General features: G+C 72.1%; 55 protein-coding genes (2 of these 55 only partly in view). 39 read left to right on the plus strand and 16 right to left on the minus strand.

Annotated elements, in window-relative coordinates:
* From E0H26_RS05075 to E0H26_RS05085, 3 genes are all read left to right on the plus strand, one after another.
* A protein-coding gene (locus E0H26_RS05075) for a DUF4331 domain-containing protein (RefSeq protein WP_131301306.1) crosses the window boundary here: on the plus strand, nt 1-16 show its 3' portion. Its footprint begins 1,379 nt before the window's first position; the window shows 16 of its 1,395 coding nt (coding positions 1,380-1,395); its start codon lies off the left edge, out of view; its stop codon occupies nt 14-16.
* Between the two features lie 15 nt (nt 17-31).
* Nucleotides 32-388, plus strand: a complete 357-nt coding sequence (locus E0H26_RS05080; RefSeq protein ID WP_131301309.1) for a phospholipase — start codon at nt 32-34, stop codon at nt 386-388.
* Nucleotides 389-860: 472 nt separating this feature from the next.
* Complete coding sequence (locus E0H26_RS05085) at nt 861-1,118, plus strand: WhiB family transcriptional regulator (RefSeq protein ID WP_092380743.1); 258 nt, start codon at nt 861-863, stop codon at nt 1,116-1,118.
* Nucleotides 1,119-1,247: 129 nt separating this feature from the next.
* On the opposite strand, the gene E0H26_RS05090 is transcribed toward E0H26_RS05085, so the two are convergent.
* Nucleotides 1,248-1,697, minus strand: a complete 450-nt coding sequence (locus tag E0H26_RS05090; protein ID WP_131301311.1) for a metallopeptidase family protein — start codon at nt 1,695-1,697, stop codon at nt 1,248-1,250.
* A gap of 151 nt (nt 1,698-1,848) precedes the next feature.
* Here E0H26_RS05090 and E0H26_RS05095 point away from each other — a divergent pair, with 151 nt between their 5' ends.
* A complete protein-coding gene (locus tag E0H26_RS05095) occupies nt 1,849-2,214 on the plus strand; it encodes a DUF3499 domain-containing protein (RefSeq protein ID WP_131301313.1) in 366 nt (121 codons plus the stop codon).
* 19 nt (nt 2,215-2,233) lie between these two features.
* Here the strand turns inward: E0H26_RS05095 and E0H26_RS05100 are convergent, their stop codons facing one another.
* Together E0H26_RS05100 and E0H26_RS05105 are read right to left on the minus strand one after the other, a co-directional pair.
* Nucleotides 2,234-3,610 (minus strand): NAD(P)/FAD-dependent oxidoreductase, encoded by a 1,377-nt coding sequence (locus E0H26_RS05100; protein ID WP_131301315.1) that lies wholly within the window; start codon nt 3,608-3,610, stop codon nt 2,234-2,236.
* A 104-nt stretch (nt 3,611-3,714) separates the two neighbouring features.
* Nucleotides 3,715-5,061: an aspartate aminotransferase family protein gene (locus E0H26_RS05105; RefSeq protein WP_131301317.1), complete on the minus strand. Its 1,347-nt coding sequence runs from the start codon at nt 5,059-5,061 to the stop codon at nt 3,715-3,717.
* A gap of 211 nt (nt 5,062-5,272) precedes the next feature.
* Between E0H26_RS05105 and E0H26_RS05110 the strand changes: the two genes are divergently transcribed.
* The 3 genes from E0H26_RS05110 to E0H26_RS05120 are packed head-to-tail and all read left to right on the plus strand — an operon-like array spanning nt 5,273 to nt 6,427.
* Complete coding sequence (locus E0H26_RS05110) at nt 5,273-6,019, plus strand: DUF5753 domain-containing protein (RefSeq protein ID WP_131301319.1); 747 nt, start codon at nt 5,273-5,275, stop codon at nt 6,017-6,019.
* A complete protein-coding gene (locus tag E0H26_RS05115; protein WP_131301321.1) occupies nt 6,010-6,210 on the plus strand; it encodes a DUF397 domain-containing protein in 201 nt (66 codons plus the stop codon). The genes E0H26_RS05110 and E0H26_RS05115 overlap by 10 nt, the downstream gene beginning before the upstream one ends.
* A gap of 19 nt (nt 6,211-6,229) precedes the next feature.
* Entirely contained in the window at nt 6,230-6,427 is a 198-nt protein-coding gene (locus E0H26_RS05120; RefSeq protein ID WP_131301323.1) for a DUF397 domain-containing protein, read from the plus strand.
* Between the two features lie 195 nt (nt 6,428-6,622).
* On the opposite strand, the gene E0H26_RS05130 is transcribed toward E0H26_RS05120, so the two are convergent.
* Nucleotides 6,623-7,135: an Lrp/AsnC family transcriptional regulator gene (locus E0H26_RS05130; RefSeq protein ID WP_131301326.1), complete on the minus strand. Its 513-nt coding sequence runs from the start codon at nt 7,133-7,135 to the stop codon at nt 6,623-6,625.
* A gap of 206 nt (nt 7,136-7,341) precedes the next feature.
* On the opposite strand from E0H26_RS05130, the gene E0H26_RS05135 reads away from it, so the two are divergent.
* The 15 genes from E0H26_RS05135 (at nt 7,342) to E0H26_RS05200 (ending at nt 23,623) form a co-directional block, all read left to right on the plus strand.
* Complete coding sequence (locus E0H26_RS05135; RefSeq protein WP_131301328.1) at nt 7,342-8,526, plus strand: polyamine ABC transporter substrate-binding protein; 1,185 nt, start codon at nt 7,342-7,344, stop codon at nt 8,524-8,526.
* Nucleotides 8,527-8,528: 2 nt separating this feature from the next.
* The gene (locus E0H26_RS05140; protein WP_131301472.1) at nt 8,529-9,680 is read left to right on the plus strand and encodes an ABC transporter ATP-binding protein; all 1,152 of its coding nucleotides are present in this window, start codon (nt 8,529-8,531) and stop codon (nt 9,678-9,680) included.
* A 76-nt stretch (nt 9,681-9,756) separates the two neighbouring features.
* Nucleotides 9,757-10,671, plus strand: coding sequence for an ABC transporter permease (locus tag E0H26_RS05145; protein ID WP_131301330.1), 915 nt, complete (start codon nt 9,757-9,759; stop codon nt 10,669-10,671).
* Nucleotides 10,672-10,785: 114 nt separating this feature from the next.
* Complete coding sequence (locus tag E0H26_RS05150) at nt 10,786-11,625, plus strand: ABC transporter permease (protein WP_240742008.1); 840 nt, start codon at nt 10,786-10,788, stop codon at nt 11,623-11,625.
* On the plus strand, nt 11,622-13,040 hold the full coding sequence (locus E0H26_RS05155; protein WP_131301332.1) for an NAD(P)/FAD-dependent oxidoreductase: 1,419 nt from the start codon (nt 11,622-11,624) through the stop codon (nt 13,038-13,040). Before E0H26_RS05150 ends, E0H26_RS05155 begins: the two co-directional genes overlap by 4 nt.
* Nucleotides 13,040-14,242: a saccharopine dehydrogenase family protein gene (locus E0H26_RS05160; RefSeq protein ID WP_131301334.1), complete on the plus strand. Its 1,203-nt coding sequence runs from the start codon at nt 13,040-13,042 to the stop codon at nt 14,240-14,242. Before E0H26_RS05155 ends, E0H26_RS05160 begins: the two co-directional genes overlap by 1 nt.
* Nucleotides 14,239-15,252: an agmatinase gene (gene speB / locus E0H26_RS05165; protein ID WP_131301336.1), complete on the plus strand. Its 1,014-nt coding sequence runs from the start codon at nt 14,239-14,241 to the stop codon at nt 15,250-15,252. Before E0H26_RS05160 ends, speB begins: the two co-directional genes overlap by 4 nt.
* A 257-nt stretch (nt 15,253-15,509) precedes the next feature.
* Nucleotides 15,510-16,355, plus strand: coding sequence for a DUF559 domain-containing protein (locus E0H26_RS05170; protein WP_240742009.1), 846 nt, complete (start codon nt 15,510-15,512; stop codon nt 16,353-16,355).
* Nucleotides 16,356-16,831: 476 nt separating this feature from the next.
* Nucleotides 16,832-17,497, plus strand: a complete 666-nt coding sequence (locus E0H26_RS05175) for a response regulator transcription factor (protein ID WP_131301338.1) — start codon at nt 16,832-16,834, stop codon at nt 17,495-17,497.
* Nucleotides 17,494-18,552: a sensor histidine kinase gene (locus tag E0H26_RS05180; protein ID WP_131301340.1), complete on the plus strand. Its 1,059-nt coding sequence runs from the start codon at nt 17,494-17,496 to the stop codon at nt 18,550-18,552. Before E0H26_RS05175 ends, E0H26_RS05180 begins: the two co-directional genes overlap by 4 nt.
* Nucleotides 18,553-18,663: 111 nt before the next feature.
* Nucleotides 18,664-19,770: an acyltransferase family protein gene (locus tag E0H26_RS29125; protein WP_165521761.1), complete on the plus strand. Its 1,107-nt coding sequence runs from the start codon at nt 18,664-18,666 to the stop codon at nt 19,768-19,770.
* A 17-nt stretch (nt 19,771-19,787) separates the two neighbouring features.
* Nucleotides 19,788-20,990 (plus strand): threonine ammonia-lyase, encoded by a 1,203-nt coding sequence (locus tag E0H26_RS29130; protein WP_165521762.1) that lies wholly within the window; start codon nt 19,788-19,790, stop codon nt 20,988-20,990.
* On the plus strand, nt 20,987-22,186 hold the full coding sequence (locus tag E0H26_RS05190; RefSeq protein ID WP_131301342.1) for a D-alanine--D-alanine ligase family protein: 1,200 nt from the start codon (nt 20,987-20,989) through the stop codon (nt 22,184-22,186). Before E0H26_RS29130 ends, E0H26_RS05190 begins: the two co-directional genes overlap by 4 nt.
* Entirely contained in the window at nt 22,183-22,818 is a 636-nt protein-coding gene (locus E0H26_RS05195) for a M15 family metallopeptidase (protein WP_131301344.1), read from the plus strand. Before E0H26_RS05190 ends, E0H26_RS05195 begins: the two co-directional genes overlap by 4 nt.
* A 130-nt stretch (nt 22,819-22,948) precedes the next feature.
* Nucleotides 22,949-23,623 carry an RlpA-like double-psi beta-barrel domain-containing protein gene (locus E0H26_RS05200; protein WP_131301346.1) on the plus strand — a complete coding sequence of 225 codons (675 nt, stop codon included), beginning with the start codon at nt 22,949-22,951 and terminating at the stop codon, nt 23,621-23,623.
* Nucleotides 23,624-23,680: 57 nt separating this feature from the next.
* Here the strand turns inward: E0H26_RS05200 and gabT are convergent, their stop codons facing one another.
* Nucleotides 23,681-24,952 carry a 4-aminobutyrate--2-oxoglutarate transaminase gene (gabT, locus tag E0H26_RS05205; RefSeq protein WP_131301348.1) on the minus strand — a complete coding sequence of 424 codons (1,272 nt, stop codon included), beginning with the start codon at nt 24,950-24,952 and terminating at the stop codon, nt 23,681-23,683.
* A gap of 70 nt (nt 24,953-25,022) precedes the next feature.
* Nucleotides 25,023-26,459: a gamma-aminobutyraldehyde dehydrogenase gene (locus E0H26_RS05210; protein WP_131301350.1), complete on the minus strand. Its 1,437-nt coding sequence runs from the start codon at nt 26,457-26,459 to the stop codon at nt 25,023-25,025.
* 141 nt (nt 26,460-26,600) lie between these two features.
* Between E0H26_RS05210 and E0H26_RS05215 the strand changes: the two genes are divergently transcribed.
* On the plus strand, nt 26,601-28,040 hold the full coding sequence (locus tag E0H26_RS05215) for an aldehyde dehydrogenase family protein (RefSeq protein ID WP_131301352.1): 1,440 nt from the start codon (nt 26,601-26,603) through the stop codon (nt 28,038-28,040).
* A 63-nt stretch (nt 28,041-28,103) separates the two neighbouring features.
* Here the strand turns inward: E0H26_RS05215 and E0H26_RS05220 are convergent, their stop codons facing one another.
* On the minus strand, nt 28,104-29,336 hold the full coding sequence (locus E0H26_RS05220; protein WP_131301355.1) for an SUKH-3 domain-containing protein: 1,233 nt from the start codon (nt 29,334-29,336) through the stop codon (nt 28,104-28,106).
* Between the two features lie 72 nt (nt 29,337-29,408).
* Here E0H26_RS05220 and E0H26_RS05225 point away from each other — a divergent pair, with 72 nt between their 5' ends.
* From E0H26_RS05225 to ahcY, 10 genes are all read left to right on the plus strand, one after another.
* On the plus strand, nt 29,409-29,828 hold the full coding sequence (locus tag E0H26_RS05225; RefSeq protein ID WP_206024874.1) for a YbaB/EbfC family nucleoid-associated protein: 420 nt from the start codon (nt 29,409-29,411) through the stop codon (nt 29,826-29,828).
* Nucleotides 29,828-30,166, plus strand: coding sequence for a hypothetical protein (locus tag E0H26_RS05230; RefSeq protein WP_206024876.1), 339 nt, complete (start codon nt 29,828-29,830; stop codon nt 30,164-30,166). The genes E0H26_RS05225 and E0H26_RS05230 overlap by 1 nt, the downstream gene beginning before the upstream one ends.
* Before the next feature lie 21 nt (nt 30,167-30,187).
* On the plus strand, nt 30,188-33,331 hold the full coding sequence (locus E0H26_RS05235) for a toxin glutamine deamidase domain-containing protein (RefSeq protein WP_131301359.1): 3,144 nt from the start codon (nt 30,188-30,190) through the stop codon (nt 33,329-33,331).
* 152 nt (nt 33,332-33,483) lie between these two features.
* Complete coding sequence (locus E0H26_RS05240; protein ID WP_131301361.1) at nt 33,484-34,635, plus strand: hypothetical protein; 1,152 nt, start codon at nt 33,484-33,486, stop codon at nt 34,633-34,635.
* A gap of 69 nt (nt 34,636-34,704) precedes the next feature.
* A complete protein-coding gene (locus E0H26_RS05245) occupies nt 34,705-36,084 on the plus strand; it encodes a phosphomannomutase/phosphoglucomutase (protein WP_131301364.1) in 1,380 nt (459 codons plus the stop codon).
* 62 nt (nt 36,085-36,146) lie between these two features.
* A complete protein-coding gene (locus E0H26_RS05250; protein ID WP_013731721.1) occupies nt 36,147-36,329 on the plus strand; it encodes a Trm112 family protein in 183 nt (60 codons plus the stop codon).
* The gene (locus E0H26_RS05255) at nt 36,326-37,522 is read left to right on the plus strand and encodes an SIS domain-containing protein (protein WP_131301366.1); all 1,197 of its coding nucleotides are present in this window, start codon (nt 36,326-36,328) and stop codon (nt 37,520-37,522) included. The genes E0H26_RS05250 and E0H26_RS05255 overlap by 4 nt, the downstream gene beginning before the upstream one ends.
* Before the next feature lie 16 nt (nt 37,523-37,538).
* Nucleotides 37,539-38,492 (plus strand): cation diffusion facilitator family transporter, encoded by a 954-nt coding sequence (locus E0H26_RS05260; protein ID WP_131301368.1) that lies wholly within the window; start codon nt 37,539-37,541, stop codon nt 38,490-38,492.
* A 3-nt stretch (nt 38,493-38,495) separates the two neighbouring features.
* Nucleotides 38,496-39,659 (plus strand): mannose-6-phosphate isomerase, class I, encoded by a 1,164-nt coding sequence (manA, locus tag E0H26_RS05265; protein ID WP_131301370.1) that lies wholly within the window; start codon nt 38,496-38,498, stop codon nt 39,657-39,659.
* 304 nt (nt 39,660-39,963) lie between these two features.
* The gene (gene ahcY, locus E0H26_RS05270) at nt 39,964-41,463 is read left to right on the plus strand and encodes an adenosylhomocysteinase (protein ID WP_131301372.1); all 1,500 of its coding nucleotides are present in this window, start codon (nt 39,964-39,966) and stop codon (nt 41,461-41,463) included.
* Nucleotides 41,464-41,568: 105 nt separating this feature from the next.
* Here ahcY and E0H26_RS29135 read toward each other — a convergent pair whose 3' ends face one another.
* Complete coding sequence (locus E0H26_RS29135; protein WP_165521751.1) at nt 41,569-41,727, minus strand: hypothetical protein; 159 nt, start codon at nt 41,725-41,727, stop codon at nt 41,569-41,571.
* Nucleotides 41,724-42,776 carry an RDD family protein gene (locus tag E0H26_RS05275; RefSeq protein ID WP_131301374.1) on the minus strand — a complete coding sequence of 351 codons (1,053 nt, stop codon included), beginning with the start codon at nt 42,774-42,776 and terminating at the stop codon, nt 41,724-41,726. The genes E0H26_RS29135 and E0H26_RS05275 overlap by 4 nt, the downstream gene beginning before the upstream one ends.
* Nucleotides 42,777-42,820: 44 nt before the next feature.
* On the opposite strand from E0H26_RS05275, the gene E0H26_RS05280 reads away from it, so the two are divergent.
* Nucleotides 42,821-43,774, plus strand: a complete 954-nt coding sequence (locus E0H26_RS05280; RefSeq protein ID WP_131301376.1) for a stage II sporulation protein M — start codon at nt 42,821-42,823, stop codon at nt 43,772-43,774.
* A gap of 53 nt (nt 43,775-43,827) precedes the next feature.
* On the opposite strand, the gene E0H26_RS05285 is transcribed toward E0H26_RS05280, so the two are convergent.
* Genes E0H26_RS05285 through E0H26_RS05305 form a run of 5 tightly spaced genes read right to left on the minus strand, consistent with a single transcriptional unit; the run spans nt 43,828 to nt 48,935 of the window.
* Entirely contained in the window at nt 43,828-45,138 is a 1,311-nt protein-coding gene (locus E0H26_RS05285; protein ID WP_131301378.1) for a DUF58 domain-containing protein, read from the minus strand.
* Nucleotides 45,135-46,121, minus strand: a complete 987-nt coding sequence (locus E0H26_RS05290; RefSeq protein ID WP_206024878.1) for an AAA family ATPase — start codon at nt 46,119-46,121, stop codon at nt 45,135-45,137. Before E0H26_RS05290 ends, E0H26_RS05285 begins: the two co-directional genes overlap by 4 nt.
* Nucleotides 46,118-47,479: a DUF4350 domain-containing protein gene (locus E0H26_RS05295; protein ID WP_206024880.1), complete on the minus strand. Its 1,362-nt coding sequence runs from the start codon at nt 47,477-47,479 to the stop codon at nt 46,118-46,120. The genes E0H26_RS05290 and E0H26_RS05295 overlap by 4 nt, the downstream gene beginning before the upstream one ends.
* The gene (locus E0H26_RS05300; protein WP_131301380.1) at nt 47,476-48,093 is read right to left on the minus strand and encodes a DUF4129 domain-containing protein; all 618 of its coding nucleotides are present in this window, start codon (nt 48,091-48,093) and stop codon (nt 47,476-47,478) included. Before E0H26_RS05300 ends, E0H26_RS05295 begins: the two co-directional genes overlap by 4 nt.
* Complete coding sequence (locus E0H26_RS05305; protein ID WP_131301382.1) at nt 48,090-48,935, minus strand: hypothetical protein; 846 nt, start codon at nt 48,933-48,935, stop codon at nt 48,090-48,092. Before E0H26_RS05305 ends, E0H26_RS05300 begins: the two co-directional genes overlap by 4 nt.
* Nucleotides 48,936-49,148: 213 nt before the next feature.
* Here E0H26_RS05305 and mtrA point away from each other — a divergent pair, with 213 nt between their 5' ends.
* The 5 genes from mtrA (at nt 49,149) to hpf (ending at nt 54,981) form a co-directional block, all read left to right on the plus strand.
* The gene (gene mtrA, locus E0H26_RS05310) at nt 49,149-49,838 is read left to right on the plus strand and encodes an MtrAB system response regulator MtrA (RefSeq protein WP_013731734.1); all 690 of its coding nucleotides are present in this window, start codon (nt 49,149-49,151) and stop codon (nt 49,836-49,838) included.
* 12 nt (nt 49,839-49,850) lie between these two features.
* The gene (mtrB, locus tag E0H26_RS05315; RefSeq protein WP_131301384.1) at nt 49,851-51,608 is read left to right on the plus strand and encodes an MtrAB system histidine kinase MtrB; all 1,758 of its coding nucleotides are present in this window, start codon (nt 49,851-49,853) and stop codon (nt 51,606-51,608) included.
* Nucleotides 51,605-53,395, plus strand: a complete 1,791-nt coding sequence (locus E0H26_RS05320) for an LpqB family beta-propeller domain-containing protein (protein ID WP_131301386.1) — start codon at nt 51,605-51,607, stop codon at nt 53,393-53,395. The genes mtrB and E0H26_RS05320 overlap by 4 nt, the downstream gene beginning before the upstream one ends.
* 10 nt (nt 53,396-53,405) lie before the next feature.
* Nucleotides 53,406-54,101: a ComF family protein gene (locus tag E0H26_RS05325; protein WP_420812789.1), complete on the plus strand. Its 696-nt coding sequence runs from the start codon at nt 53,406-53,408 to the stop codon at nt 54,099-54,101.
* A 250-nt stretch (nt 54,102-54,351) separates the two neighbouring features.
* Nucleotides 54,352-54,981, plus strand: a complete 630-nt coding sequence (hpf, locus tag E0H26_RS05330; protein ID WP_131301390.1) for a ribosome hibernation-promoting factor, HPF/YfiA family — start codon at nt 54,352-54,354, stop codon at nt 54,979-54,981.
* A 58-nt stretch (nt 54,982-55,039) separates the two neighbouring features.
* On the opposite strand, the gene E0H26_RS05335 is transcribed toward hpf, so the two are convergent.
* Nucleotides 55,040-56,152, minus strand: a complete 1,113-nt coding sequence (locus E0H26_RS05335) for a GNAT family N-acetyltransferase (protein ID WP_131301392.1) — start codon at nt 56,150-56,152, stop codon at nt 55,040-55,042.
* Nucleotides 56,149-57,210, minus strand: the 3' portion of a protein-coding gene (locus E0H26_RS05340) for a GNAT family N-acetyltransferase (protein ID WP_131301394.1). It continues 144 nt past the right edge of the window; only the last 1,062 of its 1,206 coding nucleotides appear in the window; its start codon lies beyond the right edge, outside the window; it ends in the stop codon at nt 56,149-56,151. The genes E0H26_RS05335 and E0H26_RS05340 overlap by 4 nt, the downstream gene beginning before the upstream one ends.

Genomic DNA, 57,210 nt, shown 5'->3' on the forward strand with positions numbered 1-57,210 from the left:
GCCGGTGCGGGCCTGAGCCCGGGGGCCTGGCATGACCGAGCACGCGCACACGCACGCACACGCGTACGGGCCGACGGGTAGCGGGGCCGTCCTGCTCAACCTGGGCGGCGAGACCGGCGCCCTGATCATTTACACCGGGCGGCAGTTGCTCGGTCGGGAGATCGAGATCAGCCTGGTCGGGCGGGATGGCGACCCGCGTACCCACTCCGCCGTCCGGGAGCGTCAGGTTCGGGACGGTACGTTCCACAGTGCGGTGTATCCCGATCTTCAGTCCGGGGTGTATACCGTCTGGTGGGACGAGGAGGCGCCGGCTGGCACGGTCACCGTGACCGGTGGCGTGGTCGCCGAATTCACCTGGCCCACCAGTGCTTCTCCGCCTGCTGGCTGATTCTGTTCGACCTGCTGACGACCGCGTCGCGTCCACAATGTGGGCGAGGCGCGGTCGTCGCACTTTCGGCCGACGGGCAGGGCTGGCGAAGTCGGGTTAACCTTGCCATTCAAGATCAACGGATCTTGCCGGGTGGTCTTCCGGGGCGCTCGCGCGGGTTCCGACGGGACCTGCCGTGGGAGGGGCGCCACGGGAGAAAACTCGGGCAACTCGCCGGGAGGGGCGTTACTCGGCCGGGGTCTGAATCGATAGGGCAGGGCGAGACCGGGTGGTCCGGACGGCCGTCCGGGTTGCGTGTCGGGAGGGCGACTCCATTATCAAGTTTGGCTTGACGGCGCACGCATTACACGCGTGTAATTTGAATGGGGTTGTTCTCGCGGAACGCAACAAAACGGGGCCGGATGGACAAACACGCCTTTCGCGTGGGGGGTTGCAGCGGCGATGACGCCGGTGCGCGACAAGGAGGCAACTGATGGACGGCCAGCTCGAGGCGGCCGACCTGCTCGGAAACGCGCCGGAGTGGCAGGAGCGGGCGTTGTGCTCGCAGACCGACCCGGAGGCGTTCTTTCCCGAGAAGGGCGGCTCGACCCGCGAGGCGAAGCGGATCTGCTCGCGGTGTGAGGTCAAGACGGAATGCCTCGAATACGCTCTCGGCCACGACGAGCGGTTCGGGATCTGGGGCGGACTCTCCGAGCGGGAGCGTCGCAAGCTCAAGCGGCGCGTCGCCTGATCCGTCGTCGGGTGGGGGCGGTTGGGGGCCGCCCCGCCCTGGACATCGGCGCTGTCGCGGTGGGGGCCGCGACCGTCGGTGGGTCGGCGGGCCGACGTCGGCCCGCCGGGCGGCGCGAGCCGGCGGGGCTCAGGCCAGCTCGTCCGGGTCGACACCGAGCAGGTTCGCCACCTGTTCGATGATCACGTCGTGGACCAGGTCGGCCAGATCCTCCCGGTCCATCGCCCGGAACTCCAGCGGGCGCCGGTACAACACGATCCGGGGCGGCATCTCCTGACGACCGGGCCGGCCCGGCAGCAGCCGGGCCAGCGGGACCTCACCATCCTCCAGCACGTCGGAGTCGTAGACGTTCAGGTCGGGTGGGACGTCCTCGACGGCGAACTCCACGCCGGCCAGCTCCTTGGCGAACCGGCGTTCCAGCGCCTCGACGGTGTCCAACACCAGGTCGTCGAAGATTTCCGCCTTGGTCCGGGCCAGCGGCACGGTGGCCGGCACCAGCCGCCCGCGCAGGCCGCGACCGTGCCGGTCGCGGTGGGCGCGCCGGCTCGCGCCGGGGCGGCGGTTCTCCGGGCTCGTCATGAGCCAAAGGGTAGCCCCCGACCCGGGCGGGCCACAGTTGCGCCGGTACCGTGGCGCGCCGGGCCGGCGCGTACGAAATGTGATCACGAAGACGGGCGTGTCGTAACGCGAAGCGGTGCGCCGGAGCCGGTAATGGAGATACCCTGCGCCCGTGAGGTCACCACGGCGCTGCTCCCGTAACGGCTGCCCCCGGCAAGCGGTCGCCACGCTGACCTATGTCTACAACGAGTCAACAGCCGTGGTCGGTCCGTTGGCCGCGTTCGCCGAGCCGCACACGTACGACCTCTGCGAGCCGCATGCCCGCAGCCTCACCGCTCCCCGGGGCTGGGAGGTGGTCCGGCACGAGGGTGAGTTCGAACCCCCGCCGCCCACCACCGACGACCTGGTGGCCCTCGCCGAGGCGGTACGCGAGGCCGCCCGTCCCGCCCCCCGCCCCCCGCAGGACGACCAGACCCAGCCCACCACGCCCCCCACCTCCCGCCGCGGCCACCTCCGGGTGATTCCCCCCAGCTACTGACCGCCCACCCGGGCGGGGTTCAGTGGCCCAGGAGGCGGGAGAAGGCGGAGGCCCGGCGGGACGAACGGCCGGTGCGGGCCTCGGCCTCGTCGGCGGAGAACATGACCCGCAGGCCGGCGTTGACGGCGAGCCACCGCAGCGGCTCCGGCTCCCAGCGCGGGGAGCGGTGGTTGACCCAGGGCAGGGCCGTCAGCTCGGTCCGCTCGCCACGGATCAGGTCGGCCAGCGTACGCCCGGCCAGGTTGCTGGTGCCGACGCCGTCCCCGACATACCCGCCGGCCCAGGCGAACCCGTCGGCCGGCTGGTAGCCGACCGAGGCGGCCCAGTCCCGGGCCACCCCCAGCGGCCCGCCCCAGGTGTGTGACACCGGCACGTCCGCGCCCAGCACCGGAAAGAGTTCGGTGAGGGTACGGCGTAGCGCCGCGAAGACCCGAGGCTCCCGGTCGTACGCCGCCCGGACACGCGAGCCGAAGTGGTACGGCGCCCCCCGCCCGCCGAAGGCGAACCGGCCGTCGACGGTGCGTTGGCCGTAGATGATGACGTGCCGATGGTCCGAGAACGTCTCCCGCTCGGCCAGGCCGATCCGCTCCCAGATGGCCGGCGGCAGCGGCTCGGTGGCGAGCATCAGCGAGTAGACCGGCGCGATGGCCCGCCGCTGCCCGGGCAGCCCGGGCGTGTAACCCTCGGTCGCCCGTACCACCACCGGCGCGCGTACCGTCCCGTTCGGGGTCACCGCCGCACCCCGACGGATCTCCGTGACGGGGCTCTGTTCGTGGATGGTCACCCCCCGTCGCTCGACCGCCTGCGCCAGACCGCGCACCAGCCGGGCCGGGTGCACGGCCGCGCAGTGCGGGGTGTACGTGCCACCCCGTACCCCGGCGGCGGCGCACCGGGCAACGGCCTCGTCGGGACCGAGCAGGGTGAGGTCCTCGGCGCCGAACCCGAACTCCCGCGCCTCCGCGACGGTCGCGCGGGCCCGGTCGAGCTGCGGCCCGCTGCGGGCGAGCACCACCGTGCCCCCGTACGACCAGTGGCAGTCGATGCCCTCGGCCGCTACCACCCGACCGACCTCGCGGACCGTGTCGTGCATGGCGTGTTGCATGGCGATCGCGGCGTCCCGGCCGTGCCGGCGGGCCAGCCCGGTCAGCGAGGTGGGCAGCAGCGCCGAGCACCAGCCGCCGTTGCGCCCGGACGCACCGAAGCCGGCCACCTGCCGCTCCAGGACCACGATGCGCAACGTCGGGTCGGCCCCCGCCAGGTAGTACGCCGTCCAGAGCCCGGTGTAGCCGGCGCCGACGATCACCACGTCGGCGTCCGTGTCAGCACCCAGCGCCGGACGCGGAGCCAGCGGCTCGTCGACGGTGGAGAGCCAGTACGACAGATCCGGGTAGTGCACGGTGACTCCTGACGGTGCCGGCCGGGCCGCGTGGGTCGGCCGGCGGTGGCGCTGGTATGCCGGCCGGCTGACCACGATGGACGCTGGCGCCGGGGTGACTCGGGCTAGAGCCGGGACCACGCCTCGGTGAGGACGGTACGCAGGATCTGCTCGATCTCGTCGAACTGCTGCTGCCCGGCGATCAGCGGCGGGGCGAGCTGCACCACGGGGTCGCCCCGGTCGTCGGCCCGGCAGTAGAGCCCGGCGGAGAACAACGCGCTGGAGAGGAAGCCGCGCAGCAGTCGCTCGGACTCGGCCTCGTCGAAGGTCTCCCGAGTGTTCTTGTCCTTGACCAGTTCGATGCCGTAGAAGTAGCCGTCGCCCCGGACGTCACCGACGATCGGCAGGTCGTTCAGCTTCTCCAGGGTGGCGCGGAACGCCGCCTCGTTGGCGCGTACGTGCCCGACCAGGTCCTCGCGGGCGAAGACCTCCAGGTTGGCCAGCGCGACCGCGCAGGAGACCGGGTGGCCGCCGAAGGTCACCCCGTGGGCGAACATGCCGGTCTCGGTGAGGAACGGCTCCATCAGCCGGTCGCTGGCGATCATCGCGCCGAGCGGCGCGTAACCCGAGGTGATGCCCTTGGCGGTGGTGATGATGTCGGGCTGGTAGCCGTAGCGGGTCGCCCCGAAGTACTCGCCGAGCCGCCCCCACGAGCAGATCACCTCGTCGCTGACCAGCAGCACGTCGTACGCGTCGCAGATCTCGCGGACCCGCTCGAAGTACCCGGGCGGCGGCGGGAAGCAGCCGCCGGAGTTCTGCACCGGCTCCAGGAAGACCGCCGCGACGGTGTCCGGCCCCTCCCGCTCGATGGCCCGCCCGATCTCCTCGGCGGCCCACCGGCCGAACGCCACCGGGTCGTCGCCGTGCTCCGGCGCCCGGTAGAAGTTGGTGTTCGGCACCTTGATGCCGCCGGGAACCAGCGGCTCGAAATCGGTCTTGATGCCGGGCAGGCCGGTGATCGACAGGGCCCCCATCGAGGTGCCGTGGTAGGCGATGAACCGGCTGACCACCTTGTGCTTGGTCGGCTTGCCGACCCGCTTGAAGTACGCCCGGGCCAGCTTCCAGGCCGCCTCGACCGCCTCGGAACCGCCGGTGGTGAAGAAGACCCGGTTCAGGTCGCCCGGGGTGAGCGTCGAGATCCGCTCGGCCAGCTCCACGGCGGTCGGGTGCGCGTACGACCAGAGCGGGAAGTAGGCCAGCTCGCCGGCCTGCTTGGCGGCGGCCTCGGCCAACTCGGTGCGGCCGTGGCCGGCGTTGACGACGAAGAGCCCGGCGAGCCCGTCCAGGTAGCGGCGGCCCTGCGCGTCCCAGACGTACGCGCCCTCGCCGCGCACGATGGTCGGTACCTCGCCGGCGGAGTAGCTCGCCATCCGGGTGAAGTGCATCCAGAGGTGGTCGGTGGCGTTGGCCATGTCAGCCCCATCGGGTCTCGGGCCGGTCAGGGGTCACCGGCCGCTCTGCCCACGGTTATCCCACAGCCTGATGCCGCAAAGCAAGTGCAATCGGTTGGCAGCTCGCCCTGATGCAACGGATTCAGCGAACTGCCCTGGATTACGCAACGGAATCCGCATACCTCCCACCCGCTCTGGCCGACCTCGCCCAGCGGGGCCGCTGAGGCTGGCGATGGCGGACAAGGGTGAAACCGCTGAGTCGTTGGCCGGGAAGGTCGGCGTCGACCCGAAGACGGCGGGTCGGTGGCTTGCGAGCGGTCGGGTTCCGCATCCGCGTACCCGGATCGCGGTTGCCATGGCTCTTGGGCGGCAGGTCAAGGAACTCTGGCCGGAGCCGTTTCGTCGTCGGGACCTGCCGTGGTTTCGGGAGTGGGCGGAACTGGAGCAGAAGGCCAGCTCGCTCCGGTCGTACGAGCCGCTGTTGGTGCCGGGACTGCTCCAGACCGAGGCGTACGCCCGGGCGGTGCTGGCCACGGGCGGCCTGGTGCCGCCAGCGGAGGTGGAGGAGGTCGTCGCGGCGCGGCTGGCGCGGCAGCGGGTGTTGCAGCGCGAGAGCCCGCTGCAACTGGTGGCGGTGATCGACGAGGTGGTGCTGCGTCGGCGGGTGGGCGGTGACCGGACAGTGATGGCCGGGCAGCTCGCCCACCTGGCCGACCTGGGCGAGCGGGAAAACGTGCAGGTCCGGGTGATTCCGGCGGAGAACCCATGGCACACCGGCCTGGCCGGGCCGTTCGTGCTGGCCCGCACGCCGGACGGTGGCGAGGCGGCCTACCTGGACAACCAGCTGCGCGGTCAGGTGGTGACCGAGCGTGCCGACCTTGCTAGCCTGGGCGCGAGATGGGAGAGCGTCACCGGTGAGGCGCTGCCCCGTCGCCGGTCCATCGAGCTGATCAGGGAAGTGGCGACGACATGGACATGACCGGCGCCCATTGGCGCACCGCCACCCGCAGCAGCAACAACGGCGGCAACTGCATCGAGGTGGCGGACAACCTGCCCGGCCGGGTCCTGGTCCGGGACAGCAAGGACCGCGCCGCCGGCATCCTGGCCTTCACCCCTGACGCCTGGCGCGCCTTCGTCGCCGTCACCCCGCGCCGCGGTCCATCGAGCTGATCAGGGACGTGGCGACGACATGGACATGACCGGCGCCCGTTGGCGCACCGCCACCCGCAGCAGCAACAACGGCGGCGACTGCGTCGAGGTGGCCGACAACCTGCCCGGCCGGGTCCTGGTCCGGGACAGTAAGGACCGTGCCGCCGGCATCCTGGCCTTCACCCCCGACGCCTGGCGCGCCTTCGTCGCCGCCACCCCGCGCCCACCCGCCCTCTGACCGACCGAGGCGGTCCCGGCGACCGGGGTGGGCCGGGTGATCGGCTCCGTTCCGCCGGAATGGCGGGGTCTGTGCCCCGCTGATGCCACCGTTCCGGCGGAACGGAGTCGATCAAGCAGGGCCGGGTCAAGCAGGGCCGGGTCAAGCGGGGCCGGGTCAAGCGGGGCCGGGCGCGGGCGGGGTGGGTGGGGTGGGTCAGGCGGTGCCCCAGGTGTAGGTCTGCTTGCGGAGTTTGAGGTAGACGAACGCCTCGGTGGAGACCACGCCGGAGACGGCGCGCAGGCGTTGCAGGATCTCCAGCAGGTGCTCGTCGTTGCGGCAGACCACCTCGGCCAGCAGGTCGAACGAGCCGGCGGTGATCACGACGTAGTCGACCTCCTCCAACTCGGCGATCCGGTCCGCCACTCTCTCCAGGTCCCCGTCGGTACGCAGACCGATCATGGCCTGTCGGGGGAAGCCGAGTTGGAGCGGATCGGTGACCGCGACGATCTGCATCACCCCGGCGTCGAGTAGGCGCTGCACCCGTTGGCGTACCGCCGCTTCGGAGAGGCCCACCGCCTTGCCGATGGTGGCGTACGGCCGGCGCCCGTCCTCCTGGAGTTGCTCGATGATCTGCTTGGCCACATCGTCGAGCAGGACGTGGCTCGCGCCCTCGCGCACGCTGACCCGGCGTCCGCCATTGCCGTTGTCATGCTGCCGGTTCGTCATCGACCGCTCCCCATGTCCGTCACCGGGCTGAGCCTAATGCCATCGGGCAGTCTGGCGTAATTCGTCGTCCGAGGCTATTGCAGCAACGGAATCCCTTGTGAGAGAGGTCTCCTCATGTCAGGATCAGTCGTCCATCGCCATTGACCCTCCCGCCGGCGCGCCCACCCCCCGTCCCGCCGCCGACGATGACCCATAGGAGTCGTCACATGCGTAGTCCCTCCCGGCCCCTCACCCGGCGTGGTCTGCTCACTGGCACCCTCGGCTCGGCTGCGCTGCTCGCCGCAGGTGGCACCCTCGCCGGCTGCGGCACGCCGGGTGCCCAGCAGACCGAGGCTGGCTGCGGCAGCGAGGACCTTTCCGGTACGGAGAAGAAACTGGCCTTCTCCAACTGGCCGCAGTACATGGACGTCGACGAGGACAACAATTCCAAGCGTCCCTCGCTCGACGGGTTCATCAGCAAGTCCGGCATCCAGGTGACCTACACCGAGGATGTCAACGACAACAACGAATTCTTCGGCAAGGTGCAGAACCAGCTCGCGGCCTGTCAGGCCACCGGGCGGGACGTCATGGTGCTCACCGACTGGATGGCCGCCCGGATGATCCGGTTGGGCTGGATCCAGAAGCTCGACAAGTCGAAGCTGCCCAACGTCGAGGCGAACCTGCTGCCGTCGCTGCGCAACCGCCCCTTCGACGTGGACAACCACCTCGCCGTGCCGTGGCAGTCCGGCCTGGCCGGACTGGCGTACAACGGCCGGGTCACCGGGGAGATCCGTACGGTCGACGAGCTGCTCACCCGCCCGGACCTCAAGGGCAAGGTGACCGCCCTGACCGAGATGCGCGACACCATGGGCCTGCTGTTGATGTCCAACGGCCACAACCCGTCCGACTTCACCAGCAACCAGTTCGACGACGCGCTCAACAAGCTCAAGAAGGCCGTCGCCTCCGGGCAGATCCGCCGGTTCACCGGCAACGACTACGCGCCCGACCTGGCCAAGGGAGACATCGCGGCGTGCGTCGGCTGGTCCGGTGACATCATCCAGCTCGGCTTCGACGACGAGCGGATCAAGTTCGTGGTGCCGGAGTCCGGGGTGATGCTCTGGTCGGACAACATGCTCGTACCGAACAAGGCGACCCACAAGGCCAACGCCGAAGAGCTGATCAACTACTACTACGAGCCGGCGGTCGCCGCCCAACTCGCCGCCTACGTCAACTACATCTGCCCGGTCCAGGGCGCGCAGGCGGAGATGGAGAAGATCGACCCGGAGCTGGCCGAGAACCCGCTGATCTTCCCCGACGAGGCCATTCTCTCCAAGGCCCGGGTCTTCATGGCGCTGGACGAGAAGCAGGAGCGCGAGTACGAGACCAAGTTCCAGCAGGTTATCGGAGCGTGACGATGGCGCAGGAGACACCGGCCGGCGACCTGCGCCTGGCCAACCTCACCAAGACGTTCGGCGCGTTCACCGCAGTCGACGACCTCAGCCTGACCATCGGCCAGGGTACGTTCTTCGCCCTGCTCGGTGCCTCCGGCTGCGGCAAGACGACCACGCTGCGGATGATCGCCGGGCTGGAGGAGCCGACCAGCGGGCAGGTGCTGCTCGGTGACCGGGACATCGCCCGGCTGCGCCCGTACAAGCGGCCGGTCAACACGGTGTTCCAGAGCTACGCGCTCTTTCCGCACCTGGACATCTTCGAGAACGTGGCCTTCGGGCTGCGTCGGCGCGGCATCCGGTCGGTGGACCAGCAGGTCCGGCAGATGCTGTCGCTGGTCCAACTCGACGGGTACGAGCGGCGTCGCCCCACCCAGCTCTCCGGTGGCCAGCAGCAGCGGGTCGCGTTGGCCCGCGCGTTGATCAACCACCCGCAGGTGCTGCTGCTGGACGAGCCGCTGGGCGCGCTGGACCTCAAGCTGCGTCGCCAGATGCAGATCGAACTCAAGCGGATCCAGACCGAGGTCGGCATCACCTTCGTGCACGTCACCCACGACCAGGAGGAGGCCATGACGATGGCCGACACGGTCGCGGTGATGAACGCGGGGCGGATCGAGCAACTCGGTGCACCGGCCGACATCTACGAGTTCCCGGCCACCGCGTTCGTGGCCAACTTCCTCGGCCAGTCCAACCTGATCGCCGGTGACGTCTTCGGCAGCAACGGCAGCGACACCATGGTCACCGCGCACGGCGCGCGGTTCTCGGTGCCGTCGGCCCGGGCCCGTACCGACCGGGGCCCGGTCTACCTCGGCATCCGTCCGGAGAAGCTGCAGCTGGCCGGTGCCGCCGTGCAGGTACCCGCCGGCAGCCAGCATCTCGACGGGACCATCACCGACGCCTCGTACGTCGGGGTGAGCACCCAGTATCTGCTGCGTACCGGTTGGGGCACCGAGCTGAGCATCTTCGTCGCCAACAGTGGGGCGCAGCAGCGCTTCGCCGTCGGCGAACGGGCCGTGGCGTACTGGGATCCCCGGCACGCCTTCCTGCTCAGCCGCCGCGCCGACGAGAACGACCGCACCACCCCGGTACTGGACGAGCCGGTGGGTGCGTCCTCGTGAGCGAGCGGAGCGAGCGAACCATCCGGCACAGCGGTGCGGCGCCCCGCGTCGCTGCCGAGCGAAGCGAGGCGGCGGCGTGAGCGCCTTCGCTCACGTACCCACCGGTTCCGGGCAGTCGGCGTCGCCGCCGCCGGCTGCCCGCCCGGGGCGGTACCGGTTCCTGCCGTACCTGCTGTTGCTGCCCGGCGCGGCCTGGCTGTTCCTCTTCTTCGCGGTGCCGCTGTTGCAGCTCGCCGCCGCCAGCCTCTACGACCCGGAGGGCTCGCTCTCCACCGGGTACACGCTGACCTGGGCGTTCGGCAACTACCCGGCGGCGTTGCAGCAGTACTGGCCACAGTTCAGCCGGTCGTTCCTGTACGCCGGCATCGCGCTGGTGCTGGCGCTGCTGATGGGCTACCCGCTGGCGTACGCGATCGCGCAGAAGGCCGGCCGGTGGAAGAACCTGCTGCTGGTCTGCGTGGTGGCGCCGATGTTCACCAGCTTCCTGGTGCGTACGTTGGCCTGGAAGACCATCCTGTCGGACAACGGCTGGCTGGTCGGGCTGCTGCGCGACGTGCACCTGCTCGGCCCGGACGGGCGGCTGCTGGCCACCCCGGTCGCGGTGGTGCTCGGCCTGACGTACAACTTCCTGCCGTTCCTGGTGCTGCCGCTGTACGCGAGCCTGGAGCGGCTCGACTACCGACTGCTGGAAGCCTCCAGCGACCTGTACGCCAGTCCGCTCAAGACGTTCCGTCGGGTCACCCTGCCGCTGTCGATGCCCGGGCTGATCGCCGGCACCCTGCTGTTCTTCATCCCGGCGACCGGCGACTACATCAACGCCGAACTGCTCGGCACCCCGAACCAGTACATGATCGGCAACGTCATCGACTCGGCCTTCCTGGTCCGCCTGGACTACCCGCAGGGCGCGGCGCTGTCGTTCCTGCTGATGTCGGCGATCCTCGCGGTGGTCTTCGTCTACCTGCGCCGGGCCGGCACGGAGGAAGTCCTGTGAGCGCGAGGAGTGCAGCGCAGCGGAGCCCCGCAGTCGCGAACGAAGGGTGGGCACTGTGAGCGCGAGGAGTGCAGCGCAGCGGAGCCCCGCAGTCGCGAACGAAGGGTGGGCACTGTGAGGATTTCCCGGTGGTTCGCCCAGCACTGGGTGATGGGGGTCGCGCTGCTGGTGCTCGGCTACCTGTTCCTGCCGATCGCCGTGGTCGCCGCGCTGTCGTTCAACCGTCCGTCGAGCCGGCTGTCGTACGACTTCAACGAGTTCACCCTCGACAACTGGCGTAACCCGTGCGCCACCTCCGAGATGTGCGATGCCGTGCTGCGTAGCGTGCAGATCGGTTTCCTCGCCACGGTGGCCGCCACCCTGCTCGGCACCCTGATGGCGTTCGCCCTGGTCCGGCACCGGTTCCGGGGCCGTTCCGGGCTCAACGTGCTGATCTTCCTGCCGATGGCCACGCCGGAACTGGTGATGGGTACGTCGTTGCTGGCGCTCTTCGTCTCCGGTGGGGTGCCGCTGGGCTTCTGGACCATCGTCATCGCGCACATCATGTTCTGCGTGTCGTTCGTGGTGGTGACGGTCAAGGCGCGGCTGGCCGGGATGGACCGGCGGCTGGAGGAGGCCGCAATGGACCTCTACGCCAGCGAGTGGCAGACGTTCCGCCGGATCACCCTGCCGTTGGTGCTCCCCGGCATCGTGGCCGCCGCGCTGCTGGCCTTCTCGCTCAGCTTCGACGACTTCATCATCACGAACTTCAACTCCGGCACCACCGTCACGTTCCCGATGTACGTCTGGGGCGCCGCCCAGCGGGGCATCCCGCCACAGGTGAACGTCATCGGTACGGCCATGTTCGGGATCGCGCTGCTGCTGGTGCTGGCCAGTACGTTGCGGGGCCGGCGGGCACGCCGGGCGGCGGTGCCGGTGACCGCTCCGAAACAGAGGGCGGCCAGCCGGTCATGAACCTGCCGCACCCCGGCCGGGCGCTCGCCGACGCGGTACGCGCACCGTACTGGCTGGACCGGCCGGAACGGCCCGACCCGCTGCCGCCGCTGGTCGGCCCGACCGCCGCCGACCTGTTGGTGGTCGGCGGCGGGTACGGCGGGTTGTGGGCCGCCCTGCTGGCCAAGCGGGCCGACCCGGGGCGGGACGTGCTGCTGCTGGAGGCGGGCAGCTGCGGCTGGGCGGCCTCCGGACGTAACGGGGGGTTCTGCGCCGCCTCGCTCACCCACGGGTTGGCCAACGGGGTGCACCGCTTCCCCGACGAGATCGACGAGTTGGAGCGGCTCGGCCGGGAGAACCTGGACGCCATCGCGGCGACCGTGGCCGAGTACGGCATCGACTGCGACTTCGAGCGCACCGGCGAGCTGGCCGTGGCGGTCGAGCCGTACCAGCTGGAAGGGCTGGCCGAGGACGTCGCGCTGGCCCGCCGGTACGGCCACGACGTCAGCCTGCTCGACGCCGACGAGGTACGCGCCGAGGTGGACTCGCCGACGTACCTCGGTGGGCTGTGGGACCGCGACCGGGTGGCGATGCTCGATCCGGCGCGGCTGGCCTGGGGGCTGCGCCGGGCCTGTCTCGACCTCGGGGTACGGATCCACGAGCACACCCGGGTCACCGGACTGCGTCGGGCCGGCGCCGCGCTGCACGCCGAGACCACCGGCGCCGACGGCATCCCGGGGGTGGTGCGCGCCGACCGGGTGGTGATGGCCACCAACGCGTTTCCGCCGCTGCTGCGCCGGCTGCGGGCCCGGGTCGTGCCGGTGTACGACTACGCGCTGATGACCGAACCGCTGACGCCCGCCCAGCGGGACGCCATCGGCTGGCGCAACCGGCAGGGGCTGGCGGACACCGGCAACCAGTTCCACTACTACCGGATCACCGGCGACGGCCGGATCCTGTTCGGTGGCTACGACGCGGTCTACCACTACGGCAACCGGATGGCACCCGCACTGGAACAGCGGGAGGCGACCTTCACCGCCCTGGCCGCGCACTTCTTCACCACCTTCCCGCAACTGGCCGAGGTGCGGTTCAGCCACCGCTGGGGTGGAGTGATCGACACCTGCACCCGGTTCTGCGCCTTCTTCGGCACCGCGTACGACGGGCGGCTGGCGTACGCGGCCGGCTACACCGGGTTGGGCGTGGGCGCCACCCGGTTCGGCGCCCGGGTGCTACTCGACCTGGTCGCCGGAGCGGACACCCCGCTGACCCGGCTCGCCCTGGTGCGCGACAAGCCGCTGCCGTTCCCGCCCGAACCGGCCCGCGCGGTCGGCATCGGGCTCACCCGCTGGTCCCTGGCCCGCGCCGACGCGCGACAGGGGCGGCGCAATCTCTGGCTCCGTACACTCGATCGGTTTGGTTTGGGGTTCGATTCCTGATGCGTATCCTGCTGGTCGGCGCCGGTGGCGTCGGCGCCGCTGTCGTCGCCATCGCGGCCCGGCGCACATTCTTCGAGACGATGGTGGTCGCCGACTACGACCCGGGCCGCGCGGCGCGGGCCATCGCCGGTCAGGACGACCGTTTCGTCGCCGTCCAACTCGACGCCAGTTCGGCCGAGGCGGTGGCGGCGGCCTGCCACGAGCATCGGATCACCCACGTGCTCAACGCGGTCGACCCACGGTTCGTCATGCCGCTCTTCGACGGGGCGTACGCGGCCGGCGCCGACTACCTGGACATGGCGATGTCGCTGTCGAAGCCGCACCCGGCCCGGCCCTACCAGGAGACCGGCGTGAAGCTCGGCGACGAGCAGTTCGCGGTGGCCGACCGGTGGGCCGATGCGGGACGCCTCGCACTGTGCGGCATCGGCGTCGAACCGGGCCTGTCGGACGTCTTCGCCCGGTACGCCGCCGACGAGCTGTTCGGCGAGATCGACGAGATCGGGGTACGCGACGGCGCGAACCTGACCGTGGACGGCTACGACTTCGCGCCGTCGTTCTCGATCTGGACCACCATCGAGGAGTGCCTGAACCCGCCGGTGATCTGGGAGGACGGGCGGGGCTGGTTCACCACCGAGCCGTTCAGTGAGCCGGAGGTGTTCCACTTCCCCGAGGGGATCGGGCCGGTCGAGTGCGTCAACGTGGAGCACGAGGAGGTGCTGCTGATCCCGCGCTGGGTGCCGGCGAAGCGGGTCACCTTCAAGTACGGCCTCGGCGACGAGTTCATCGAGGTGCTCAAGACGCTGCACAAGCTCGGCCTGGACTCGACGTCGCCGGTCTCGGTGAAGGGCGTCGAGGTGTCGCCGCGTGACGTGGTGGCCGCCTGCCTGCCCGATCCGGCCACCCTCGGCGACCGGATGCGCGGCAAGACCTGCGCCGGCACCTGGGTACGGGGGACCGGCGTCGACGGCCAGCCCCGGGAGGTCTACCTCTACCACGTGGTCGACAACGAGTGGTCGATGCGCGAGTACGGCCACCAGGCGGTGGTGTGGCAGACCGCGGTCAACCCGGTCGTCGCGTTGGAACTGCTGGCGGGTGGCGGATGGTCGGGCGTCGGAGTGCTCGGCCCGGAGGCGCTGCCGCCGAAGCCCTTCCTCGACCTGCTGACCGCCTACGGTTCGCCCTGGGGCATGGAGGAACGATGACCCGGTGCGGCCCGATGTACGGCCCGGACGTCACGTTCCTCGGCGTACCGCCGTGCACCCTGGAGGAGCCGGTGACGTACGCCGACGCCGACGTGGTCGTCATCGGCGCACCCTTCGACGGCGGCACCTCGCACCGTCCCGGCACCCGGTTCGGCCCGTCGGCCATCCGCCAGGCCTGCTACCTGCCGCACGACGGCTCCCGCCCGTCGCTCGCGCTGCGCGTCGACGCGCTCAAGGACCTGCGGGTGTACGACGCCGGTGACGTGGAGATGTTCTCCGGCGACATCGAGCGCTCGCTGGCCGCCCTGGAAACCGCCGTGTACGCGGTGGCCTCGGCCGGCGCGATTCCGGTGATCCTCGGCGGCGACCACTCCATCGCCCTGCCCGACGCCACCGGCGTGGCCCGCCACCACGGGCTCGGCCGGGTGTCGTTGGTGCACTTCGACGCGCATGCCGACACCGGGGACGTCGAGTTCGGTTCCCTGCACGGGCACGGCCAGCCAATGCGGCGGCTCATCGAATCCGGCGCGGTACGCGGTGACCGTTTCCTCCAGATCGGACTGCGCGGTTACTGGCCGGGACCCTCGACGCTGGCCTGGATGGCCGAGCAGCGGATGCGCTCGTACGAGATGACCGAGATCGTGTCTCGTGGCCTGGACGACTGCCTCACCGAGGCGTTCGGCATTGCCACCGACGAGTGCGAGGGCGTCTTCCTCTCCGTCGACGTGGACGTGGTGGACCCCGGCATGGCGCCCGGCACCGGCACCCCCGAGCCGGGCGGCTTCACCTCCCGCCAGTTGCTCGACGCGGTCCGCCGGGTCTGCTACGAACTCCCGGTCGTCGGCGTCGACGTGGTCGAGGTCGCCCCGCCGTACGACCACGCCGACATCACCGCCTACCTCGGCAACCGGGTGGTCCTCGAAGCCCTCTCCGCCATCGCCCGCCGTCGCCACGACGCCGCCGGCCGCCCACCCTGGACCCCCACCCAACCCCTCCTCGACTCCCGCTAACCCCGCCCCCCTCGCGCCCCCGCGCCCCCCCGCCCCCGCCCCCGCCCCCGCCCCCCTCCGCGATCTTGCACTTTTGGTCGGTGTAATTCGGGATGAATTACTCGAACGGCCGACCAGAAGTGCAAGATCGCGGGTGGTTGGGGGGTGGCGTAGCACGGGTGCGGGGGTGGGTGGGGGTTTTCCACAGGGGGGTTGGTTGTCCACAGGGGAGGGCGTTGGGGTGGGGCGGGCGGTGGGAGGTGGGGGAGGGTGCTCGGGTGAGCGCTCAACTGTGGCGGGTGCAGACCCTGGTGCGGACGCTGAGCGCCCGGCGGCTTCGCACCCGGCTGGGTCGGGAGGAGTTGCGCCGGGTGCGTCGGGGTGTCTATGCGGACCAGCCGCCCGACGACGAGGACGAACTGCGGGCCCTGCTGTTGTGTCTGCCGGCGGGCGCCATGTTCGCCCGGCAGACGGCGGCCCGACGGTACGGCTTCGGCGTGCTGCGCGACGACCTCGTGCACGTCCAGGTGCCCAATACTGTGCCGAAACCCCGGCTGCCCGGCCTGGTGGTGCACCATTCCGTGCTGCCGGTGCAGCCCGTACTCGTCCAAGGGCTGCCGTGCGTGCCGGCGGCGCGCTGCGCCGTCGACCTGGCGCGTACGGTGCGGCGCCTCGACGCGCTTCCCGTCCTGGACGCCGCCCTCAGATCCGCCGCGGTGACTCCCGACGACCTGCTGGCTGAGGTGTGCGTCCATCGCGCGCTACGCGGCGTGCGGCAGGCGCGGGAGCTGGTGCCGCTGGCGGACGGCCGGGCCGAATGCCGCCAGGAGAGCCAACTGCGGTTGGTGCTGCTGGACGGGCGGCTGCCGCCACCCGAGCCGCAACTATGGGTTCCGGACACCGCCGGACTACCGCGCTTCCGCGTCGACCTGGGCTACCGGGAACGCCGGGTCGGCATCGAGTACGACGGCATTTCCCACCTCGATCGCGAAGCGTTCCGGTACGACCGGGAGCGCATCAACTGGCTCGACGCGCAGGGCTGGCGGATGCGCTACTTCACCGACCGTGACCTCTACCGGCGCCCCGCCCACGTAGTCGCCACCGTCCAAGCCGCCCTCTCCTAGCTCCTGTCTCGCGCGGATCTTGGTACGTAACGGCCCCCATGGAGCCCCCATGGAGGCCGTCCCGTACCAAGATCCGCGGCGAGGAGAAGGCGGCCGACCAGCGTGGTTGGCCTGCGCCGCAGACGAGCAACGCAGCCTGGCCCCCGATCTCCTCGTCGATCTTGCACTTACGGTCGGGGCAAAAGGGTTATCAAGCGCATATCGGCGACCGAAAGTGCAAGATCGGCGGGCGGGGAGGGTGGGCGGGGAGGGTGGGGCGGGGTGGGGTGGGGAGGGGTGAGTGATGTGGATCACTTGTTGGTGGGGTGGGTGGGGGTGGTTTGGGGGGTGGGAGGGGGTGGGGGTGCAGGTGGGGGGACTTGTGTCTGTTTGTTGGTAGGTAGTGGCGTGGAGGATTGGTCGGCGGGCGCTTACAGAATCCTTAACTCGGGCCTGAGAGCGTATGCCGGACGGTGACTGACCACGGGGGGCGGAACGTGCGAGTGCTGGTGGCGGACGACGAGCGATTGCTGGCGGATACGGTCGCCGAAGGGCTGCGCCGTTTCTCTATGGCGGTCGACGTCTGCTACGACGGTGGCGGCGCGCTGGAGCGGATCGGGGTCAACCGGTACGACGTCGCCGTGCTGGACCGGGACATGCCGGGGCACACCGGCGACGAGGTGTGTCGCTGCCTGGCCGACTCCGGCTCGGGCACCCGGGTGCTGCTGCTCACCGCCGCCGCCGGCATTCGGGACCGGGTGGAGGGTCTCGGCCTCGGCGCGGACGACTACCTGACCAAGCCGTTCGCCTTCGCGGAACTGGTCGCGCGGGTGCAGGCCCTCGGGCGACGCTCGGCTCCGGCGTTGCCCCCGGTGCTGGCGCAGCACGGCGTGACGTTGGACGTGGCCCGGCACCGGGTCACCCGGGACGGCAGGCCGGTCAACCTGAGCCCGAAGGAGTTCGCCGTGCTGCACGTGCTGATGCGCGCCGACGGGCGGGTGGTCAGCGCGGAGGAACTGCTGGAACAGGCGTGGGACGAGTTCGCCGACCCGTTCACCAACGCGGTACGGGTCACCGTGATGACGCTGCGCAAGAAGCTCGGCGAGCCGCAGGTCATCCACACCGTGCCCAGGGCCGGTTACCGGATCGGCGGCCCGGCATGACACCACGCCGGCGGATCGTGCTGGTCGGCGCGCTCGCCCTCCTCGTCGGCTTCACCATGCCGACGCTGACGAAGTGGGCGCTGGGCACCCTGTGGTACCAGGGTCGGGGGTTCTGTGACGTGGGACTGCCCGGGGCCAGCCGGGTGTGCGGCGCGGCATACACGCTGGCCGAACCGCTCTACCGGCTGACCGGCCTCGCCGTACTCCTGGTCGCGCTGGTCGGGGTGTGGGCCGCCGCCGTGTGGTGTCTGCGGCCGGTGCGTGATCTTGCCGGGCCGATCTCGTACGTCGGGCCGCAGAATCTCGGCCACCGGGTCCGGCCACGCGGCAACGACGAACTGGCCCGGCTGGCCCGGTCGATCGACGAGATGATGGAACGCATCGCCGCCGGCTACGAGGGCCAGCGCAGGTTCGCCGCGAACGCCTCGCACGAACTGCGTACGCCGTTGGCGGTGCAGCGGACGTTGATCGAGGTCGGCATGGCTCGGGCGCTCAGCGCGGAGCAGCTTGAGTTGCTGACCGGTCAACTGCTGGAGACCAACGAGCGCAACGAGCGGCTGATCGAAGGGCTGCTCGCGCTCAGCGAGAGTGACCAGGGGCTGCGGTCGCGGCTACCGCAGCGCCTGGACGAGATCGTCGGCATGGTGCTCGCCTCGTACCAGGAACGGGCCGAAGCGGCCGGGGTGAGCGTCGAGAGCCACCTCGAACCTCGGATGGTCATGGGCGAGCGGGTGCTGCTGGAGCGGCTGGTGAGCAACCTGGTGGAGAACGCGATCAAGTACAACCGGCCGGGCGGGACGCTGACCGTCACGGTCGGCCGGGACCCGGCACTGGTCGTGGTCAACACCGGCCAGGTGGTGCCGGCCGAGGCGGTGGCCGGACTCTTCGAGCCGTTCCGTCGCCTCGCCCGGGACCGTACGAACCACAGCGGCGGCGCGGGCCTGGGACTGGCCATCGCCCGCTCGATCACCCAGGCGCACGACGGCCTGATCGCCGCCCGCCCCGCCGAGCACGGCGGGCTGCGGGTGGACGTCCAGCTACCCGAGCGCCCCTGACCGGGCGCGCCCCGGCTGCACGACATCTCACCCGACCCGACCGCACAGTGCGGCAACTCGGCCCTCGGCGTGCCCGGAACGGGCCCTGCCCGGCGGAGAGAGGAGCAACCCGTGACCACCCGTGAGCAACCGGCACCCTCCACCGACCTCGGCCCGGCCCCGACCGAGCCGAGGCGTGGCCGGCAGCCGGCCGGTGGGCGGCTGGTCTGGGCGGACGTGGCCAAGGGCGGCTGCATCCTCCTGGTCCTGCTCTGGCACGTGATCATGAAGGACTACCTTCAGATCGACTGGCGGCTCTCGGTGCCGGTTCCGGGCGCCTGGGGCACCCTCGGCGAGCTGCTGCTGCCGATGCGGATGCCGTTGTTCTTCACCATCTCCGGAATGTTCGCCGCCGCCGCTGTGCACCGGCCGTGGCGGGCGGTCGGACGTTCCAGGATCGCCCAGTTCCTCTACCTGTACGCCCTCTGGCTGCTGATCCACACCGCCGCGCTGGCCCTCGCCCCGGACTTTCCCACCGACCGGGCGACCAGCCTCGGACAACTGCTGGCCCAGCTCACCATCACCCCGTCGAACCTCTGGTACCTGTACGCGCTGGCGCTCTACTTCGTACTGGCCAAGGCGTTGCGCCGAGTCCACCCGGCGGTGCTGCTCGGCGCGGCGGGCACGCTCGCCGCCATCGCGGCGACCGGGCTGCTCGACACCCCCGGCAACCGGGGCGGCCTCTACCAGAATTTGGTGTTCTTCCTGGCCGGTCTGCACCTGCGGCCGTACCTGCTCCGCTGGGCGGAGGCGGTGACCGGCCGGCGGCTGCTGCTCGCGGCGGTGGCGTACGGCGTGGCGTCGGCGGCCATGCTCGCCACCGGCGCCGGCCGGTGGCCCGGCGTGGCGGTCCTGGTGTCCGCCGTCGCGGTGCTGTTCGGCATCGCCGGGGCGGTACGGCTGGCCAGCTGGCGGATCGTCGCCGAACCGCTGGCGGCGCTCGGCCGCCGGACACTGCCGATCTACGTGATCCACATGCCGGTGCTCGCCCTGCTGCACCTGCTGATCGCCGATCTGGTCGCCGGCCTGGACGACCCTGCCCGGCTGGCCCTGGCCTTCGGCTTCCCGTTCTCGCTCACCGTCGTCGTGCTGGCGCTCAGCCTGGCCCTGCACCGGGTCCTGCTCGCGCTCCGCGCGTCGTGGTTGTTCGACCTGCCCAGCCGGCGTTCCGCCGCCTGAGACCACAAGGAGACGACATGTCCAGCTCAGCTTCCCCGGAGGTCGACCCAGCCCGGGTCGACGTGGCGGAGGCCGCCCGCTGGCTCGACGGCCGGGTGCTGCGTACCCCAGTGCTGCGGTCCCCGGCCATCGACCGGCTGGCCGGCGTCCGGGTGTTGTTGAAGGCGGAGAACCTGCAACGCGGCGGCTCGTACAAGATGCGGGGTGGCCTGTTCGCGGTCGGCCGGCTCGCGGCCGCCGGTCACGCCGGGGTGATCGCGCAGAGCACCGGCAACCACGCGGTCGCCGTGGCGTTGGCGGCCCGGCGGCACGGGCTGGCCGCGACCGTGGTGCTGCCGGTCGACGCGCCCGCCACCAAGGTCGAGCGGGCCCGGACGGCGGGCGCGCGGGTGGTGTTCGCCGGCACCGGCGTGGCGGATCGCGTGGCCGTGGCCCGGCGGATCAGCGACGAGACCGGTTACCCGATCGTCGACGCGTACGACCATCCGGACGTGGTCGCCGGGCAGGGCACCGCCAGCCTCGAACTGATCGAGGAGGCCGAGCGGGCGGGCACCCCGCTGGACGCGCTGGTGCTGCCGGTCGGTGGGGGCGGCGGCGTGGCCGGTGCGTGCCTGGCCGTGGCCGGCCGGCCGATCGAGGTGTACGGCGTGGAACCGGAGGGCTGCGACTCGCTGGCCCGCAGCCTGGCCGCCGGCCACCCCACCCCGGTCAGCCCGGCCGCGACGATCGCCGACGGCCTGCGCCCGTCCTGCGTGGGTGAGTTGCCGTTCGCCATCGTGCGGAACCGCCTGCGCGGGGTGGTCCGGGTGGACGACGAGTCGATCGCCGAGGCGTTCCGGCTGCTCCTGCTGGAGCTGAAGGTGTTGGCGGAGCCGTCCGGTGCGGCCGGTCTGGCCGGCGCACTGCGCCTGACCGGCAACGCTGCCGCCCTGGAACTCAACGGCAACGCCGCCGCTCTGGAACTCAACGGCAACGCCGCCGTGGAATTTCCCGGCAATGCCGCGAACCGGCGGGGCACTGCCGCCGTGGAACTCAACGGCAATGCGGCAGTGCCGCCGGGCGGTGCTGCGGGGGACGCCGAGAGCGAGGCGGCGGAAGCCGGCGACGGTGCTCGGCGGCGGTACACGGTCGGCGTGGTGCTGACCGGCGGAAACGTGGAAGCGGACCTGGTCGCCCGGCTGGCGGCCCCGCATCGGATCAAAGAAGGGGCGGCAGCATGAGCGAGCATCAGGGAGTGGATCACCGTGCCGGTGAGCCGGAGAAGGTCGCCACAGCGGGACGGGACGGCGACCGGCGGCCGAGGGTGATCGGGGTGCTGTTCGGCGGGCCGTCGGCGGAGCACGAGGTCTCGTGCGCCTCGGCGCTCGGGGTGGCCCGGGCGCTGGTTGGCGGGGGCTACCGCGTCGTGGCGCTGGGTATCACCCGCGACGGTGGACTGCGACTGGTGCCGGAGTCGACGCTGGCCAGTCATCTCGACGGCACGGGGGCGGAGCGGGCCATCGACGACCGGTTGACCGTGACCGGCGCGGCCGTGGAGTTGCGGGCCGGCAAGCCGCGCGGCACCGCGCTGGTCACCGCGGCGGACTCGCCCGAGGTGGTGCACGCCGAACTGGACGTGGTCTTCCCGGTGCTGCACGGCCCGTACGGCGAGGACGGCGTGGTGCAGGGCCTGCTCGAATCGTTGGGTGTGCCGTACGCGGGCTGCGGGATTCTCGCCTCCGCCGTCGGGATGGACAAGGTGGCGATGAAGCGGGCGCTGCGGGCCGAGGAGGTGCCGATCACCCCGCACGTCTGGTTCGACGAGCAGACCTACCGCGCCACCGAGGACGTGGAGAAGTTGGTGGTGGGGCTGCGCCGGCCGCTGTTCGTCAAGCCGGCCCGGATGGGCTCGTCGATCGGCATTTCCCGGGTGGGCGAGGGCGACGACTTGGCGGCGGCGGTCGAGGAGGCGCTCCGGCACGACAACCTCATCGTGGTGGAGCAGGGCGTCACCGGCCGGGAACTGGAGTGTGGGGTGCTCGGCGGGGCCCGTCCGGAGGCGTCGGCGGTGGGTGAGGTACGGGTCACCGGGGGCTGGTTCGACTACCAGCAGAAGTACTTCGGCGACTCCGACCCGATGGTGGTGCCCGCCGTACTGCCCGCCGAGGTGGCCGAGCGGATCCGGGACCTGTCGGTACGCGCGTTCACCGCGATCGGCGGCTGGGGGCTGGCCCGGGTCGACTTCCTCTACGACGAGAGCGCCGGCGAGCTGTACGTCAACGAGCTGAACACCATGCCCGGCTTCACCGCGCATTCGATGTACCCGAAGGCATGGGCGGCGGCCGGTGTCGGTTACCGCGAGATCGTCGACCGGCTGGTCGCCCTGGCCGTCGAGCGGCACGCGAGCCGCCCCGTGGGCGAGGAGAAACCGGCGTGATCCTGCTCTGCGATCCACGGGTGGCGGCGGTACCCGGCGAGGACGACGGTGAGCCGCTGGTCGACCTGCGCGACGTACCCGAACTCCGGCTCGACGGCCGGGCGGCCGATCCCGCCGGGGCGTACGCCCGGCTGCGTCAGGGGGTGGTGGAGCGGTTGCTGGCCGCGCAGAGTGCCCTGCCCGACGGCCTGCGTCTGCTGGTCATCGAGGGGTACCGGCCCTACGCGGCGCAGCTGGACATCTTCACCGGATACCGGGACGAGTTGCGCCGCAACCACCCGGACTGGTCGGCGGAGCGGGTGTACGAGGAGACCACCAAGTTCGTCTCGCCGGTGGAGGTGGCGCCGCACAGCACCGGCGGGGCGGTGGACCTGACCCTCTGCACCGCCGACGGGGCCGAGCTGGACATGGGCACCGCCGTGGACGCCACCCCCGAGGCCAGCGCGAACGCCTGCTTCACGGCCGCGTCGTCGATCAGCGCGCAGGCTCGCCGGCACCGCCAGATCATGGGCAGCGCGCTGGCCGGGGCGGGTCTGGTCAACTACCCCACCGAGTGGTGGCACTGGTCCTACGGCGACCGCTACTGGGCGCTGCTGACCGGCGCACCGCACACCCGCTACGGCCCGCTCTGAGCGGTCCGCCCCCGCCGCCGGAAGGTTCATTCGAAACTTTGTTTTCGATGCATGTCACTGAGCTGAACTGGACAGCGCTCCCACTCCGTACCCGCACCCGAACGCAGGCACCGAGGACGGGAGGCAACAGGTGAAGGTACAGCGGAAGCACATGCTGGCGGCGGGGGTGGCGGTGGTCGCGGCGGCGGCCATGGCGGTGAGCACCGGGCTCGGGTTCGCCGACAGCGCACCGACCGCGCAGAGCGTCTGCGCTGGCTCGATCACCTTCTCGGCTGAGGGAGGTGCGCCGGCCGCCACCAGCAACCAGTTCCCGGTCGGGACAACGCTGCGGGTGACCAACCTGGACAACGACAAGTCGGCCGAGGTGACCGTGGTCGGGCCGTCGGGCAGTTGCGTCCTGCTCAACGCCGCCGCGATGGACCTGGTCCGCGAGCCGGGCAAGAACGTGATCCGGCGCAACGTGGTCGAACGGTTGGGCGGGGCGCAGCCCGGCGCCGGGCAGCCGACCCAGGCCGGCGATCGGCCCGGCTCGGCCTCACCGCCCGCCGCCCGCCCGGTCACCGGGTCGGCCTGCCAGGGCGCGATCACCTTCTTCGAGGAGGCCGCCGGTCCGGCCGCCACCAGCGACCGCTTCCCGGTGGGTACCCGGCTGCGGGTGACCAACCTGGACAACGACCGGACGACCACGGTGACGGTGACCGGCCCGTCGGGCAGCTGCGTGCTGCTCAACTCCGCCGCCATGGAACAGATCAGGGAGCCGGGCAAGAACCTGGTGCGCAACAACACCGTCGAGGTGCTGCGCTGAATATGGGCCGGGTGGTTGCCGCGCGGTGCGGACGCGGCAACCACCCGGCCGGCTCGGTCAGCCGAAAGCGGCGTCCAGGATGTCCATCCCACGGGCCAGTTCGTCGTCGGAAATGACCAGCGGAGGCAGGAAACGCAGCACGTTGCCGTACGTGCCGCAGGTGAGGGTGAGCAGGCCGGCGGCGTGGCAGGCCGCCGAGATCGCCGCCGTGGCGGCCGGGTCGGGGGTGAGCGTGCCCGGCTGCACGATCTCCACCGCGAGCATGGCGCCGCGACCGCGTACCTCGGCGACGCGCGGATCCCGCTCGGCGATGGCCCGTAGCCGGGCCCCCAGCGCCGCCTCGATCCGCCGGGCCGCGCCGGCCAGGTCCAGCTCGTGCAGGGTCTCGATGGCGGCCAGCGCGGCGGCGCAGGCCAGCGGGTTGCCGCCGTACGTGCCGCCGAGGCCACCGACGTGCACCGCGTCCATCAGCTCCGCCCGGCCGGTCACCGCAGCCAACGGCAGCCCACCGGCGATGCCCTTGGCCAGGGTGATCAGATCCGGTTCGACGCCCTCGTGCTGACAGGCGAACCAGTCACCGGTACGGCAGAAACCCGTCTGGATCTCGTCGGCGATGAAGACCACCCCGGCCGCCGTCGCCCACTCACGCAACGCCGGCAGGAACCCCGGCGACGGTACGACGAAGCCACCCTCGCCCTGGATCGGTTCGATCAGCAGCGCGGCCACGTTCTCCGCACCGACCTGCTTCTCGACCAGCTCGATGGCCCGGGCTGCCGCGGTGGCGCCGGCCAGGCCACCGTCGCGCAGCGGGTACGACATCGGCACCCGGTAGATCTCGCCGGCGAACGGACCGAACCGGTGCTTGTACGGCATGTTCTTCGCCGTCAACGCCATGGTCAGGTTGGTCCGGCCGTGGTACGCGTGGTCGAAGACCACCACCGCCGGCCGTCCGGTGGCGTGCCGGGCGATCTTCACCGCGTTCTCCACCGCCTCGGCGCCGGAGTTGAACAGCGCCGAGCGCTTCTCGAAGCTGCCCGGGGTCAGCGCGTTGAGCTGCTCACAGACCGCCACGTACGACTCGTACGGCGCGACCATGAAGCAGGTGTGGGTGAAGCGTTCGACCTGCGCGCGTACCGCCTCGACCACCTTCGGGGCGGAGTTGCCCACGTTGGTGACCGCGATGCCGGCGGCGAAGTCGATCCACTCGCGGCCCTCGACGTCGGTGATGGTGCCGCCCGACGCGCTGGCCACGTACGCCGGGATGACGCTGCCGACGCCCCGGGCGACGGCCGCGCCCCGCCGCTTGTGCAGTTCCCCGGATGAGGTCATGAGGGCTGAGCCTCCTTTCGTTCGCGCCTGCGGGGCTCGCAAACCCGGCTCACTCCTCGCGCTCACAGGTTCAGCCCTCGATGTTGTGCATGACGTGCTTGATCCGGGTGTAGTCCTCCAGGCTGTAGACGGAGAGGTCCTTGCCGTGCCCGGAGTGCTTGAACCCGCCGTGCGGCATCTCGGAGATGAACGGGATGTGGGTGTTCACCCAGACGCAGCCGAAGTCGAGCCGCCGGGTCATCCGCATGGCCCGACCGTGGTCGCGCGTCCAGACCGAGGCGGAGAGGCCGTAGTCGACGCCGTTGGCCCAGCGCACCGCCTCGTCCTCGTCGGAGAACCGCTGCACGGTGATGACCGGCCCGAACACCTCGTCCTGGATGATCTCGTCGTCCTGCCGGAGACCGGAGACGACGGTGGGGGCGTAGAAGTAGCCGCGCTCGCCCACCTGCGCGCCGCCGGTCTCCAGCGACGCGTGGTCCGGCAGCCGGTCGACGAAGCCGCGTACCCGGGCGAGCTGGTTGGCGTTGTTCAACGGGCCGTAGAGCACGTCCTCGTCGTCCGGCGCACCGGTCCGGGTGTTGCGGGCCTGCTCGGTGAGGGCGGCGACGAAGTCGGCGTGCACGCCGGGGGCGGTGAGCACCCGGGTGGCCGCCGTGCAGTCCTGACCGGCGTTGAAGTAACCACCGACCGCGATGGCCTCGGCCGCCGCCGCGATGTCCGCGTCGTCGAAGATCACCACCGGGGCCTTGCCGCCCAGCTCCAGGTGGGTGCGCTTGAGGTCGGGCGCGGCAGCAGCGGCGACCTCCATGCCGGCCCGGGTCGAGCCGGTGATCGACACCAGCTGCGGGGTGGGGTGCGCGACGAGCGCCCGGCCGGTGTCCCGGTCGCCGCAGACCACGTTGAACACACCCGGCGGCAGGTACTCGGCGGCGATCTCGGCCAGCAGCAGCGTCGACACCGGCGTGGTGTCCGACGGCTTGAGCACCACCGTGTTCCCGGCCGCGAGGGCGGGCGCGATCTTCCAGACCGCCATCATCAGCGGGTAGTTCCACGGGGTGACCTGGGCGCAGACGCCGATCGGCTCGCGTCGCACGTACGAGGTGTGCCCGGCCATGTACTCGCCGGCCGAACGGCCCTCCAACAGCCGGGCGGCACCAGCGAAGAAGCGGAACTCGTCCACCGCGGGTGGCAGTTCCTCGTCGGCGGTGAGCTGCCGGGGCTTGCCGGTGTTGCGTACCTCGGCGTCGACCAGGTCGGCAGCCCGGGCCTCGACCGCGTCGGCGAGCTTGAGCAGCGCCTTCTGCCGTTCGGCCGGAGTGCTGTCCCGCCAGCTCTCGAAGGCGGTGGCGGCGGCCCGCATCGCCGCGTCCACGTCGGCGGCGCCGGAGACCGGGGCCTGGGCGAAGACCTCACCGGTACAGGGGTCGATCAGGTCGGCGTAGCCACCGTCGACCGGCTCGACGTACTCGCCGTTGACGAAGTTACGCAGCTTCTGCTGGTCACTCATGACTGGATCACTCCGAGGGGTCCGGGGGTCGCGCTGCGGCGGTTATCGCAATCTTCGTGCCATCTTCGCTACTGAATTCGCGGCAGACAAGGGTCAAGGCGACTGTTTCCGTCGACCTATCCGTGGTTTAGGCTGCCGAGCGTGGAGCTCACACCGTTCTTCGTCGCCGGTCGTCCCACCCACGGTGCCGACGAGGTGACCGTGCACCACCCGTACGACGGCCGCCCGGTCGGGCGTACCACCCTCGCCACCGCCGAGCAGGTCGAAGCGGCCGTGGCGGCGGCGGCCGAGGCGGCCGCGAGCGCCGCCGGCCTGCCCGCGCACGCCCGCGCGTCGGCGCTGGACCACGTGTCGCGCCGGCTCGCCGAGCGGACCGAGGAGATCGCCGCCCTGATCACCGCCGAGAACGGCAAACCGGTCAAGTGGGCCCGAGCCGAGGTGGGGCGGGCGGTGTCCACCTTCCGGTGGGCGGCCGAGGAGGCCCGGCGCGACTCCGGCGAACTGCAACGGCTCGACACCGACCCGGCCGCGACCGGCCGCATCGCGCTGATCCGGCGGGTGCCCAAGGGGCCGGTGCTGGGCATCACCCCGTTCAACTTCCCGCTCAACCTGGTGGCCCACAAGGTCGCCCCGGCACTCGCGGTGGGCGCGCCGATCGTGCTGAAGCCGGCACCGGCCACCCCGTTGTCGGCGCTGCTGCTCGGCGAGATCCTGGCCGAGACCGAACTGCCCGCCGGGATGTTCTCGGTGCTGCCGCTGCCCAACGAACGCGCCGCCGAACTGGTCGCCGACCCGCGCCTGCCGGTGGTCTCGTTCACCGGCTCCGGGCCGGTCGGCGCGGCCATCCGCCGGGCGGCGCCGGAAAAGCACGTGACGCTGGAACTGGGCGGCAACGCGGCGGCACTGATCTGCGCCGACTGGTCCGACGACGAGGACCTGACCTTCGCCGCGCACCGGATCGCCACCTTCTCCAACTACCAGGCCGGTCAGTCCTGCATCGCGGTACAGCGGGTCTACGTGCACGAGTGGCTCTACGACGGATTCGTCCCCCGGCTGGTCGCGGCCGTGCGGGAATTGCGTACCGGCGACCCGACCGACCCGCTGACCGACGTCGGCCCGCTGGTCTCCACCGACGCCGCGCGCCGGGTCGAGGCGTGGGTGGACGAGGCCGTGGCGGCCGGCGCCACCATCGAGACCGGCGGCCGGCGGGACGGTGCCAACTACCCGCCCACCATCCTCAGTGGAGTGCCGAAGGACGCCAAGGTGTGCGCCGAGGAGGTGTTCGGCCCGGTGCTCGTCGTGGACCGGGTCGAGAACGACGCCGCCGGCTTCGCCGCCGTCAACGATTCGGCGTACGGCCTCCAGGCCGGGGTCTTCACCCACCGCCTCGACGTCGCCTTCGCGGCGGCACGCACCCTGGAGGTCGGCGGCGTGATCGTCGGTGACGTGCCGTCGTACCGCGCCGACCAGATGCCGTACGGCGGGGTCAAGGGCAGCGGCGTGGGCCGGGAGGGCCTGCGCAGCGCCATGGACGACTACACCGACCCCCGGGTAACCGTCCTTACCGGCATCCAGCTGTAAGGAAGGGCACCTTATTAACGCCTGCGGTAGAGGAAGGGCCCCTTATTAACACCGGAGGGCGGTTCACCAACTGCCGTCGTCGCGTACCCGGGCCGGGGCACGGCCGAGCAGCAGGGTGACCAGGGCCTCGTCGATGTCCGCGCCGAGGAACCACTCGCCCGCCTGATCCAGCGCGAAGATCCGGCCGTGCTCGTCCACGGCGATGATGCTGTGCTGGTTCTCCGTACCGATCGGGAACAATCGCGCCCCGATCACCGCCGCGAAGTCAGCGAGCGTATCGGCGGTGTGCGCGACCTGTCGAGGCCGAATGTCGAAACGGGATATCCAAACCTGCGCTCCCGGCCCGAGTCGAGCCCCTACCAGGCTCGGGAACGCGGTCAGGGTCCGCAGGGCGGCCGGGGGGACCGCGTGCTCATGAACTCTGCCACGTACCGCTCTGATATCTCGGATGGCTGACATCGCCACCACCTCGTCGCCGAAGTGTGGGCGCCAACCGGCGGCGACGAGCGCGTTCACCACGTCGGGCGGAAAGCGTCCCGGCTCAGGGTCGGCTGCGGGTTCGGGATACCACGGTGCCGTCCAGCCTCGGTCGGACCAGGGCAGGACGTTGAAGTGGACGAGGAAGTTGATGCAGGAATCGCAGGGACGTTCGATGCGTCCGCCCGCAGGGTCGCCGGCCTCCCGGACGAGGTAGCAGTCGAATCGGGTCCCGCTGAGTAGAGCTGCCGCATCGCCAGCGTCCATCGGGGCGATGCCTTCGGCGGCGCGGCGGTGGTCGTACTCGTGCAGGACGTCCGAAACGACGACGAGTTCGGCGTGCCGGTCGCCACCGCGAACCAGGTGCCCGTCGGGCAGTTCGTCAAGGTACGCGCGGACCAGCGGATGGTGGTCGAGTTCCACATCCCCCTTGGCGCCGTGCGCCGTGAAGATCCGCCCCTCGACGGTCAGGTGCGCCGCCATCGTCGGGGTGGGCAGTCGGCGGATCTCGCGCAGCAGTTGGCTGGCCGGGTCGACGGTGCGGGGGACCGGTGGCCCGGTGGGGCGACTGCGACGGAAGAGTTGCTCGACCACCTCGGGTGGAACTCGCGGCCAGGTGGTCACCTCACCGGTCGCCTTGTCGACCACAGTGGTCGGTAGGTCGCCCGGCAGCGGTCGGACCTGTGCGGACGTGGTGGAGGTGATGACAAACCCGAGGTCGAACTCCGTGACCACGGGCCGGCACTCGTGACCCAGACGCTGTGAGTCGCGGCGGGCCCACACCGCCGCGATCTGCTCGGCCTGCTCGCGGTCAATCACACCGCGAACCTACCGGACAACGGGAATCCGTGGCAGCCGGTATGGTTCGGCTTACCTACGGTGACGAGAGGGATGGCGTTGACCGACAGCGTGAATCGTGATGCCAATCGCGCCCTCCGGGCCCGTTTCGACGAGGTGTACGGGCAGTACCAGCAGCTACGGTCCGGTTTGGACGAACTTCAGGCCCGGCTCGCCGAGCTGCGGGTGACGGAGCGCTCCGCCGACGGCCAGGTCACCGCGACCGTCGACGCCCGGGGCGAGCTGATCTCCGTCGAGTTGGATTCCTCGATCTACCGGGACCGTGATCCGAGGGCGCTGAGCGGAAAGATCACTGCCACGGTGCGGCGGGCCGCGACCGGCGCGACGGCCGCGACCCAGGAACTCGTGAGCGCCTACCTGCCGGCCGGGCCCCGGGCGGCCGATTTTCTGCGTACCGGCGACTTTGGCGCACTGCTCGGCCGGGCCGACACCTTGTTGCGACGGAGCGAGTGATGGCGGAGCAACTCTGGCTCGACCCGACGCGGGCCCGGCGTGCCGGGGCGGACCTGACCCGCGTCGGCGAGGCGGTCACGGGACGGCGCGACCAGGCCGGCGCCGCGATTGCGGCGGCCAGCGCCCGGCGGCCGTGGGGGCGCGACGACATCGGCGAAGCGTTCGAGCGGCAGTACCGCGGCTACGAGGAACTGGTGCTGCGGGTCTGGGCAGGTGTCGGCGGGCGGCTGGCCGAGCTGGGCTCCGACGTCGTCCGCTCGGTCGAGGCCAACCAGCGGACGGACGCGGCCAGCGCTGCCCGGTTCGACCGGGTGTCGGACCCGCGCCCCCGGCGCTGAATCCGAACCCGGAGATCCTCGATGACGGTGCTGCCGAGCCCGATCCCGCACCCGCTGGACTACTCGCCCTGGGACCTGCCCGGCTGGGTCTACGAGGCTCTCGACTGGGTGGTCGGCATGGAGTGGCCGGAGGGCGACGAACGCGCCGTCTGGGATCTGGCCGACCAGTGGTACGCCGCAGCCGGATCGCTTGCCGGCCCGCAGGCGGACGCCGGTACCGCCGCGACCGAGGTGCATCAGGCGTACGGCGTGATCGGTGCGGTGGCGACCGCGTTCGACTCGGCATGGCGGCGCGTCGCGGACGGTGCGGAAGCACCCCTGCCGGTGCTGCTCACGGTCAGTCATGACCTGGGCCGGGTGGTGGAGGAGTGCGGGTGCGACATCGAGGCGGCCAAGCTCGAAGTCTGGATCGAGCTGGGCATCCTGGTGATCGAGTTGCTGGCACTGGCGGTGGCGGCGGCACTCACCGCCGGAGCTGCCTCGCCGGCCGCCGCCGGATTGATCGCCGCGACCCGGTTCCTCGTCCAGCAGATCTTCCGCCGCCTACTGGCCCAACTGGGCCGCAAGTCCCTCAAGCAGGGCCTCAAGGAGGTCGGCGAACGGGCGGCGAAGCAGGTGTCCGCCAGCGGCGCGCGTGGCCTGGCCCGGCACTCCGCCCGCGAAGGGCTGGCCGAGGCGGCCCAGGAGGCCGGAGTCAACCTGGCCACCCAGGCGTACCAGCACAGCACCGGCCGGCGGCACGAGTTGGACGTCACCGACCTGGGGACCAACGCGATCGGCGGCCTGGCCGGCGGTGCGGTGGCACCATTGGCCGGTCTCGGCCGGCACGCCACCGGTCAGGGCGCGCGGATGGCCGAACACCTGGGTCGGGAGATGGCCGGCGAGGTGATCGCCGACCAGGCGGCGCGCCTCGCCACCGGGCAGGGACTGACGTCGCTGGAGGATGCCGCACGGGCAGCCGCTTCGGGCGCCCGTGGCTCGGCCACCAGCCAGGTCGATCACGCGTTGCAGGCCCGGCTTGACGGCCAGCTGGCCGCCCTGTCCGGGCCGACTCTTCCACCACCGGTCATGCCCGAGCCGGGCATCCCGCCGCCGCCCGGGCCGGTCGACCCGGCGCTACCGCTCGGCAGCGGCGCATCGAGGTATCAAGGGCCGGTCGTGGACCCGGTGCACGATGTGGTGGCCCAACGGACCCCGATCGAACCCTTCGTCGCCGGCCCGCTGAACTCGACCTCGCTGGCTGCCGGGCCTGCCCTGCCACCGGCGACAGCTGACGGCGGCACGGACCTCGTCCACTCTGTCGAGCCGCTTAAGGACGCCGGGCCGCCGAAACTCGTCGGCTCCGATTTCGATGGAACGCCGCACCGCCCGACAGAATCGAGTCAGCCGCTGGACCCGGTCCAGCCGAGCCGTGACTTCCCGGCCGGCGACGAGCCCAGCGCGCTTGCTGGCGCAGGCCCGTCCCCAACGGTCGGGATGATCGAGATGTCAGGGCCGGCGCTGTCCACAGTCGCGTCGGCGTCGGTCACGCCAGGCGTTGCCACCGGCCCGGAATTGACGACGGCGGGTGGGGTGGGTAGCGGCCCGGCCCTCTCGACCGGTCCGGCCCATGCGTCGAGCTCAGTGGCGACGGCAGGCATCGGCGGATCATCGACTGTGGCGGGTTCGGCAGCAGTGGGCCCGGTGATGGAACCGGCTCCGGGCGCGCCGACGGCAGCAAGGTCGACGGAGGTCGGCCCGGCCGTCGGAACACCGCCTCGGCCTGAGTCATTGCCCGCGCCGCCACGATCCGTGCTGATCGGCGCACTCGCTCCGAACGGCCAGAAGGCGCGTATCTCGGAGCCTGCCATCCAGCCAACCGCGCCGCCAACGCCTGCTGATCGCGGCAGGGGTAGCTCAGCCGCCGATGACGATGCCCTCGAACGGCGCCGCTACCAGGGCTACTACGAGTCGCAGCGGGCATGGTTCGAGGCAGCTCGCCGGTCGCGTGAGACTTCTCGACTGAGGATCCAGGCGGAGGAGCACTACCAGCGCGCCAGCGACTTCGCAGCATATGCGCGCCATCTCCACCAGGCTGGTCACCGCGGAACGTCGGCGGACTGGCAATGGGCCGCTGATGTGGAGACCCGGGCGTACGGGGAGTGTCTGGATCTGGCCGAGGCGGTGGCGTCCGGTGCGGTCGTACCCGACGTGGTGGCCGTCGACCGGCCGGAGGACTTCCACCGGATCAACGACGACGTCGGTGAGCTCGCTCGTGGGGGGATCGGCACCGGCGACCGCTCCGCCCTGACCGGCGACGACGACCCGCCGCCGGTCGACCGGTCCCGCCGGTACGGCCAGCCCGGCGGGCTCCGCCCGCCGCTCGCCCTGCACCAGCTGGACGTGGAGCGGCAGATGCCCCGGGACCAAACCGGCCGGGTGGTGCGTACCGCTGATCCTCGGGTCGGTGACTGGTTCGGGCTGATGAACGACGGCGGGCCGCGCGCGGATCCGACCCGGGGCATCAACTGCCTGGACTGCACCCTGTCGCTCTTCGACACCTGGGTGCACGGTCGTCCCCGGGTCGCGGCGCCGCGCACCTTCGACGCGTACGAGTCCGGCGAGGTCACCCGGCCGCTCAACGGCGAGCAGGACGGCACCGGGCGGGTGGAGGACGTCACCGGGGGTCGCTTCCAGCGGCTCTGCGACGGCAGTGCGAGCACACCTGCCGGACTGAAACAGGCGCTGGACACCGGCTACCGCAATCTGCACGACCAACTCCTGCTGGGTGGCCACGGCAGTTTCGCCTTCATCGTCAACCATCTGGAGCAGGGCGGCTCGCACATCTGGGTGGCGTTGAACCAGAACGGCACGGTGCTCTACGTCGATCCGCAGGTCGGGTTGGTCAGCGACCAGCCGCTCTACCGGCACCACGGGGCCGCGTACCCGTTCAATGCCCTCGACGCGGATGTGCTGGTGCTGGACGGCGGCGCCCGGCCGATGCCGCTGACCGGGTTGCGCCGGGGCCTGTACAGCCAGCGACCCGAGCTGCCGGGCTATCCGTCCGTCGAGGAACATCAGGGGTACGGCGAGCCGTACCTCAACCGCGTGCACCTGCTCGGCGGCCCGGGCACGTCCCCCGCCGGTTCCGGTCCGTCCGGGTCGATCGGCCGCGACGGTGAGTGATAGCCGGCGGACCACCGGGTGCCGGCGGTGTTGGGGAGCGCTGCCAGGGTGGCGCGGCGCACATCCGGGACGCTCGATGACGACCCGAGGGTGGGCTCCGGTAGTAGCCTGACCGGCGATTCCCCGCCCGGGGGAGGAACGGTGGGGTGATCATGTCGGTACGTCGCCGCGCGACGCGGCTTGCGACGGTCTGCGTGTTCCTGGGCGGCCTGGTGTTGGTCGGTGCTGCGCCGGCGCATGCCGACGAGGACCGGGTGCGGGTGCGGTCGGCGGGCAGCTTCACCGCGGGCCGCTCGGCCGAGGGCGTCCGGCTGGAGGTGCGCAAACGTACCGAGGGCTGTGTGCGGGTGCGGGGTGCGCTGGGGCTGAGCCTGCCGGGGGTCCGACCCGAGCAGGTCGCGGTCCAGGCGGAGGTGGGCGGCCAGTGGGTTTCCGTACCGGTCTCCGGCGGCGACGGGCTGGTGACCACCGCGCCGGTGGCCCCGGAAAAGGACGAGCTCTGCAAGGGCAAGGGCGCGACCATCCGCTACCGGGTGGCGTTCGGTGCCGACGCGCCCGGCGGGCGACTGTTCGTGACGGGCGAGGCGGTCACGGCGCGGGGGGCCCTGCTGGGTCGGGCCGTGGCGGAGTCCCGGGTGGCCGGCGGCCGGGTGGCCCCGTCGCCGTCGCCGTCCCGGTCGCCGTCACCCAGCCCGACACCGGACGAGGAGAGCGCGCCGTCGCCGTCCGTGGTGGCCACGCCGACGGTGGCGCTGGCCGCGGACACTCCGGCCGTGCAGACCCAGTCGGCCGACCAGTCCAGCGGCGGGTCGCCGGTGATGTACTTCGGCGTCGCCATGGTCGCCGCCGGGGCCCTGCTGATCGGGCTGCTGGTGCACCGCTCGCGGAAGGACCGGCGGCGGCGTCGCGAGCAGGCCGAGGTCCCGTTGCCGGGTAACCCGGGGGGCACCACGTACCGCTCCAGCCGGGCTCCGGGCGTCGCACCGACGCCGGCCGGTCCGGGCACCGTGCCGCCGGCAGTACCCGGTCAGGTGTACGGATCGGGCCGGCCGGGCACCCCCCGGGTCTACGGGGGTACGCCCGCTCCCCGGCCCTCCGGCGGCCTGTACGGCGCGCGTCCGGCCGGTGCCAGCGACCAGACCCGGGCGATGCCGTCCGAGGCTCCCGATGGGTCTGCCGTGGTCCCGCCGACCTCTGCCCCGCCCGCCCAGCCCGGCCCGGGGGTGGTGCCGCAGCGCCAGGACCCGTCCGCGTCCGCCGGCGAGGGTGCCGACCCGGGGTACGGACGCGGGCTCCCCGGCTGAGCCGGGGTGGAGCCCGTCCCTCCGATACGCTCAGGTTCGTTGACGGCCTGCAGTCGAGGAGTGGAACCGGTGTCTGATCTGTCCCAGATCGTCAAGGCGTACGACGTCCGCGGGACGGTGCCGCAGCAGTGGGACGAAACTGTTGCCGGAGCCCTGGGCTCAGCCTTCGCCCAGATGCTCGACGCCACCGGTGAGGTGGGCAAGGCCGTCCTGATCGGGCACGACATGCGGGCCTCCGGCCCGGGGCTGGCCGCCGCCTTCGCCGCCGGGGTGCGCGCCGAGGGGCGGCCGGTGATCGAGATCGGGCTCGCCTCGACCGACATGATCTACTACGCCTCCGGTTCGCTCGGTCTGCCGGGGGCGATGTTCACCGCCAGTCACAACCCGGCGCAGTACAACGGCATCAAGATGTGCCACGCGGGCGCCCGCCCGGTCGGACAGGACAGCGGGCTGGCCGAGGTCCGTGAGCGGGCGCAGGCCCTGCTCGACAAGGGCGAGCCGGCCGGCGAGCCGACCGCACCGGTGCACCGGCGGGACCTGCTGGCCGACTACGCGGCGCACCTGCGCACGCTGGTGGACCTGTCCGACATCCGGCCGCTGACGGTGGTGGTGGACGCCGGCAACGGCATGGCCGGGCACACGGTGCCCAGCGTGCTCGGCGACGCCGCGTTGACGGCCCTGCCGCTGCGGATCGTGCCGTTGTACTTCGAGTTGGACGGTACGTTCCCCAACCACGAGGCCAACCCGCTGGACCCGGCAAACCTGGTCGACCTGCAACGCGCGGTGGTGGCGCACGGCGCGGACATCGGCCTGGCGTTCGACGGCGACGCCGATCGCTGCTTCGTGATCGACGAGCGTGGTGAGCCGGTGTCGCCGTCGGCGATCACCGCGCTGGTCGCGGCCCGGGAGTTGGCCAAGCACCCCGGATCGACGGTCATCCACAACCTGATCACCTCCAGGGCGGTGCCGGAGATCATCCGCGAGCACGGTGGTGAGCCGCTGGTGGCCCGGGTCGGGCACTCGTTCATCAAGGCGGAGATGGCGCGTACCAACGCGGTCTTCGGTGGCGAGCACTCCGCCCACTACTACTTCCGGGACTTCTGGTTCGCGGACACCGGCATGTTGGCGGCGATGCACACGCTGGCCGCGCTCGGCGAGCAGTCGCTGCCGCTGTCCGCGCTGGCCGCCGAGTACGAGCGGTACGTCGCCTCTGGTGAGATCAACTCCACCGTGGCGGATCAGGCGGCCAAGGTAGCCGAGGTGCGGGCCGCCTACCCGGATGCCGAGGCCGACGAGATGGACGGTCTCACCCTGCGCTTCCCGGACGGGGCGTGGTTCAACCTGCGTGCCTCGAACACCGAGCCGTTGCTGCGGCTCAATGTCGAGGCGCCCACTGCGCAGCGAATGACCTCGCTGCGCGACGACGTGCTCGACCGGGTGCGCCGATAAGATCGCACGCGCCGTTCGGTGTCGCCGATCGGTGAAGCCGCATACGTGGAAGGAGCCGCGACGTGGCCCTCGACCCGCAGTTGCTGGAAATCCTCGCCTGCCCGGACACCCACCATGCCCCGCTGGATTACGACGCGCAGGCGCAGACGCTGACCTGCACCGAGTGCGGCCGGATCTTCGAGGTCCGCGACGACGTACCGGTGCTGCTGCTGGACGAGGCGCGCGGCCCCGCGGAGCGGTCGTGATCGACGGAACGGCCGGAGTCAGCGGCCACCGTCACGCCGACGAGCAGTTGCTCGACGACCCGCAGGCGCTGGCCGAGCGGGACCCGGGCGGCATGCTGCGGCACACCGCCTCGGCGGGCGCACAGGTCCGCGAGTCCGCCGCGCTGGCCGCCGAGGCGAACCTCGCCGTACTCGCCGACGACGGGCGGCCCCGGGCGGTCGTCATCGCCGGCATCGGCACCGCCGGACGTACCGGTGACGTGCTGGCCACCGTCGCCGGGCCGCGTTGCCCGGTGCCGGTCATCGCGCACCGCAGCGCGGGGGTGCCGGGCTGGGTCGGCGCGGCCGACGTGGTCATCGCGGTCAGCGCCTCCGGCCGCAGCCCGGAGGCGCTCGGCGCGGCCGAGGCCGCCCACCGGCGGGGTGCCCGCCTGGTGGCCGTGGGCCCGGCCGATTCGCAGTTGCAGTCGGTGGCCGAACGGGCTCGCGCCCCGTTCATCCCGGTGCCCCGCCGGGCGCCGGCCCGGGCCAGCCTCTGGGGGCTGACCGTGCCGGTTCTGCTCGCCGCCCGGGCGCTCGGCCTGGTGAAGGTCAACGAGGCGGACCTCGCCGAGACGGCGGCCCGGCTGGACGCCGACGCGGACCGCTGCCGTCCCACCGCGGAGTCCTTCGTCAATCCGGCGAAATCCCTGGCGCTCGGTCTGGCCGGCTCCATTCCGATCGTGTGGGGTTCGTCGCCGCTGGCCTCGGTCGCGGCTCGCCGCTTCGGTGACACCCTGTCGGCCAATGCCCGGTACCCGGTGGTCACCGGGGCGCTCGGCGAGGCGGGCCGGGGGCGGGTCGGTCTGCTCGACGGTGTCTTCGGCGGCCTCGCTGAGGGGGAGCGGGACATCTTCGCCGATCCGGAGGAGTCGGGGGACGACGGCACCCGGTTGCGGCTGGTGCTGCTGCGTGACGGTGGCCTGAACGCCGAGGACGACGCCGACGAGCCCCTCGCGGTCGAGGAACGACGCGCCGACGCGGTGCAGACCCTCGCCGAGCGGCGGGGCGTACGGTGCGACGTGGTGACCGCCGAGGGTGGTTCGGCGTTGGAGCGGCTGGCCTCCCTGGTGGCGGTGCCGGACTTCGCGTCGATCTACCTGGCGTTGGCGCACGGACTGGATCCGATGGCCGTGCCGGCGATCACGGAGATGAAGGAGTTGGCCAACCAGTGACCGGCGGAGCGGCGGCGTGAGCGCCGAGGGCGGTACCCGGGCGATCGTCGCCGCGTTGCTGGCCAACCTCGGCATCGCGGTGACGAAGTTCGTGGCGTACCTGCTGACGATGTCGTCGTCGATGCTGGCCGAGTCGATCCACTCGGTCGCCGACTCGGGTAACCAGGCGCTGCTGCTGCTCGGTGGTCGGCGGGCGCGGCGGGCGGCCACCCCGCAGCACCCCTTCGGCTACGGCCGGGAGCGCTACGTCTACGCGTTCATCGTCGCGATCGTGCTGTTCAGCCTGGGTGGGCTGTTCGCGCTCTACGAGGCGTGGCACAAGTGGTCCGACCCGCACGGGATCACCAGTTGGCAGTGGGTGCCGGTGACCGTGCTGCTGGTGGCGGTGGTGCTGGAGTCGTTCTCCTTCCGTACCGCGATCAAGGAGTCCAACCTGGTCCGGGGCCGCGAGTCCTGGACCAGGTTCATCCGCCGGTCCAAGGCGCCGGAACTGCCCGTGGTGCTGCTGGAGGACTTCGGCGCCCTGGTCGGTCTGCTCTTCGCGTTGTTCGGCGTGGGGCTGACGCTGATCACCGGCGACGGCCGGTGGGACGCGGCGGGCACCGCGATGATCGGTCTGCTGCTGGTCACGATCGCGATCGTGCTCGCCGTGGAGACCAAGAGTCTGCTGCTCGGGGAGGGCGCCGAGCCGGCGGAGATCGCGGCCATCGAGCGGGCCGTCGCCGCCGGGCCGGAGGTCGAGCGGATCATCCACATGAAGACGCTCTACCTCGGCCCGGAGGAGCTGATGGTGGCCGCGAAGATCGCGGTGTCCCGGTGCGAGACGGCCGAGGAACTGGCGCGCGGCATCGACGCGGTGGAGGCACGGATCCGTGCCGCGCTGCCGGTCGCCCGGGTGATCTATCTCGAACCCGACATCTACCATGCTGAGGCCGGGCCGGTGGAGGCGTCCGGTCGATCGGGGAGCTGACCGGTGGAACTGCTGTACGGACCGATCAAGGACTACGCGTGGGGGTCCCGCTCGGCCATCGCCGAGTTGCAGGGCCGCCCGGTGCCGAGCGATGGGCCGGAGGCTGAGCTGTGGTTGGGGGCGCATCCGGGCGCGCCGGCCATCGTCGAACGGGACGGTGACCGGGTCGCCCTGACCGATGTGCTCGCCGCCGACCCCGGCGACTGGCTCGGTCAGCGGGTGGTCGACCGATTCGGGGCGCGGCTGCCGTTCCTGCTCAAGGTGCTGGCTGCGGCGGCCCCGCTGAGCCTGCAGGCCCATCCGGACGCGGAGCAGGCCCGGGCGGGTTTCGCCACCGACGGTGCCCGCAGCGATGGACACCGCAACTACGTCGACCCGTTCCACAAGCCGGAGCTGCTGGTGGCGCTCGGGCCGATGGAGGCGCTGTGCGGGTTCCGCGATCCGGCAGTCTCGGCCGAGGTGTTGGCCGGGCTCGGCGTACCGGAGTTGCGGCCGGTGCTCGACGCGCTCGCCGCCGGTCCGACCGGGCTGGCCGAGGCGGTACGCCTGCTGCTGGTCTGGCCGGCGGCGGAGCGCGCCGGGCTGGTGGCGGCGGTGCGGGCGGCGGCGGTGGCCGGGCCGGACGCGGAGTTGGTCGCGCTGCTGGCGCAGGCGTATCCGGCCGATCCGGGGGTGGTGGTGGCGTTGCTGCTCAACCGGGTACGGCTGGCTGCCGGCGAGGCCATCTGGATGCCGGCCGGGAATCTGCACGCCTACCTGCGGGGCACCGGTGTGGAGGTGATGGCGGCCAGTGACAACGTGTTGCGGGGCGGATTGACGCAGAAGCACGTGGACGTGGCCGAACTGCTCCGGGTGCTCCGTTTCGAGGTGCTCGACCAGCCGGTGGTGTCGCCCCGGGCGGTCGCGGACGGGGTGGTGACCTGGCCGGTCCCGGTGCCGGATTTCGCGTTGCACCGGGTGACGGTGGACGGGGCGCGGCCCGAGGTGACCCTGGCGGTGCCGGGGCCGTGGGTGGTGTTGTGCACGTCCGGGCGGGTCGACGTCGCCGACCTCGTGACGCCGGTGACGCTCGGGCCCGGCCAGGCGGCGGTCGGGGCGGCCGCCGGGAAGTCACTCACGGTCAGCGGCCTGGGTGAGGTGTACGTCGCCTCGCCGGGACTGCTCTGACTCGCTCGCCGTACTGCGCTGACTCGCACGACGGGCCTGTCCGCCGACTGGCAAGTCCGACTTTTCCGGAATAGCTTGACTCGACCTCTGCTCAGTGTGACTCTATGAGTGCGCAGCGTTATCGCGACGAAGGTCCGAGAACGCGCGGGGGAACCAAACCGGGGGGATGCGCGGGGCGGACGGTAATGGGTGGCAACACCTGTGACCGGCCGCCCCGTGCGCTGTCCGCAACCACTCCAACCGTGATCGGGCGGCGCGCGTAAGGTGGGAGGTTGCGCAGCACCATCGTCCGACAGGAGCATTCATGACCAGCACCCTCCCGGCGTCCGCCAGCGGCACGTCGTCCGAGGCCCGGCCGCGCACCCTCGCCGAAGGCGACTACAGGGTGGCGGATCTGTCGCTCGCCGAGTTCGGGCGCAAGGAGATCCGCCTCGCGGAGCACGAAATGCCCGGCCTGATGGCGATCCGCCGCGAGTTCGCCGACGCGCAGCCCCTCGCGGGCGCGCGGATCACCGGTTCGCTGCACATGACGATCCAGACCGCTGTCCTGATCGAGACCCTGGTCGCGCTCGGCGCGCAGGTCCGCTGGGCATCGTGCAACATCTTCTCCACCCAGGACCACGCCGCCGCCGCGATCGTCGTCGGCCCCGAGGGCACCGTGGACGCCCCGTCCGGTGTGCCGGTGTACGCGTGGAAGGGCGAGACGCTCGAAGAGTACTGGTGGTGCACCGAGCAGGTGCTCGACTGGCCCGACGGGCAGGGCCCGAACATGATCCTCGACGACGGTGGCGATGCCACCCTGCTCGTCCACAAGGGCGCCGAGTTCGAGAAGGCCGGCGCGGTGCCGCCGGTGGAGTCCGCCGACTCCGAGGAGTACGCGGTCATCCTCGGCCTGCTGCACCGCACGCTGGCCGAGGACGGTCAGCGGTGGACCCGGATCGCCGCCAGCATCAAGGGCGTCACCGAGGAGACCACCACCGGCGTGCACCGGCTCTACGAGATGCACCGCGCCGGCACCCTGCTCTTCCCGGCGATCAACGTCAACGACTCGGTGACCAAGAGCAAGTTCGACAACAAGTACGGCTGCCGGCACTCGCTGATCGACGGCATCAACCGCGCCACCGACGTGCTGATCGGCGGCAAGATGGCGGTCGTGCTCGGCTACGGCGATGTGGGCAAGGGCTGCGCCGAGTCGCTGCGCGGCCAGGGCGCCCGGGTCGTGGTGACCGAGGTCGACCCGATCTGCGCGCTCCAGGCGGCGATGGACGGCTACCAGGTCGCCACGCTGGACGACGTGGTCGAGATCGCGGACATCTTCATCACCGCCACCGGCTGCTTCGACGTCATCACCAACGAGCACATGGCCCGGATGAAGCACCAGGCGATCGTCGGCAACATCGGCCACTTCGACAACGAGATCGACATGGCCGGCCTGGCCAAGCGCTCGGACGTCACCCGGGAGAACATCAAGCCGCAGGTCGACCTCTGGAAGTTCGACGACGGCCACGCGATCATCGTGCTCTCCGAGGGCCGGCTGCTGAACCTGGGCAACGCCACCGGGCACCCGAGCTTCGTGATGTCGAACTCGTTCGCCAACCAGACGATCGCCCAGATCGAGCTCTTCACCAAGACCGACGAGTACCCGATCGGCGTGTACGTGCTGCCGAAGCACCTGGACGAGAAGGTCGCCCGGCTGCACCTGGCCGCGCTCGGCGCCAAGCTCTCCACGCTGAGTGCGGAGCAGGCCGCCTACCTCGGCGTCGCCGTCGAGGGCCCGTTCAAGCCGGACCACTACCGCTACTGACCGACCGGCGAACCGGGCCGGCCCTGCGAGGGTCGGCCCGGTTCGGCTTTTTCGCCCAGGCCAGCGGTGCGTCCCGCCGGGCGTCGTCGCGGGGCGGCCCGCAGGTCAGTGCGGGCGATCACGGCGGCGGGTGGGGCGGACCCAGGTCCAGACGCACCAGACCAACCAGCCCACCGACACCAGCGCCGCCAGGGTACGCAGCCGCAGCGCGCTGAGCAGCAGCACCACCGCGAGTACCGCCAGCCACGGCCCGAAACCTCTCACCACTGCCTCCCCGGTGTCCGTTCGACGCCGGCAGGTGGCGTCGCGTGCGTGTCAGTCTGCGCCGGCTCCGCCGGCCGTACCCGGGCGGCCGGCACCGGCGGCCGTACGCCGGTCAACTCGCCCGGCCCGGGCGGCGGTGGCGCGGCCGGGGCTGGCCCGACGGTCACCGGTTCGGCCGGCCGTTCGGCCGTGGCCGGGCCGAGTTGCGGCCACAGCGCCGTAGCCAGCCCGCGTTCACCGGCGAGCCGCTGACGGGCCCGTCGGTGCCGCTCGCCGAGGACGGCGGCCAGGTAGGCCGCCTCCGACAGCCCGGGTGGTGGGGCTGGGGTGATCGCCGCGCCGACCTCCCGCCACAGCCGCCGGGCCAGGTCGCTGCGTGCCGGCTCGGCGAACCGGTGGTACCGGGTCAGGTACTGCCGGGTGGCCAGCGCCAGGCCCGGCTCCAACCGGCTCAGATCCAGCGTGTACGCCCAGCCACTCAGCGCCGGTGCCGGGGCCGGCACCGGGCGCCACCTCGTCGCGGTGCGGGTATGGACGACCAGCGTGCCCGCCACCAGGTCACCGAGCCGGCGACCCCGGGCGTCGGTCAACATCACGGTGGTGCCGGCCACCCAGGACAACAGCGGCAGCACCAGGCCCGGCCACTCTACGGCGACCCCGACCAGCGCCCGGGTCAGCGACTGACGCAGACCGACCGGGGCCCCGTCGAGGCTCACCACCCGCAACCCGACCGCCGCCTTCCCCGGCGTGCGCCCCTGGTTGAACCGTTCGCCGCACACGGGGTAGCCGACCAGCAGCAGGACGACCCCGAGGGTGAGCAACGCCCGCTCCGTCGCCGCGTCGATGACGCCGTACGGCAGGCTGGCCAGGGTCAGCCCGACGCTCAGCGCGAGCAGCAGGCCGAGCACCAGCTGAATCAGTACGTCGACCAGCAACGCGAGCACCCGGGAGCCGAGCCGGGCGACCCGTACGTCCAACTCCACGGCCTCACCGCTGACCAGACCGGCGTCGCCCCAGGCCGGGGCGGTCCACCGTGCTGCTGTGCTCACCCGGACAGTGAACACTATGATCGCGCGGACGGGGGTGGCTGGCGGTGGATCTCGACGCGTACGTCGCGGAGTACGGCGGGGAGTGGCGGCGGCTGAGTCAGCTCTGCGACCGGCGACACCTCGACGCCGCCGAGGTCGACGAGCTGGTCGCGCTCTACCAACGGGCCACCACCCACCTGTCGGTGCTGCGCAGCCGCTCACCCGATCCGGCGCTGCTGGGCGAACTCTCCCAGGTGGTGCTCCGGGCCCGGGCCCGGCTCACCAGCCGACCACGGCCGTCGTGGGCGACGGTGCGCACGTTTCTGCTGGTCGGCTTCCCCGGGGCGGTCTGGCGGGCGGCGCCGTGGTGGTGCGCGGTGGCGAGCGCCTTCACCCTGCTCACCTTCACGCTGATGGGGTTCGTCGCGGACAACCCGGAGACCGCTGCGGCCTTCATCGGCGACGAGGAGGCCGCGCATCTCGTCGAGTCCGGATTCGCCGGTTACTACACGGAGTTCTCCGCGCCGACGTTCGCCTTCCACCTCTGGACACACAACGCCTGGCTGGCGGCCAAGTGCCTGGCGGCGGGGGTGCTCATCGTCCCGGTCGGCTACCTGCTCTGGCAGAACGTGGTGAACATCGGAGTGGTCGGCGGGGTGATGGTCTCCTACGGCCGCGCGGACGTCTTCTTCGGCCTGATCACCCCGCACGGGTTGCTTGAGTTGACCGGGGTGTTCGTGGCCGCCGGAGTGGGGCTGCGGATCGGCTGGGCGTGGATCGCGCCGCCGGAGCAGCTGACCCGAGGACAGGCGGTGGCCCGGGCGGGACGCGACGGCATCCTGGTCGCCCTCGGCCTGGTCGCGATCTTCGCGGTCGCGGCGCTGATCGAGGCGTTCGTCACGCCCGCGCCCCTGCCGGCGGCGGTGCGCATCGCCGTCGGCGCCACCGCGTGGCTGGCCTTCCTGGCCTACGTCGTGCTGTGGGGCTCCCGGGCCAGGGTCACCGCCGCCGACCAGTGACTCGCCGCCAGCGCGTCGGGAGCCGTTGGCACCTCGATCTCGGGCGGCCTGGGTCAGAGCCGGCCGGTGGCCTTGAGGTGGAGGTAGGCATCGGCCAGGGCGGGAGCCAGTCGGGGCGCGGGAACGTCGACGACGGCCACGCCGTGGCGGGCCAGGATCGCCGCCAGGCGGTCACGTTCGGCCAACGTACGCCAGGCAGCGGCGGCGCCGTAGGCGTCTCCCGGGTGGCGGGGCGGCGCGCTGGTGAGCGCGGCCAGCACCGGATCCTGGGACGTCGCCACCAGCACCCGGTGCCGGGCGGTGAGCCGGGGCAGCACGGGCAGCAGTCCCGCGCCGAGCGCACCGGGTTCCAGCGCGGTGAGCAACACCACCAGGCTGCGCGGGCGGTGGCGGCGCAGCAACTCGCCCGCGATCAGGTGGAAGTCGGTCTCCACCAGCGCGGGTTGCAGCGGGGCGAGGGCAAAGGCCAGCCGTGGCCACTGGGCCGGGCGTTCGGCCCCGATGACCGACGCACGCGGCGCGGCATCGGCGGCGAGTACGTCCACCCGGTCACCGGCCCGCGCCGCCAGGGCGGTGAGCAGCAGCGCCGCGTCGATCGAGGTGTCCAGGCGCGGCTCGTCACCGAGTCGTACGGCCGACGTACGTCCGGTGTCCAGCACGCAGACCAGCCGCCGGTCCCGTTCCGGTCGCCAGGTGCGCACCAGCACCTCGGCCCGGCGGGCGCTGGCCCGCCAGTCGATGGAACGCACGTCGTCACCGGGCACGTAGTCGTGCAGGGTGTCGAACTCGGTGCCCGCGCCGCGCCCCTGGCCGACCTGCGTTCCGTCGAGCACCCGCAGCCTCGACAGCTTCTCCGGCAGGTGCCGACGCGAGTCGAAGCGGGGCAGTACGCGCAGCGTCCACGGCGGGGTGGGCGGCTGGCCGGTGCGCTGCCGGAACGCCAGCCCGAGCGGCCCGAGTGAGCGGACCGTCAGCGCCACCGCCGGCCGGTCGCCCCGGCGGGTCGGGGTGAGCCGGCTGGGCAGGGCCACGCTGTCACCGGGGGCCACCTGCACGACGCGGCCGGGTGGCACGTCCGGTCGGGCCCCGGCCGACGGCACCCACGCGTCGCGGAGTTGGGCGCGCAGCGTACGGCCGGCGGCGTTGTGCAGGTGCAGCGTGACCGTGGCGGTCTCGCCGAGCCGCACGGACCGTTCGCCGTCGCGTTCGACGGTGAGTGCCCGCAGTGGTGCGGCCAACCCGAAATCCAGGGCACACAGCAGCAGGACCGCGCCGGTCATCACCGCCACCGCGACGAACGGTGCGGGCCAGGCGGGCAGGGTCAGCGCACCGGCCGCGAGCAGCGCCGCCGCCCGCCAGGTCATCGTGGTGCCGGCACGGTGGCCAACACCGTGTCCAGTACGGCGTCCACCCCGACGCCCTCCAGTTCGGCCTCCGGGCGCAACCGCAGCCGGTGCCGCAGGGTGGGCCGCGCCATCGCCTTCACGTCGTCGGGCACCACGTGATCGCGCCCGGCCAGCCAGGCCCACGCCTTGGCGGTGCCGAGCAGCGCCGTCGCTCCGCGTGGCGAGGCACCGAGTTCGAGCGCGGGCGTGGCGCGGGTGGCCCGGCACAGGTCGACGACGTAGCCGAACAGCGGCTCGGCGACGTGGACCCGACCGACCGCCGCGCGGGCCACGGCGAGGTCGGCCGCACCGGCCACCGGGCGTACCCCGGCGGCGGTCAGGTCCCGGGGATCGAAGCCGGCGTGGTGGGCGCGGAGGACACCCAACTCCTCCTCACGGGCGGGTAACGGCACGGTGAGCTTGAGCAGGAACCGGTCCAGCTGGGCCTCGGGCAGCGGGTAGGTGCCCTCGTACTCCACCGGGTTCTGGGTGGCGGCGACGATGAACGGGTCGGGCAGCGGATGCTGCTCGCCCTCGATGGTGACCTGTCGTTCCTCCATCACCTCCAGCAGGGCGGACTGGGTCTTCGGCGGGGTCCGGTTGATCTCGTCGGCGAGCAGCAGGTTGGTGAAGACCGGTCCCTGTCGGAAGGTGAAGGCCGCGGTACGCGAGTCGAAGATCATCGAACCGGTGACGTCGCCCGGCATCAGGTCGGGCGTGAACTGCACCCGCCGGGTCGTCAGGTCGAGCGCCGCGCCGACGGTGCGCACCAGGAGGGTCTTGGCCACCCCGGGTACGCCCTCCAGCAGCACGTGACCGCGGCAGAGCAAGGCGATGATCAGCCCGGTGACCACCCCGTCCTGCCCGACGACCGCCTTGGCCACCTCGGCGCGCAACCGGTGCAGCGCGGCCCGGCTGGGGTCGGTGGCCAGCGGGTCGGTGATCGTGGCGGGTCGGGTCACCGGGTGTCTCCTTCGGTTCGGGGCAGCGGCGGCCGGGTGCCGGACGGGTGCGGGTCGCGCGCCGCACGGTCCAGGTCACTGGCCAGTTCCAGCAGTTCGTGGTCGGTGCCGGGGGCATCGCCGGCGAGCAACTCGCGAACCGTGTCCGGGTGTTCGCCGGTGTCGGCGGCCACGACGGCGGCGACGTCGGCGGATGGGGCGTCGGCCGGCAGGTGCAGTCGGTTTCCCAGCCGGGCCTTCGCGGCGGCCCGGAGCACCTCGGCGGTGCTCCGGTGTGCCTTGGCCTGTTGGTAGAGCCGGGCGCGGCCGAGCACCGTCTCCGCGGCCGAAACGGTCACCGGCAGCGGTTCCGGGGTGGGCGGACCGAAACGCCGGGCCCGTGCCGCGGCGATCAGCAGCGCCGCCAGGGCGAGCTGCGCCAGCAGCGCCCAGAACCAGGGCGGAAAGGCCGACCAGAGCGGGTTGGCGTGTTGCTCCCGGCCCGGTCCGCCGGAGCCGGACGCGTTGCCGTCCGGCTGGTCGTGGGGGGTCGGGGCGGCGCCGTCGCCGGTGCCGAGGTCGTCCTGGTCGTCACCGGGTTCGCCATAGGTGTCGTCGTCCGGCTCGGGCGGCGGCGGGGCGGGGACGGCGCTGGGCGTGGGCGGTGCCGGTGCCGGCCCGTCGAGGTCGAGCCAGAGCACCCGTCCGGTGGTGGCGAGCAGACCGGTGGCGAAGCGTTGGTTGTCCCACTCGCCGATCCGGCCGTTGCGGAACGGGTCGCTGGCGCCCACCACGACGCTTTCGGTCGGGCCGGGCACCCGGGCCAGCCCGGCGGAGTAGCAGAGGTCCGCAGAGCCGGGTGTGCCGGTGGGGGCGTACCGCTGCCGGGTGACGGCGGCTGTCGCGCCGGTGACCTCGGTCAGCGCGCAGGGGCCGGTGCGGTGCGGGTCGACGGCCTGGGCCGCCCACCGCCGGCCCGCCGGGCGCAGCGGTATTCCGGCGGCAGCCAGCACCCGCCGGGGCGGATCGACCAGCACCAGCCGGGTGTGACCGGGCAGCAGGCCCAGGTAGTCGACGGTCTGCGGGTGCAGCAACTCCGGCGCCGGGACGAACAGGGTGGCCGGGCCGGACCGGGTGGCCCGCAGCGCCGCAAGGGTGTCGGTCTCCCGTCGTACCTCGACGCCCCGCCCGGCCAGGCTCGCGGCCAGCCGACGGCCGCCGTCGTCGCCGGTCGCCAGCGGGGACAGGAAGCCGGCATCGGTCTGGTCCGGCTGGTCGATCGTGCGGGTCACCAGCGTGGTGACGATCATCAGGGCGCTCACCAGCACCGGAATCATGATCCGGTGGCGGCGCCGCTGCCGTACGCCCGATCCGCTCACCGCGCCAGCTCCCCAGCCCCGTCCGGTGCGCCGCGGCCGTCCGGGGTGGTCTCGGGTAGCTCGGTGAGCAGGCGTCGCAGCCCGACGGCGTGCTCGCGCATCCGGTGGTCGTGGTCGGCTGTGGCGGGCCGCTGGGCGTACCACACCTGCGCGAAGATGGTCGCGGCGCCGGTGAGGGGTGGTCCGGCCGGTGGGCGACTGGCGGTGGCCGCCGTGACGATCTCGGTGACCGTCATGCCGGGCCGGACCCGCACCACGTCGCGGTCGGCCAGGTCGCGGACCATGCCGCGCAGCCGCTCCCGGACCGCCTCGTCGTAGCGCCCCTCGGCGGCCAACCGGTCGGCCAGCGCGGCGCTCGGTGCGGGCGATTCGGTCGGTTGCGGGGGCGGGGCGCCGGACGGGTCGGCGGTGCCGGCGGTGGCCGGGCGGGGCGACCGGGCGGGGCGTCGGCGCCGCCGAGGCCGGGGTATCCGGCGGGGCACCCAGGCGGGATAGGTGTACCAGGCGGCGGCGACCAGTGCCGTGAACAGCACCAGCAGCAGCGCGACCAGGGGGAGCGGGAGATGGTCGCCGAGCGCGGCGGTGGCCTCGGTCCACCATCGACTGAAGCTCATCCACGCACCGCCAACAGGGCGGCCTGCGGTGCGCCGACGGGCGCCCGGGAGAGGTGGATGTCCAGCCCTTCGGTGCGGATCCGGGTCTCCAGGTGCAGCACCGCATCCAGGCAGGCCAGGGCCGCGTAGGCGACCGTGTTCACGGCCGCCCACATCAGCATCGCGATCGGGACGGCCCAGCCGGCCGCGATCAGGTCCAGCGCGGACAGCCCGGTGAGCAGACCCCAGGCGAGGCCGACCCGGAGAATCCACCAGACGAGGTAGCCGAGCAGCCGCAGGGCGGCGGCGCGACCGTCGACGCGTAGCGCGAGGGTGACGGAGCGAGTAAGCGCACGCAGTGGCGGGAGCCGGTCCAGTGCCAGTGCCGGGGCGACCGCGCCGAGCAGCGCGAAGCCGACGAACCAGGCCGGGCCGAGCAGCGAGGCGAGGACCACGGTGGCGCCGACGACCGGGCAGAGCAGCAGGGTGGCGCCCCAGCGGGCACCGCCGGGGCGGAGCAGGTCCCGGGTGGCGATCCGGCGACCGACCAGGGCGCTGCCGGCCGCGCGGGCGGCCGGGTTGCCGAGCAACATGATGATCATTGCCTCGCTCGCCGCGCCGATGGCGAGCAGGAGCAGGAAGGGCGCGAGGCCGTTCAGCGAGGGGGCCCACCACAGTGGCGGATTGGCGCCGACGGCGGTCCGCAGGGGCAGCAGGAGGACCTGTTCGACGACGGCGAGCGCGCCGGCCAGGGGGAGCAGTGCCCCCGCGTGCTCCCGCAGCAACAGCACGGCGGAGTCGAGCAGTTCACCGACGGTGAGCGGCCGGCCGGGGAGTACGGCGGTCGGGCCTGCGTGGGGCACGCGCACTCCTGTCGAAGGCGAGGGCGGTGGCGCGCGGCGGCGCGGCCAGGGATCATGTTGACACGCGCGGGTGGCACAGGTGCAGTCCCGGCCGGCGGGGCGGCTCGTGTGAGCGTGTACCTGCTGGTGTTGGGCACGGCGCGGGTCCCGGCAGTAGCGTGCCGGGGAGGCGCCCGAACCCCCTGAACTGAACGGGATGGAAACATTAACCCCATGAGAGCCCGGGTACTGGTGGTCGACGACGACCCTGCGCTCGCCGAGATGCTCGGCATCGTCCTGCGCAGCGAGGGTTTCATGCCCTCCTTCGTGGCGGACGGAGAACGGGCATTGGCCGCGTTCCGCGACAATCGACCCGATATCGTCCTGCTCGACCTCATGCTGCCCGGAATGAGCGGCATCGACGTGGCGCGGGCGATTCGGGCTGAATCGGGCGTACCGATAGTGATGCTGACCGCCAAGAGCGACACCGTCGACGTGGTACTCGGCCTGGAGTCCGGGGCCGACGACTACGTGGTGAAGCCGTTCAAGCCCAAGGAACTGGTGGCCCGCATGCGGGCCCGGTTGCGGCGGGGCGAGGACGCGGCGCCGGAACTGCTCACCATCGGTCCGCCGGGCAACCAGATCGCCATCGACGTGCCGGCGCACACCGTCAGCCGCAACGGCGAGGAGGTGAAGCTGACCCCGTTGGAGTTCGACCTGCTGGTGGCGCTGGCCCGTAAGCCGCGCCAGGTCTTCACCCGGGAGGTCCTGCTGGAACAGGTCTGGGGCTACCGGCACGCGGCCGACACCCGTCTGGTCAACGTGCACGTGCAGCGACTCCGGGCCAAGATCGAGCCGGATCCGGAGCGGCCGGAAATCATCCTGACCGTGCGGGGCGTGGGCTACAAGGCGGGTACCGGATAGCCTGGTCACACTGTGACCACCTCCCCGATCCCCGATCTTGACGCGACGTCCCGCCGGCCCGGCGTCGGGCGGGAGTTGTGGCGCCGGCTCAGCGGTCGCCTCGCCCGGCTGCTCGCCGGACTGCACCAGACCTGGCGCCGCTCGCTCCAGGTGCGGGTGGTCACCATCACGCTGGTGGTGTCCAGCCTGCTGGTGGGTGGGTTCGCGTTCCTGATCGCCGACAAGATCACCAGCATCCTGCTGGACAACGCCAAGACCGACGTACGGTCGCGGCTGACCAGCGGCGCGGATTACGCGGCCAAGCAGTTCAGCCTCTACAGCCAGCCGCAGGAGGCCCAGCTCCAGGAGACCATCGACGGCACGGTCAACTACCTGGCCGGCGGCGACCCGCAGCAGACCAGCGGAGTGGTGGTGGCGCTGACCGCGGACGGTGCCGGCGGGATGATCCTGCCGCGTAGTTCGCCGGCGGTCGATTTCCGGCCGTTGCTCAGCCCTGACCTGCGGGCGGCGGTGGCCGGCGGCAACGTGGCCAACCAGATCCAGACCGGCCGGCTCACCGGCGACCGGGCCACGAAGTACCTGGTCTACGGGTCGCCGGTGCCGACCCGTTTCGGTCAGGTGGAGCTCTACTACTTCGTGCCGCTGACCTTGCAGGACACGACGGCCAGCCAGGCGCGAGCCACGGTGGTGGCCACCGGAGTGGCCCTGGTGCTGCTGCTCGGCCTGCTCGCGGCGCTGGTGACCCGGCTGGTGGTGACGCCGGTACGGGTGGCGGCGCGCACCGCCCAGCGGCTCTCCGCCGGCCTGCTCGACCAGCGGATGGCGGTCAACGGCGAGGACGACCTGGCCCTGCTCGCCGCCTCCTTCAACCAGATGGCCACCAACCTGCAACGGCAGATCCTGCGCCTGGAGGAGATGTCCCGGCTACAGCGCCGATTCACCTCGGACGTCTCGCACGAATTGCGCACCCCGCTGACCACGGTACGGATGGCGGCCGATCTGATCTTTGCCGAGCGCGACGGCTTCGAGCCGGCGGTGGCGCGCAGCGCCGAGCTGTTGCAGGCCGAGCTGGACCGGTTCGAGGAACTGCTGACCGACCTGCTGGAGATCAGCCGGTTCGACGCGGGTTTCGCGGTCCTCGACGCCGAGCCGACCGACGTGGTGCCGGTGGTGCACCGGGTGGTGGACCGGCTCTCCGGGCTGGCCGAGCGGGTCGGCGTGGAGATCGAGCTGGACGTGCCGACCGCTCCGGTGATCGCCGAGATCGACCCGCGCCGGGTCGAGCGGGTGCTGCGCAACCTGGTCGGCAACGCCGTGGAGCACGGCGAGGGGCGGCCGGTGCGGATCACCCTGGGCATCGATGACACCGCCGTCGCGGTGACCGTGCGCGATCACGGGGTGGGACTCAAGCCCGGCGAGGAAAAGTTGGTCTTCAACCGGTTCTGGCGGGCCGATCCGTCCCGGGCCCGGCAGACCGGTGGCACCGGGCTGGGACTGTCGATCAGCCTGGAGGACGCGCGGCTGCACGGCGGCTGGCTGGAGGCGTGGGGGGCACCCGGGCAGGGCGCCCAGTTCCGGCTCACCCTGCCGGCGCGGGCCGGCGATCGCCTGATCACCTCGCCGCTGCGGCTGGTGCCGGCCGACGCCACCCTGCCGTTCGGCGCGACGTCCACCGATGGTCTGCTGGCCATCGGTCCCGCCTCGGACGGGGTGCTCGTGGTCGGGCCGGCGGCGCCGGCCCCCGAACAGCGCGCGGAGGTGGCGTCGTGAAGCGGCGACTGCTCAGCGGCGTGCTCGGCGCGGTGCTGGTGATGGTCGGGCCGGCGGGCTGCGGCATCCCCGAGCGCTCGGCGGTGCAGACCGACCACCGGGGGCCGGCGGCCGAGACCAGCTGGTCGCTGGGGCGGGGCAGCGAACCACCGAACAGGGAGGCCAGCGGAAGCGACGCCGAGGCCTTCGTGCGTAACTTCCTGGCCGCCGCGGCGGGCGAACCGGATCGGGCGTACGAGCGGGTCAAGCAGTTCATCGCGGTGCCGGAACGCAGCGGCCTGCAGGTGAAGCAGGGCAGCGAGGTGGCGCTGTCGGTGGTCCGGCTCACCGACGACCCGGTGATCGAGCAGGACGTCGACAGCATGAAGGTCACCATCGCCGTGCAGCAGGTCGGCCTGTTGCGGACCAACGGCATGCTGGTGCCCCCCCTGGCCACCGAGACGACGTACGAGTTCCGCCTGGTCAACGCCGGTCCGGCAGGCCAGGACGACGCCAGCTTCTACGTCAGCAGCCCACCGAACGTGCTGCTGCTCAGCGACGAGGCGCTGCGCCTGTACTACCAGGCGGAGTCCATCTACTTCTGGAACTCCGAACGCACCCGCCTGGTGTCCGACCTGCGCTATCTCTCCTCGGCGGTGCCCGCCGAGCGTCGGGTGAGCGAGGTGGTCCGATGGCTGACCGCCGGCCCCTCGGACTGGTTGCGGGTCGGCGTCTCCGGCCTGCCCGACCGCACCGAGATGATCAACAATGCCACCGGCTCGGACGGCCGGTGGGAGGTCAACCTCGACATGCCGGGCGCCGATGACGTCCGGCTGGAGCAGTTCGCCACCCAACTGGCCTGGTCTCTGCTGGAACTGGACGGCATCCTGGAGATCAAGATCCTCAACCAGTCCCGCAAGTTGGTCGACCTCGGTGAGCAGCGGACGGCGAACCAGCTGTACCGGCTCGACGACAACGCCCGGCGATTCTGCGTCTACGAGGGCGCGATCCACGCACTCGCCGTGGCCAACGAGTCGATCGGGCGGGTTCCCGTGGCGCCCGCCGCGAACCACGACGTGGTCTCCGCAGGGCTGCGCCGCGCTGGCGACGACGTGCTGGCCGCCCTGGTGGTGGCCGGGGCGGACGGCCGGCAACGGCTGAACGTCGGCCGGGGCAGGGACGTGGTGGAGAGCTTCACGGCGGGGCCGTTGCACACCGCGATCGGCCGGCCGGTCTGGCTGCGCACCGGCGACCAGCCGGCCGGCCTGGTGGTCGCCGACGGCGAGCTGTACCGCTTCGACGGTCGGGCGGCGATGTACCCGGTACAACTCGGCCTGCCCGGGCGGGTCGACGCGGTGGCGGCCGCCCTGGACGGGCACCGGATCGCCCTGATCGTCGGCGGCGCGCTGCACGTCGCCGCGATCAGCTGGGAGGGCGGCGTACCCACCATCGGTCCCACCCGGCGGCTGGCCACCTCGCTGACCCGGCTGACGGTGGTCGACTGGTGGGCGGAGAGTCGCCTGTTGGTGGCCGGCGCGGCCGGTCGGCCGGCGATCTACGACGTCAGCATCGACGGCGCGCTGGAGACCCGGCTGCGGGACGACGCTGGCGCCGAGGTCACCCACCTGGCGGCCTACCCCGCCGCCCCGACCTCGCCGCTCGCCGGCACGTTCATGTACGAGGCCAACGGGGTGATCTACCGCAACAACCCGTTCGAGCGGATCGTGCGGGAACAGGTCCAGGACGTCGCCGCACCGCCTGCCGGCGTCCGTCCGGGCAACCCCACCGCACCCATCTTCCTGTACTGAGTCGCCAGTGCTGCGCGGGCTGTGGACGGATCTGACCGACCTGGTGCTGCCCACGGAGTGCGCCGGCTGCCGACAGCGCCGGTCCGGGCTACGGCACGGGGTGTGCCCGGACTGTGTGACCGCGCTGCGGGCGCTGCGCCCGGGGATGGTCCGACCGGTACCCGCCCCGGCGGGACTGCCACCGTGTCACGCGTTGGGCAGATACGGCGGACCACTGCGGGAAGCCCTGCTCGCGTACAAGGAGCATGGCCGGCACAGTCTGGCCCGACCTCTCGGTGCGCTGCTCGCCGAGGTGGTGGCGACGGCCGTCGGCCCGGCCCGGCCGCTGGTGCTGGTGCCGGTGCCGGACACCCCGGCGGCGGCGCGGGCCCGCTACGGCGACCACCTCGGTCGGCTGACCCGGCACTGTGCCCGCCGGCTCGGCGCGGCCGGCTGGCAGGTGCGGATCGCCCGGCCGGTACGCGCGACGCCACGACCGGACTCGGTCACGCTGGACAGCGCCGGACGGGCGGCGACGGCGATGGCCGCCTTCCGGGTGCGGCCGGAAGCCGGACCGGCGCCACGCGGCGCGACGGTGGTGTTGTTGGACGACATCATCACCACCGGGTCGACCCTCGCCGCGATCAGCCGACTGCTGAGCGTACGAGGACTGTCGCCGTCGGTGGCGGCGGTGCTGGCGGCCACCGAGAAAAGGCACCAGCCGTGACCGATTGTGTTTCCATTTCACCCCTTCGTGTGTGAGCTGTGGAAATTCCTGGGCGTTGTCGACGACTGGGGGTGACGGCCGGGCAAACAAGAGTTAGCGTTTGCCTGTCGGGGGTAGGAAGGCCATCCCACCCACTCCCGGCGGTGAGAGGAGGCGTAGCCGTATTGACCGGTCGACGCCGAGCGGGACCCTTCCCCGGACGCGCGACCGGAGTTCTCGGAGCAACGACCGTCCGAACAAGGGAGGTCACGTGGACATCGTGGTCAAGGGCCGTAACGTCGAAGTGCCGGACCATTACCGGGTGCACGTAGCAGAAAAACTCGCAAAGATCGAACGCTACGACCACAAGCTAATCCGTGCCGAGGTGGAACTCTTCCACGAGCGCAATCCGCGCCAGGCCGACCATTGCCAGCGGGTGGAGATCACCTGCTTCTCGCGCGGCCCGGTGATCCGGGCCGAAGCCTGCACCAGCGACTTCTACAGTGCACTGGACGCCGCGATCGCCAAGCTCGACGCCCGACTACGGCGCGCCGCCGATCGCCGCCGCGTGCACCGGGGCCGGCACGCGCCACTGTCGGTCGCCGCCGCCACCGCCGGCCTGCCCGTCACCGACCTGCCCACCTCCGCGCTGGCCGCGCCGGGTGGCACCGCGACCGCCGTCGCCGAGCGGGCCGAGGACGACGAGTACGACGACCAGCCGTGGCACCTCGCCCGGGAGAAGGTGCACCCGGCCGAGCCGATGACCATCGACGACGCGCTGTTCCAGATGGAACTCGTCGGCCACGACTTCTACCTGTTCCAGGACAAGGAGTCCGGGCGCCCGAGCGTGGTCTACCGGCGACACGCGTACGACTACGGCATCATCTCGCTCGACATCTGACCGGCAGCGGCGCGGGCGGGGACGGCAGCCGTCCCCGCCCGCGCCGTACCGTCGCCGGTCAGCCCAGCAGGTCGCCGGGGAGCAGCCCGAACACCGTCGAGTCGGCCCGGCTGCCGTCCGCGCCGGGCAACCGGGCGCGCAACAGTCCCTCGTAGCGGAAGCCGGCCCGTTCCAGCACCCGCCGGGAGGCCAGGTTCTCCGGCAGGGTGCCGGCCCACAGCCGAGCCAGGCCGACGTGTTCGAAGCCCCACCGGGCGAGCAGTCGTACCGTGCGGGTGGCGTAGCCGCGTCCACGCCAGGCCGGGAACAGGCTGTAGCCGAGCATCGCCTGACCGGCGGCGGGCTGGTCGTAGAGCAGCATGCAACTGCCGGCCACCGCCCCCGACGTGGCGTCGAGGATGGTCATCGCCGCGACCCTGCCGCCCAGCCACTGACTCGCCGCCCCCTGGCCGCGCCGGTCGATCTCCTCGCGGGTGGGTGCGCCGGGTGGCACCCGGGTGGCCATCACGTCCGGGCTGGTGTGCAGGCGGTACATCTCGTCGCTGTCCTCGGGCACGAGCCGCCGCAGCACGACCATGCCGTCGGTGAGCCGCCCGCCGGGCAGGTCGGGCAGCGGTCGGGGGTACGGCCCGGGCGGATCGTCGGCCAGGCGGACCCACACCGTGAGGTCGCGCCGGCCACCACCGCGCGCCGCGCCGGCGCCTCGGCGTACCCCCTCGGGCCGGAAACCGGCGGCCAGCGCGACCCGTTGGCTGGCCGCGTTCTCCACCGCGGTGAGCAGTTCCAGCCGTTCGGTGCCGCTGGTGAAGGCGTACGCGGCCAACGCCCGGGTCGCCGCGGTGGCCACCCCGCGTCCCCGCGCGTCCGGCAACACCCAGTAGCCGATCTCTGCCTGGCGCCGCTGCGGCACCGGATGGCTCAGCCCGACCGTGCCGAGCAGCCGATCGGTGGCCGGATCGGCGACGGCGTACGCGGCCCCGCCAGCGGTGAAGGCCGCTGGTGCGCCCTCGGTGACCCACCGCCGGGCGTCCGCCTCGGTGTACGGGTCGGGCAGGCCGTCGAGGAACCGCTGGGTGAGCGGGTCGGCGCAGCCGGCGACGATGTCGGCCACGTCGTCCAGGCGGAACGGCCGCAGGCGTACGCCCTGGGTTTCGATGGTCTCGGGCGTCATGCCGTCACCTGGCCCGGCCCGCGATCGGTCCCTGCGGTGCCGCTGGTCTGCTGGTCGCCGGCCAGGTCCTCGGCGAGTAGCGCGCCGATCCAGGCGTCGACCCGGGCACCCCGATGGTTGAGGGCAGCCCGGGCGGTGCCCTCCATGGTGAAGCCGGCCTTCTCGGCGACCCGGCGCGAGGCGACGTTGCCGACGTTGGCCCGCCACTCGATCCGGGCCAGCCGGAGAACGGCGAAGCCCCAGGTGGTCAGGGCCGCCAGCGCCGCCGGCTGGTAGCCCCGGCCGCGCGCGGATGGCGCGGTCATGAAGCCGACGTCGGCCAGCAGCGGGTCGGCGGGTGACAGCCGCAGGTCGATCGAGCCGGCATAGCGGTCCTGGTCGTCGGCGATCACGTAGCACGCGGCGATGCCGCCGGCCCACCAGTCCCGGCAGGAGGTCAGGTAGGACTCGGCCGCCGACCGGTCGTACGCCTCCGGCACGGTGGTCCAGCGCAGCGTGTCCGGATCCTGGCAGGTGACCACCAACTCGTCGAGGTCGCGTTCCGCCAACGGGCGCAGGCGCAACTCGTACCCTCCGGTGGTGGCCAACAGGGTCGGCTGCGGCCGGCCGAAGACGGCGGCCCGGTGCGCCTCCAGAGTGCCCGGTCCGGCCGGGCCGAGGGCGCCGGGTGCCGGCACGTCACCGGGCCGCAGCGAGCCGAACCACTCGTAGCTGCCGGATCGCGGGTCGGCGCGGCGCAGCCGGCCCTCGATCCGGAAGCCGGCCCGGAGGGCGACCAGGCGGGAGGCGTGGTTGCCCGTCGTCGCCACCCAGAGCAGCCGGCGCAGCTTCAGTTCGTCGAAGGCCCAGCGGGCGAGGGCCCGGACCGCGCGAACCGCCACCCCCTGCCCGCGGGCCCACGGCGCGGTCCAGTAGCCGATCTCGCTGAGCTCACGGGTGCGGTCGATCGTGTGCAGGTCACAGCCGCCGAGTAGTTGGCCGGTGCTGGCGTCGCAGACCGCGAAGGACGCTGCGGTGCCCTCTTCCCACTGTTGCGTCCGCTTGGCGACGAATGTCCG

It is taken from the genome of Micromonospora zingiberis, from assembly GCF_004331455.1.
Classification (GTDB): Bacteria; Actinomycetota; Actinomycetes; order Mycobacteriales; family Micromonosporaceae; genus Micromonospora; species Micromonospora zingiberis.

Excerpts from the sequence above, each read along its gene's own strand:
- E0H26_RS05080 (WP_131301309.1), top strand. The coding sequence starts at position 32 with ATGACCGAGCACGCGCACACGCACGCACACGCGTACGGGCCGACGGGT.
- E0H26_RS05085 (WP_092380743.1), top strand. The coding sequence starts at position 861 with ATGGACGGCCAGCTCGAGGCGGCCGACCTGCTCGGAAACGCGCCGGAG.
- E0H26_RS05090 (WP_131301311.1), bottom strand. The coding sequence starts at position 1,697 with ATGACGAGCCCGGAGAACCGCCGCCCCGGCGCGAGCCGGCGCGCCCAC.
- E0H26_RS05105 (WP_131301317.1), bottom strand. The coding sequence starts at position 5,061 with ATGGCCAACGCCACCGACCACCTCTGGATGCACTTCACCCGGATGGCG.
- E0H26_RS05110 (WP_131301319.1), top strand. The coding sequence starts at position 5,273 with ATGGCGGACAAGGGTGAAACCGCTGAGTCGTTGGCCGGGAAGGTCGGC.
- E0H26_RS05115 (WP_131301321.1), top strand. The coding sequence starts at position 6,010 with ATGGACATGACCGGCGCCCATTGGCGCACCGCCACCCGCAGCAGCAAC.
- E0H26_RS05120 (WP_131301323.1), top strand. The coding sequence starts at position 6,230 with ATGGACATGACCGGCGCCCGTTGGCGCACCGCCACCCGCAGCAGCAAC.
- E0H26_RS05130 (WP_131301326.1), bottom strand. The coding sequence starts at position 7,135 with ATGACGAACCGGCAGCATGACAACGGCAATGGCGGACGCCGGGTCAGC.
- E0H26_RS05135 (WP_131301328.1), top strand. The coding sequence starts at position 7,342 with ATGCGTAGTCCCTCCCGGCCCCTCACCCGGCGTGGTCTGCTCACTGGC.
- E0H26_RS05140 (WP_131301472.1), top strand. The coding sequence starts at position 8,529 with ATGGCGCAGGAGACACCGGCCGGCGACCTGCGCCTGGCCAACCTCACC.
- E0H26_RS05155 (WP_131301332.1), top strand. The coding sequence starts at position 11,622 with ATGAACCTGCCGCACCCCGGCCGGGCGCTCGCCGACGCGGTACGCGCA.
- E0H26_RS05160 (WP_131301334.1), top strand. The coding sequence starts at position 13,040 with ATGCGTATCCTGCTGGTCGGCGCCGGTGGCGTCGGCGCCGCTGTCGTC.
- speB (WP_131301336.1), top strand. The coding sequence starts at position 14,239 with ATGACCCGGTGCGGCCCGATGTACGGCCCGGACGTCACGTTCCTCGGC.
- E0H26_RS05180 (WP_131301340.1), top strand. The coding sequence starts at position 17,494 with ATGACACCACGCCGGCGGATCGTGCTGGTCGGCGCGCTCGCCCTCCTC.
- E0H26_RS29130 (WP_165521762.1), top strand. The coding sequence starts at position 19,788 with ATGTCCAGCTCAGCTTCCCCGGAGGTCGACCCAGCCCGGGTCGACGTG.
- E0H26_RS05190 (WP_131301342.1), top strand. The coding sequence starts at position 20,987 with ATGAGCGAGCATCAGGGAGTGGATCACCGTGCCGGTGAGCCGGAGAAG.
- gabT (WP_131301348.1), bottom strand. The coding sequence starts at position 24,952 with ATGACCTCATCCGGGGAACTGCACAAGCGGCGGGGCGCGGCCGTCGCC.
- E0H26_RS05210 (WP_131301350.1), bottom strand. The coding sequence starts at position 26,459 with ATGAGTGACCAGCAGAAGCTGCGTAACTTCGTCAACGGCGAGTACGTC.
- E0H26_RS05225 (WP_206024874.1), top strand. The coding sequence starts at position 29,409 with ATGGCGTTGACCGACAGCGTGAATCGTGATGCCAATCGCGCCCTCCGG.
- E0H26_RS05230 (WP_206024876.1), top strand. The coding sequence starts at position 29,828 with ATGGCGGAGCAACTCTGGCTCGACCCGACGCGGGCCCGGCGTGCCGGG.
- E0H26_RS05235 (WP_131301359.1), top strand. The coding sequence starts at position 30,188 with ATGACGGTGCTGCCGAGCCCGATCCCGCACCCGCTGGACTACTCGCCC.
- E0H26_RS05240 (WP_131301361.1), top strand. The coding sequence starts at position 33,484 with ATGTCGGTACGTCGCCGCGCGACGCGGCTTGCGACGGTCTGCGTGTTC.
- ahcY (WP_131301372.1), top strand. The coding sequence starts at position 39,964 with ATGACCAGCACCCTCCCGGCGTCCGCCAGCGGCACGTCGTCCGAGGCC.
- E0H26_RS05285 (WP_131301378.1), bottom strand. The coding sequence starts at position 45,138 with ATGACCTGGCGGGCGGCGGCGCTGCTCGCGGCCGGTGCGCTGACCCTG.
- E0H26_RS05300 (WP_131301380.1), bottom strand. The coding sequence starts at position 48,093 with ATGAGCTTCAGTCGATGGTGGACCGAGGCCACCGCCGCGCTCGGCGAC.
- mtrA (WP_013731734.1), top strand. The coding sequence starts at position 49,149 with ATGAGAGCCCGGGTACTGGTGGTCGACGACGACCCTGCGCTCGCCGAG.
- E0H26_RS05335 (WP_131301392.1), bottom strand. The coding sequence starts at position 56,152 with ATGACGCCCGAGACCATCGAAACCCAGGGCGTACGCCTGCGGCCGTTC.